The 54,203-nt window shown below is 72.1% G+C and carries 60 protein-coding genes and 1 tRNA gene (2 of these 61 cut by a window edge); 22 read left to right on the top strand and 39 right to left on the bottom strand.

The annotated features are described in order from the left end of the window. The 4 genes in view from DDP54_RS11195 to DDP54_RS11180 are tightly spaced (at most 54 nt apart) and all read right to left on the bottom strand, a layout consistent with a single transcriptional unit that may run on beyond the window. On the bottom strand, window positions 1-1,073 hold the 5' portion of the coding sequence (locus tag DDP54_RS11195) for an ABC transporter ATP-binding protein (RefSeq protein WP_109131802.1). 118 nt of this gene lie to the left of the window's left edge; the window shows 1,073 of its 1,191 coding nt (coding positions 1-1,073); it begins with the start codon at window positions 1,071-1,073; its stop codon lies off the left edge, out of view. Next, window positions 1,070-1,918: an ABC transporter permease gene (locus tag DDP54_RS11190; protein WP_242448353.1), complete on the bottom strand. Its 849-nt coding sequence runs from the start codon at window positions 1,916-1,918 to the stop codon at window positions 1,070-1,072. The genes DDP54_RS11195 and DDP54_RS11190 overlap by 4 nt, the downstream gene beginning before the upstream one ends. Before the next feature lie 14 nt (window positions 1,919-1,932). Further along, window positions 1,933-2,742, bottom strand: coding sequence for a molybdate ABC transporter substrate-binding protein (gene modA / locus DDP54_RS11185; RefSeq protein WP_109131801.1), 810 nt, complete (start codon window positions 2,740-2,742; stop codon window positions 1,933-1,935). Window positions 2,743-2,796: 54 nt separating this feature from the next. Beyond that, entirely contained in the window at window positions 2,797-3,201 is a 405-nt protein-coding gene (locus tag DDP54_RS11180; RefSeq protein ID WP_109131800.1) for a TOBE domain-containing protein, read from the bottom strand. A 194-nt stretch (window positions 3,202-3,395) separates the two neighbouring features. On the opposite strand from DDP54_RS11180, the gene DDP54_RS11175 reads away from it, so the two are divergent. Next, complete coding sequence (locus DDP54_RS11175) at window positions 3,396-5,957, top strand: sodium-translocating pyrophosphatase (RefSeq protein ID WP_242448352.1); 2,562 nt, start codon at window positions 3,396-3,398, stop codon at window positions 5,955-5,957. Continuing rightward, window positions 5,954-7,003 carry a hypothetical protein gene (locus DDP54_RS11170; protein WP_109131799.1) on the top strand — a complete coding sequence of 350 codons (1,050 nt, stop codon included), beginning with the start codon at window positions 5,954-5,956 and terminating at the stop codon, window positions 7,001-7,003. Before DDP54_RS11175 ends, DDP54_RS11170 begins: the two co-directional genes overlap by 4 nt. 12 nt (window positions 7,004-7,015) lie before the next feature. Here the strand turns inward: DDP54_RS11170 and DDP54_RS11165 are convergent, their stop codons facing one another. The 10 genes from DDP54_RS11165 to DDP54_RS11120 form a co-directional block, all read right to left on the bottom strand. Next, window positions 7,016-7,690, bottom strand: a complete 675-nt coding sequence (locus DDP54_RS11165; RefSeq protein ID WP_109131798.1) for a response regulator transcription factor — start codon at window positions 7,688-7,690, stop codon at window positions 7,016-7,018. Next, window positions 7,687-8,988, bottom strand: a complete 1,302-nt coding sequence (locus DDP54_RS18645) for a sensor histidine kinase (RefSeq protein ID WP_109131797.1) — start codon at window positions 8,986-8,988, stop codon at window positions 7,687-7,689. Before DDP54_RS18645 ends, DDP54_RS11165 begins: the two co-directional genes overlap by 4 nt. A 121-nt stretch (window positions 8,989-9,109) precedes the next feature. After that, window positions 9,110-9,907, bottom strand: a complete 798-nt coding sequence (locus DDP54_RS11155) for a GNAT family N-acetyltransferase (RefSeq protein WP_109131796.1) — start codon at window positions 9,905-9,907, stop codon at window positions 9,110-9,112. A gap of 81 nt (window positions 9,908-9,988) precedes the next feature. After that, window positions 9,989-10,771 (bottom strand): glucosamine-6-phosphate deaminase, encoded by a 783-nt coding sequence (nagB, locus tag DDP54_RS11150; RefSeq protein ID WP_109131795.1) that lies wholly within the window; start codon window positions 10,769-10,771, stop codon window positions 9,989-9,991. A gap of 67 nt (window positions 10,772-10,838) precedes the next feature. Continuing rightward, the gene (locus DDP54_RS11145; protein WP_109131794.1) at window positions 10,839-12,050 is read right to left on the bottom strand and encodes an amidohydrolase family protein; all 1,212 of its coding nucleotides are present in this window, start codon (window positions 12,048-12,050) and stop codon (window positions 10,839-10,841) included. Beyond that, window positions 12,047-12,772, bottom strand: coding sequence for an HAD-IA family hydrolase (locus DDP54_RS11140; RefSeq protein ID WP_158274510.1), 726 nt, complete (start codon window positions 12,770-12,772; stop codon window positions 12,047-12,049). The genes DDP54_RS11145 and DDP54_RS11140 overlap by 4 nt, the downstream gene beginning before the upstream one ends. Then, window positions 12,763-13,227 carry a PTS glucose transporter subunit IIA gene (locus tag DDP54_RS11135; RefSeq protein ID WP_109131792.1) on the bottom strand — a complete coding sequence of 155 codons (465 nt, stop codon included), beginning with the start codon at window positions 13,225-13,227 and terminating at the stop codon, window positions 12,763-12,765. The genes DDP54_RS11140 and DDP54_RS11135 overlap by 10 nt, the downstream gene beginning before the upstream one ends. Next, window positions 13,227-13,484 carry a PTS glucose/sucrose transporter subunit IIB gene (locus tag DDP54_RS11130; RefSeq protein WP_277949603.1) on the bottom strand — a complete coding sequence of 86 codons (258 nt, stop codon included), beginning with the start codon at window positions 13,482-13,484 and terminating at the stop codon, window positions 13,227-13,229. The genes DDP54_RS11135 and DDP54_RS11130 overlap by 1 nt, the downstream gene beginning before the upstream one ends. A 25-nt stretch (window positions 13,485-13,509) precedes the next feature. Further along, window positions 13,510-13,764 carry a PTS glucose/sucrose transporter subunit IIB gene (locus DDP54_RS11125; RefSeq protein ID WP_109131790.1) on the bottom strand — a complete coding sequence of 85 codons (255 nt, stop codon included), beginning with the start codon at window positions 13,762-13,764 and terminating at the stop codon, window positions 13,510-13,512. Further along, window positions 13,761-14,537, bottom strand: coding sequence for a GntR family transcriptional regulator (locus DDP54_RS11120; protein WP_242448351.1), 777 nt, complete (start codon window positions 14,535-14,537; stop codon window positions 13,761-13,763). The genes DDP54_RS11125 and DDP54_RS11120 overlap by 4 nt, the downstream gene beginning before the upstream one ends. Before the next feature lie 197 nt (window positions 14,538-14,734). Between DDP54_RS11120 and DDP54_RS11115 the strand changes: the two genes are divergently transcribed. Together DDP54_RS11115 and ptsP are read left to right on the top strand one after the other, a co-directional pair. Further along, window positions 14,735-16,072 (top strand): PTS transporter subunit EIIC, encoded by a 1,338-nt coding sequence (locus DDP54_RS11115; protein ID WP_109131789.1) that lies wholly within the window; start codon window positions 14,735-14,737, stop codon window positions 16,070-16,072. 101 nt (window positions 16,073-16,173) lie between these two features. Next, window positions 16,174-17,871, top strand: a complete 1,698-nt coding sequence (ptsP, locus tag DDP54_RS11110) for a phosphoenolpyruvate--protein phosphotransferase (RefSeq protein ID WP_109131788.1) — start codon at window positions 16,174-16,176, stop codon at window positions 17,869-17,871. 40 nt (window positions 17,872-17,911) lie between these two features. On the opposite strand, the gene DDP54_RS11105 is transcribed toward ptsP, so the two are convergent. Together DDP54_RS11105 and DDP54_RS11100 are read right to left on the bottom strand one after the other, a co-directional pair. Continuing rightward, window positions 17,912-18,172: an HPr family phosphocarrier protein gene (locus DDP54_RS11105; protein WP_109131787.1), complete on the bottom strand. Its 261-nt coding sequence runs from the start codon at window positions 18,170-18,172 to the stop codon at window positions 17,912-17,914. A 38-nt stretch (window positions 18,173-18,210) separates the two neighbouring features. Beyond that, a complete protein-coding gene (locus tag DDP54_RS11100) occupies window positions 18,211-19,107 on the bottom strand; it encodes a Gfo/Idh/MocA family oxidoreductase (RefSeq protein WP_109131786.1) in 897 nt (298 codons plus the stop codon). 90 nt (window positions 19,108-19,197) lie between these two features. Between DDP54_RS11100 and DDP54_RS11095 the strand changes: the two genes are divergently transcribed. The 3 genes from DDP54_RS11095 to DDP54_RS11085 all read left to right on the top strand — a co-directional run bounded on the left by DDP54_RS11095 (window position 19,198) and on the right by DDP54_RS11085 (window position 22,514). Further along, window positions 19,198-19,644, top strand: coding sequence for an AraC family transcriptional regulator (locus DDP54_RS11095; RefSeq protein WP_242448350.1), 447 nt, complete (start codon window positions 19,198-19,200; stop codon window positions 19,642-19,644). A gap of 4 nt (window positions 19,645-19,648) precedes the next feature. Beyond that, on the top strand, window positions 19,649-20,059 hold the full coding sequence (locus tag DDP54_RS11090; protein ID WP_109131784.1) for a VOC family protein: 411 nt from the start codon (window positions 19,649-19,651) through the stop codon (window positions 20,057-20,059). A gap of 73 nt (window positions 20,060-20,132) precedes the next feature. Further along, on the top strand, window positions 20,133-22,514 hold the full coding sequence (locus tag DDP54_RS11085; protein ID WP_109131783.1) for an excinuclease ABC subunit UvrA: 2,382 nt from the start codon (window positions 20,133-20,135) through the stop codon (window positions 22,512-22,514). Between the two features lie 50 nt (window positions 22,515-22,564). Here DDP54_RS11085 and DDP54_RS11080 read toward each other — a convergent pair whose 3' ends face one another. Then, entirely contained in the window at window positions 22,565-23,515 is a 951-nt protein-coding gene (locus DDP54_RS11080) for an aldo/keto reductase (RefSeq protein WP_197711376.1), read from the bottom strand. Window positions 23,516-23,656: 141 nt separating this feature from the next. Then, on the bottom strand, window positions 23,657-24,727 hold the full coding sequence (locus DDP54_RS11075; RefSeq protein WP_109131782.1) for an alkene reductase: 1,071 nt from the start codon (window positions 24,725-24,727) through the stop codon (window positions 23,657-23,659). Between the two features lie 208 nt (window positions 24,728-24,935). Here DDP54_RS11075 and DDP54_RS11070 point away from each other — a divergent pair, with 208 nt between their 5' ends. Next, window positions 24,936-25,457 (top strand): MarR family winged helix-turn-helix transcriptional regulator, encoded by a 522-nt coding sequence (locus DDP54_RS11070; protein WP_197711375.1) that lies wholly within the window; start codon window positions 24,936-24,938, stop codon window positions 25,455-25,457. 39 nt (window positions 25,458-25,496) lie between these two features. Here DDP54_RS11070 and DDP54_RS11065 read toward each other — a convergent pair whose 3' ends face one another. The 5 genes from DDP54_RS11065 to DDP54_RS11045 all read right to left on the bottom strand — a co-directional run bounded on the left by DDP54_RS11065 (window position 25,497) and on the right by DDP54_RS11045 (window position 29,454). Further along, window positions 25,497-26,321 (bottom strand): ABC transporter permease, encoded by an 825-nt coding sequence (locus DDP54_RS11065; protein WP_109131781.1) that lies wholly within the window; start codon window positions 26,319-26,321, stop codon window positions 25,497-25,499. Beyond that, a complete protein-coding gene (locus tag DDP54_RS11060) occupies window positions 26,318-27,094 on the bottom strand; it encodes an ATP-binding cassette domain-containing protein (RefSeq protein WP_109131780.1) in 777 nt (258 codons plus the stop codon). Before DDP54_RS11060 ends, DDP54_RS11065 begins: the two co-directional genes overlap by 4 nt. Window positions 27,095-27,112: 18 nt before the next feature. Next, window positions 27,113-27,955: a DUF4097 family beta strand repeat-containing protein gene (locus DDP54_RS11055; RefSeq protein WP_109131779.1), complete on the bottom strand. Its 843-nt coding sequence runs from the start codon at window positions 27,953-27,955 to the stop codon at window positions 27,113-27,115. Window positions 27,956-28,007: 52 nt separating this feature from the next. Then, a complete protein-coding gene (locus DDP54_RS11050) occupies window positions 28,008-28,544 on the bottom strand; it encodes a toxin-antitoxin system HicB family antitoxin (RefSeq protein WP_109131778.1) in 537 nt (178 codons plus the stop codon). Window positions 28,545-28,620: 76 nt separating this feature from the next. Continuing rightward, window positions 28,621-29,454, bottom strand: a complete 834-nt coding sequence (locus DDP54_RS11045) for an alpha/beta hydrolase (protein WP_109131777.1) — start codon at window positions 29,452-29,454, stop codon at window positions 28,621-28,623. Between the two features lie 45 nt (window positions 29,455-29,499). Here DDP54_RS11045 and DDP54_RS11040 point away from each other — a divergent pair, with 45 nt between their 5' ends. Next, complete coding sequence (locus tag DDP54_RS11040) at window positions 29,500-29,958, top strand: MarR family transcriptional regulator (RefSeq protein WP_109131776.1); 459 nt, start codon at window positions 29,500-29,502, stop codon at window positions 29,956-29,958. A 25-nt stretch (window positions 29,959-29,983) separates the two neighbouring features. Here the strand turns inward: DDP54_RS11040 and DDP54_RS11035 are convergent, their stop codons facing one another. Beyond that, a complete protein-coding gene (locus DDP54_RS11035; protein WP_109131775.1) occupies window positions 29,984-30,364 on the bottom strand; it encodes a DUF2200 domain-containing protein in 381 nt (126 codons plus the stop codon). A gap of 124 nt (window positions 30,365-30,488) precedes the next feature. On the opposite strand from DDP54_RS11035, the gene DDP54_RS11030 reads away from it, so the two are divergent. After that, window positions 30,489-30,878 carry a hypothetical protein gene (locus DDP54_RS11030; protein WP_109131774.1) on the top strand — a complete coding sequence of 130 codons (390 nt, stop codon included), beginning with the start codon at window positions 30,489-30,491 and terminating at the stop codon, window positions 30,876-30,878. Window positions 30,879-30,925: 47 nt separating this feature from the next. Here DDP54_RS11030 and DDP54_RS11025 read toward each other — a convergent pair whose 3' ends face one another. Together DDP54_RS11025 and DDP54_RS11020 are read right to left on the bottom strand one after the other, a co-directional pair. Then, window positions 30,926-32,140, bottom strand: coding sequence for a DUF6596 domain-containing protein (locus DDP54_RS11025; protein ID WP_109132533.1), 1,215 nt, complete (start codon window positions 32,138-32,140; stop codon window positions 30,926-30,928). After that, window positions 32,137-32,577, bottom strand: coding sequence for a YciI family protein (locus DDP54_RS11020; RefSeq protein ID WP_109131773.1), 441 nt, complete (start codon window positions 32,575-32,577; stop codon window positions 32,137-32,139). The genes DDP54_RS11025 and DDP54_RS11020 overlap by 4 nt, the downstream gene beginning before the upstream one ends. A 174-nt stretch (window positions 32,578-32,751) precedes the next feature. Here DDP54_RS11020 and DDP54_RS11015 point away from each other — a divergent pair, with 174 nt between their 5' ends. From DDP54_RS11015 to DDP54_RS11000, 4 genes are read left to right on the top strand one after another with little or no spacing between them, the layout of a single operon-like run. Continuing rightward, window positions 32,752-33,426, top strand: a complete 675-nt coding sequence (locus tag DDP54_RS11015) for a DUF2975 domain-containing protein (protein WP_158274509.1) — start codon at window positions 32,752-32,754, stop codon at window positions 33,424-33,426. A gap of 29 nt (window positions 33,427-33,455) precedes the next feature. Then, window positions 33,456-33,701: a helix-turn-helix transcriptional regulator gene (locus tag DDP54_RS11010; protein WP_109131771.1), complete on the top strand. Its 246-nt coding sequence runs from the start codon at window positions 33,456-33,458 to the stop codon at window positions 33,699-33,701. Between the two features lie 52 nt (window positions 33,702-33,753). Next, window positions 33,754-34,569: an isocitrate lyase/phosphoenolpyruvate mutase family protein gene (locus DDP54_RS11005; RefSeq protein ID WP_109131770.1), complete on the top strand. Its 816-nt coding sequence runs from the start codon at window positions 33,754-33,756 to the stop codon at window positions 34,567-34,569. A 57-nt stretch (window positions 34,570-34,626) separates the two neighbouring features. Beyond that, a complete protein-coding gene (locus tag DDP54_RS11000; protein WP_109131769.1) occupies window positions 34,627-35,238 on the top strand; it encodes a hypothetical protein in 612 nt (203 codons plus the stop codon). Between the two features lie 42 nt (window positions 35,239-35,280). On the opposite strand, the gene DDP54_RS10995 is transcribed toward DDP54_RS11000, so the two are convergent. The 3 genes from DDP54_RS10995 to DDP54_RS18420 form a co-directional block, all read right to left on the bottom strand. Further along, window positions 35,281-36,246 (bottom strand): SRPBCC family protein, encoded by a 966-nt coding sequence (locus tag DDP54_RS10995; protein WP_109131768.1) that lies wholly within the window; start codon window positions 36,244-36,246, stop codon window positions 35,281-35,283. A 244-nt stretch (window positions 36,247-36,490) separates the two neighbouring features. After that, window positions 36,491-36,886, bottom strand: coding sequence for a hypothetical protein (locus tag DDP54_RS10990; RefSeq protein ID WP_197711374.1), 396 nt, complete (start codon window positions 36,884-36,886; stop codon window positions 36,491-36,493). Beyond that, window positions 36,883-39,033, bottom strand: a complete 2,151-nt coding sequence (locus DDP54_RS18420) for a VOC family protein (protein WP_197711373.1) — start codon at window positions 39,031-39,033, stop codon at window positions 36,883-36,885. The genes DDP54_RS10990 and DDP54_RS18420 overlap by 4 nt, the downstream gene beginning before the upstream one ends. 90 nt (window positions 39,034-39,123) lie before the next feature. Here DDP54_RS18420 and DDP54_RS10975 point away from each other — a divergent pair, with 90 nt between their 5' ends. Then, entirely contained in the window at window positions 39,124-39,771 is a 648-nt protein-coding gene (locus DDP54_RS10975) for an FMN-binding negative transcriptional regulator (RefSeq protein WP_347338533.1), read from the top strand. A 121-nt stretch (window positions 39,772-39,892) separates the two neighbouring features. On the opposite strand, the gene DDP54_RS10970 is transcribed toward DDP54_RS10975, so the two are convergent. The 4 genes from DDP54_RS10970 to DDP54_RS10955 all read right to left on the bottom strand — a co-directional run bounded on the left by DDP54_RS10970 (window position 39,893) and on the right by DDP54_RS10955 (window position 41,574). Beyond that, on the bottom strand, window positions 39,893-40,381 hold the full coding sequence (locus DDP54_RS10970; RefSeq protein ID WP_109131766.1) for a hypothetical protein: 489 nt from the start codon (window positions 40,379-40,381) through the stop codon (window positions 39,893-39,895). Then, window positions 40,378-40,884: a hypothetical protein gene (locus DDP54_RS10965; RefSeq protein WP_242448348.1), complete on the bottom strand. Its 507-nt coding sequence runs from the start codon at window positions 40,882-40,884 to the stop codon at window positions 40,378-40,380. Before DDP54_RS10965 ends, DDP54_RS10970 begins: the two co-directional genes overlap by 4 nt. A gap of 287 nt (window positions 40,885-41,171) precedes the next feature. Then, on the bottom strand, window positions 41,172-41,351 hold the full coding sequence (locus DDP54_RS10960; RefSeq protein ID WP_109131764.1) for a hypothetical protein: 180 nt from the start codon (window positions 41,349-41,351) through the stop codon (window positions 41,172-41,174). Window positions 41,352-41,501: 150 nt separating this feature from the next. Next, window positions 41,502-41,574: transfer RNA gene (locus DDP54_RS10955), tRNA-Arg, on the bottom strand. A 212-nt stretch (window positions 41,575-41,786) separates the two neighbouring features. Between DDP54_RS10955 and DDP54_RS10950 the strand changes: the two genes are divergently transcribed. Then, entirely contained in the window at window positions 41,787-43,733 is a 1,947-nt protein-coding gene (locus DDP54_RS10950; protein WP_109131763.1) for a hypothetical protein, read from the top strand. On the opposite strand, the gene DDP54_RS10945 is transcribed toward DDP54_RS10950, so the two are convergent. Continuing rightward, complete coding sequence (locus tag DDP54_RS10945) at window positions 43,724-44,782, bottom strand: GGDEF domain-containing protein (RefSeq protein WP_158274507.1); 1,059 nt, start codon at window positions 44,780-44,782, stop codon at window positions 43,724-43,726. The two genes, DDP54_RS10950 and DDP54_RS10945, sit on opposite strands and share 10 nt — an antisense overlap. Window positions 44,783-44,919: 137 nt before the next feature. On the opposite strand from DDP54_RS10945, the gene DDP54_RS10940 reads away from it, so the two are divergent. Both DDP54_RS10940 and DDP54_RS10935 read left to right on the top strand, forming a co-directional pair. Further along, on the top strand, window positions 44,920-45,432 hold the full coding sequence (locus tag DDP54_RS10940; RefSeq protein WP_109131761.1) for an OsmC family protein: 513 nt from the start codon (window positions 44,920-44,922) through the stop codon (window positions 45,430-45,432). Then, window positions 45,432-46,202, top strand: a complete 771-nt coding sequence (locus DDP54_RS10935; RefSeq protein WP_242448347.1) for a hypothetical protein — start codon at window positions 45,432-45,434, stop codon at window positions 46,200-46,202. Before DDP54_RS10940 ends, DDP54_RS10935 begins: the two co-directional genes overlap by 1 nt. Window positions 46,203-46,232: 30 nt before the next feature. On the opposite strand, the gene DDP54_RS10930 is transcribed toward DDP54_RS10935, so the two are convergent. After that, window positions 46,233-47,219 carry an aldo/keto reductase gene (locus tag DDP54_RS10930; protein ID WP_109131760.1) on the bottom strand — a complete coding sequence of 329 codons (987 nt, stop codon included), beginning with the start codon at window positions 47,217-47,219 and terminating at the stop codon, window positions 46,233-46,235. A gap of 15 nt (window positions 47,220-47,234) precedes the next feature. On the opposite strand from DDP54_RS10930, the gene DDP54_RS10925 reads away from it, so the two are divergent. The 3 genes from DDP54_RS10925 (at window position 47,235) to rocD (ending at window position 49,962) form a co-directional block, all read left to right on the top strand. After that, window positions 47,235-47,771, top strand: coding sequence for an SRPBCC family protein (locus tag DDP54_RS10925; RefSeq protein ID WP_109131759.1), 537 nt, complete (start codon window positions 47,235-47,237; stop codon window positions 47,769-47,771). Window positions 47,772-47,901: 130 nt separating this feature from the next. Continuing rightward, the gene (ddaH, locus tag DDP54_RS10920; protein WP_242448346.1) at window positions 47,902-48,747 is read left to right on the top strand and encodes a dimethylargininase; all 846 of its coding nucleotides are present in this window, start codon (window positions 47,902-47,904) and stop codon (window positions 48,745-48,747) included. A 27-nt stretch (window positions 48,748-48,774) separates the two neighbouring features. Then, window positions 48,775-49,962 (top strand): ornithine--oxo-acid transaminase, encoded by a 1,188-nt coding sequence (gene rocD, locus DDP54_RS10915; protein WP_109131758.1) that lies wholly within the window; start codon window positions 48,775-48,777, stop codon window positions 49,960-49,962. A 45-nt stretch (window positions 49,963-50,007) separates the two neighbouring features. Here the strand turns inward: rocD and DDP54_RS10910 are convergent, their stop codons facing one another. Continuing rightward, complete coding sequence (locus tag DDP54_RS10910; RefSeq protein WP_109131757.1) at window positions 50,008-51,255, bottom strand: CAP domain-containing protein; 1,248 nt, start codon at window positions 51,253-51,255, stop codon at window positions 50,008-50,010. Between the two features lie 213 nt (window positions 51,256-51,468). On the opposite strand from DDP54_RS10910, the gene DDP54_RS10905 reads away from it, so the two are divergent. Continuing rightward, on the top strand, window positions 51,469-51,957 hold the full coding sequence (locus tag DDP54_RS10905) for an Lrp/AsnC family transcriptional regulator (RefSeq protein ID WP_242448345.1): 489 nt from the start codon (window positions 51,469-51,471) through the stop codon (window positions 51,955-51,957). Window positions 51,958-52,018: 61 nt separating this feature from the next. Here DDP54_RS10905 and DDP54_RS10900 read toward each other — a convergent pair whose 3' ends face one another. The 3 genes from DDP54_RS10900 to DDP54_RS10890 form a co-directional block, all read right to left on the bottom strand. Then, window positions 52,019-52,969: a universal stress protein gene (locus tag DDP54_RS10900; RefSeq protein ID WP_109131755.1), complete on the bottom strand. Its 951-nt coding sequence runs from the start codon at window positions 52,967-52,969 to the stop codon at window positions 52,019-52,021. A gap of 131 nt (window positions 52,970-53,100) precedes the next feature. Then, window positions 53,101-53,601, bottom strand: a complete 501-nt coding sequence (locus DDP54_RS10895; RefSeq protein ID WP_109132528.1) for an HNH endonuclease — start codon at window positions 53,599-53,601, stop codon at window positions 53,101-53,103. A gap of 152 nt (window positions 53,602-53,753) precedes the next feature. Then, on the bottom strand, window positions 53,754-54,203 hold the 3' portion of the coding sequence (locus DDP54_RS10890) for a C40 family peptidase (protein ID WP_109131754.1). Its footprint extends 315 nt past the window's final position; only the last 450 of its 765 coding nucleotides appear in the window; its start codon lies beyond the right edge, outside the window; it ends in the stop codon at window positions 53,754-53,756.

Here is a 54,203-nt window from a genome sequence, read left to right as displayed (position 1 = left end):
GGCGCGAGCCGGAGGTCGGCGACCGCAGCGGGCGTGATGTCGACGAGCGCCGACGGGGTGCCGTCCACCGCGACGCGCACCCGGTCGGTCAAGAGCTCGAGCCCTGCGACGACCCCCGTCCACGTGTTGCGCGCAGAGCCTGAGTCCGGTCGGCTGGTGTGGATGGAGATCGCGGTCGGCGCGAGCACGACGAGCATGCCCGTGCCTGCCGCAGCCGGCGTCGCCGCGTCCTCGTCGTCCGCGTCCTGGCCGTGCCCGGCGGCGAACAGGACCCCGCCGGTGTCGAGGTCGACACGTCGGGTACCGCGGTCGGTCATCGTGCCGGCATAGAGGTTGAGGCCGACGAGGCGCGCGACGTAGTCGGTCGCGGGTCGCCGGGCCACCTCGGCCGGCGTGCCCTCCTGGACGATGCGGCCCGACTCGAGGACAAGCAGTCGGTCGGCCAGGACCATGGCCTCGAGCGGGTCGTGGGTCACCAGGATGCTCGGACCGCCGAACGCCGCCAGGTGGCGACGCAGCTCGCCGCGCACCTCCAGCCGGGTCCGCGCGTCGAGGGCCGCGAGCGGCTCGTCGAGCAGCAGGAGCTGCGGGTCGCACGCGAGCGCGCGGGCCAGTGCGACGCGCTGCGCCTGCCCACCCGACAGCGCCCCCGGCCTGCTGCGGGCGAGGTCGGCGAGGTCCATGCGCGCGAGCCAGTCGGCGGCGTCCCGTCGTGCGTCCGTGCGCCGCGCGCCTCTGGCTCGCGCCGAGAACGCGACGTTGTCCAGCACGCTCAGGTGCGGGAAGAGCCGGTAGTCCTGGAACACGAGCCCGACGGCACGGTCGACCGCCGGCACGAAGACCCCGGCCCGGGCGTCGTCCCACGTGTCGGCGCCGACCACGAGGCGGCCGTCGGTCAGCGCACCGAGCCCCGCGAGGGAGCGCAGCAGGGTCGTCTTCCCGGCGCCGTTGGGCCCGAGGACGGCGAGGACCTCGCCGGGGGCGACCCGGAAGGCCGCCTCGAGCCGGAAGTCGCCGCGTCCGACGACCACGTCGGCGTGCAGTCCCCCGCGTGCGACGGCCGGCGCGGTCACAGGGTCGCGCCCGGGTGGAGCCAGCGCTCACGCAGCAGCCCGAGGACCGCGATCGAGACGACCACGAGCACGAGGCTCAGCGCGACGGCCGCGTCGGGGTCCCGTTCGAGCGCCTGGTAGACCGCGAGCGGCATGGTCTGCGTGACCCCCGGCAGGTTCCCGGCGAACGTGATGGTCGCGCCGAACTCCCCCAGTGCCCGCGCCCAGCAGAGCATGCTCCCGGCGATCAGGCTCGGCGCGATCAGCGGCAGCGTGACGCGGCAGAAGGTGGCGAACGGGCGCGAGCCGAGCGTGGCCGCGGCCTCCTCCAGGCCCAGGTCCGCCGAGCGGAAGGCACCCTCGACGGTGACGACCAGGAACGGCATGGCGACGAACGTCTCGGCGAGGACGACGCCCGCGCTGGTGAAGGGCAGGGTGATCCCGAACCACTGGTCCAGGTACTGACCGATGAACCCGCGTCGCCCGAGCGCGAACAGCAGAGCCACGCCGCCGACGACCGGGGGCAGCACCAGGGGCAGGGTGACCAGGGCGCGCAGCAGGCTGCGGCCCCGGAAGCGTGCGCGGGCCAGCACCCAGGCCAACGGCACCCCGAGGACCAGCGAGATCACCGTCGCGATCGTCGCCGTGACGAGCGAGAGCCGCAGGGCGCCCACGGCCTCCGACTCCAGGAGCAGCCGGGGCAGGTCGCGCCAGGAGGCCCGCAGCAGCAGACCCACCAGCGGGAGCAGGAGGAAGGCGACGGCCACGACGGCCGGGACGGCCAGCGGCCACGGCGCACGCGAGGTCACGTCGGCGACGGACCGGGTGCGGCGGTCGCCGTCGGGCCCCGAGGTTCGACGCGGCACTCGCACCAGCGTCGTCACGGCGTCTGGAAGCCCGCGGCAGCCAGCACGCGGGCGCCGTCGGCCGACAGGACGTAGTCGACGAACGCCTTCGCCAGCTCGGGACTCGTCGATGCGGCGAGGGTCGCGATCGGGTAGCTCGTGGCGGCGTTCACGTCAGCCGGGATCTCGATCCCCATGACCCTGTCGCCCGCAGCGAGCACGTCGGTGACGTAGACGAGGCCGGCGTCGACCTCGCCGAGCTCGATCTTGGTCAGCGTGGCCTTGACGTCGGCCTCGAGGGTGACCGGGGTGACGGTGAGGCCCGCAGCGGCGAGAACCTTGGCCGCGACGGTGCCGCACGGGACGTCCGGCTGGCAGAGCGCGACCTTGACGTCGGCCTGGGCGAGGTCGGCGAGAGTCGCGATCCTCGCGGGGTTGCCGGGCGCGACGGCGATCTCCATGACGTTCTCGGCGAACGTCGACGGAGCCTCGGCGGCCTGGGCGGCAACCACGGCGTCCATGTTCTTGGCCGACGCGGACGCGAAGACGTCGGCCGGCGCTCCCTCGGTGATCTGGGTGGCCAGCCCGGAGCTGGGCCCGAAGCTGAACGTGATCGTGGCGTCCGTGTGAGCCGCCTCGAACTGCTTGCCCAGCGTCGTGAACGACCCGGTCAGGGACGCCGCAGCGAACACGGTGATCTTGCCGGCGAACGTCGGGGGCGTGCCGGACGCCGACGCGCTGCCCGCCGGAGCCCCGGCGTCGCTGCCGGCGGAGGATCCGCAGCCGGCCAGCAGGGCGATCGCTGCGGCGACCGCGGTCAGCGTGGCGAGAAGGGGGCGACGCACGGGCGGGTCTCCTGGGAGGCGTGAGGCTTCGGGACGGGTGGGTCGGGCGGGGGCTCAGCTGTCAGGGATCTCCACGACCACGTTGGTGGACTTCACGCTGGCGACCGCGAGCACGCCGGGCTGGAGCCCGAGGTCGTCCGCGGCCTCGCGGCTCATGAGCGAGACGACGCGGAACGGTCCGGCCTGGAGCTCGACCTGCGCCATCACGGTGTCCCGCACGACGTTGGTCACGAGGCCCGTGAAGTGGTTGCGGGCCGACTGGCGGCTGATCTGGCCCGCCGTGACGGGGTTCTCGGCTGCGAGCTCCTGCGCGAACCGCGCGAGCACGGCTCCGTCGATCGCCTGGCGACCCGCGTCGTCGGATGTGGCCGACAGCCGCCCGGACTCCGTCCACCGGCGCACCGTGTCGTCGCTGACACCGAGCAGTGCTGCAGCTTCTCGCACACGGAACAGGGGCACGACGACACCCTAACCGCATCTGCGGCCGCAACGCTCGGGACCGTCCGCATCTGCGCGCTCGCGTCGGTCCGCGTCGACGCGCCGCTGCAGAGGAATATCTCGCGGGCGACGTGAGACGAAGGTCACACCCCGGGCCTATGTCCCAGGAATAGCGTGGCAGCGTCCGAGCATCGCCGCCCAGGTCAGAGGCCATCGTGAGCAAGGTTCAGCCGCAAGGTCGCATCGCCACCCGTGATGAGGCACGCATCTCCGACCAGGTCCGCAGTCGCCCGCACGTCCGTGCGGGCGTTCTTGCGACGGCCGCCGCGCTCGCGCTCTCCGGGTGCGCGTCGTCGGCGTCGACCGGCGGGACGAACGGCGGCGGAGAGGCCAGCCTGATCCTGCCGGACCTGAGCGCCGTGACCATCGTGGGCGGCGGCTCCGGCCGCACGCTGCTGCTGTTCGGCCTCCTCGTCTGCGTGCTCGGCATCGGCTTCGGGGCGCTCAGCTACGTCCAGCTGCGCCGCATGGCGGTGCACCCGTCGATGCGCGAGATCTCCGAGCTCATCTACTCGACCTGCAAGACGTACCTCGTGCAGCAGGGTCGGTTCCTGCTCATGCTCTGGGTGTTCATCGCGGCGGTCATCGTCGCCTACTACGGGCTGCTCGTCGGGTTCCCGTGGGGACGCGTCGCGATCGTCATCGCCTTCAGCCTCGTCGGGATGGGCGGCTCGTACTCGGTCGCCTGGTACGGCATCCGCGTCAACACGTTCGCCAACTCGCGGGTGGCGTTCGCGTCGTTGCGCGGACGGCCCCTGGCGATGCACCGCATCCCGATGAAGTCCGGCATGTCGATCGGCATGGTGCTCATCAGCATCGAGCTGATGATGATGCTGGTCATCCTGCTGTTCCTGCCCAGCGACCTCGCGGGCGCGTGCTTCATCGGCTTCGCGATCGGTGAGTCGCTCGGCGCGTCCGTGCTGCGCATCGCCGGTGGCATCTTCACCAAGATCGCCGACATCGGCGCCGACCTCATGAAGATCGCGTTCAAGATCAAGGAGGACGACGCGCGCAACCCCGGCGTGATCGCCGACTGCACCGGTGACAACGCCGGCGACTCCGTCGGCCCGAGCGCGGACGGCTTCGAGACCTACGGCGTGACCGGCGTCGCGCTCATCACGTTCGTCCTGCTGGCCGTCCACGACCCGGCGATCCAGGCCAGCCTGCTCGTGTGGATCTTCGTGGTCCGCGTCGCCATGGTCATCGCCTCCGCGGCGTCGTACCTCATCAACGACGCCATGGCCCGCGTCCGCTACGCCAAGGCCGAGCGCATGAACTTCGAGGATCCGCTCAGCTCGCTCGTGTGGATCACCTCGTCCGTCTGCATCGCGGCGACCTACGCCATGACCTACGTCGTGCTCGGTGACACGCTCACCAACGGCCTGTGGTGGAAGCTCTCGACGATCATCTCGTTCGGCACCCTCGCCGGTGCCCTGATCCCCGAGCTCGTCAAGGTGTTCACCTCCACGCACAGCAAGCACGTGCGTGAGGTCGTCAAGAGCTCGCGCCAGGGTGGCGCCTCCCTCAACATCCTGTCCGGCCTGGTCGCCGGCAACTTCTCCGGGTACTGGCTCGGCATGGCCATCGTCGGCCTCATGGCCGGCGCGTACCTCATGAGCGGGCTGGGCCTCGGGGCACTCATGGTCGCCCCCGGCGTGTTCGCCTTCGGGCTCGTCGCATTCGGGTTCCTCGGCATGGGGCCGGTGACGATCGCGGTCGACTCCTACGGCCCGGTCACGGACAACGCGCAGAGCGTCTACGAGCTGTCCCTCATCGAGGACGTCGACGGCATCGACGACGAGATCCGGCGCGACCACGGCTTCGAGGTCCAGTGGGACAAGGCGAAGCAGATGCTCGAGGAGAACGACGGCGCGGGGAACACCTTCAAGGCGACCGCAAAGCCCGTGCTCATCGGCACCGCGGTCGTCGGCGCCACGACGATGATCTTCTCGATCATCATGAGCCTGACCAACGGCCTGACGACCGGGATGGACAACCTCTCGCTGCTGCACGCTCCCCTGCTGCTCGGGCTGATCTCCGGTGGAGCGGTCATCTACTGGTTCACCGGCGCGTCGATCCAGGCGGTCACGACGGGCGCGTACCGGGCCGTGGAGTTCATCAAGAACACCATCAAGCTCGACGGCGCGACGAAGGCCAGCGAGGCCGACTCGCGCAAGGTCGTCGAGATCTGCACGCAGTACGCCCAGCAGGGCATGCTCAACATGTTCCTCGGCGTGTTCTTCGCAACCCTGGCGTTCGCGTTCGTGGAGCCGTACTTCTTCATCGGCTACCTGATCTCGATCGCCATCTTCGGGCTGTACCAGGCGATCTTCATGGCCAACGCGGGCGGGGCCTGGGACAACGCGAAGAAGATCGTCGAGGTCGACCTGCACGCCAAGGGAACGGCCCTGCACGACGCGACGATCGTGGGTGACACCGTCGGTGACCCGTACAAGGACACGTCGTCGGTCGCGCTCAACCCGGTGATCAAGTTCACGACGCTGTTCGGCCTGCTCGCGGTCGAGCTGGCGGTCAGCCTCAGCGACCAGGGCAACCACACCCTGGTCGTGATCCTCGCGGGCGTGTTCTTCCTCGTCTCGGCCTTCTTCGTGCACCGGTCGTTCTACGGCATGCGGATCCGCACGACCCTCGAGGACGACAGCTCGGAATCCGCCGAGCAGACGCTGGTGCAATCGGGAACGGGTGACGCACGATGAAGATCGCGATCCAGTACGGGGCTGCGCGCGTCGATGCCGACGGGCACGTCGGAGGTCACGACGCCGGTGCGACCCTGGTCCGCCGGCTGCTGAGGGTGTTCCCCGGCGCGCAGCTCATCGGCCCCGTCAAGCGGCAGTGCGAGGGCTTCGACGTGGTGCCGCTCGAGGCCGTCGACGGCGACTCCACAGTCGTCATCACCATGGATGTGATCGACTCCGTGAACATCTGGCGGAGCCTGAAGGCCCGGTGCGACGAGCCGAAGATCATGAACTTCGTGTGGTGGAACACCTCGCTGTACTCCAACCCCGTCGAGCATGCCGCCCTCGCGCTGTCCTGCGCGCTGTTCCCCACCTTCGCGAACTCCGAGCGCACCGCGAGCGAGGTCCGCGAGATCGTCAAGAGCTGGACCGTCCAGCCGCTCGCGGAGAAGGCCCGGGTCGCCTGGGTCAACCTCGGCATCCGGCTCGAGCACGTGCGCCCCCGCAACGAGCCGCCCGTGCCCGTCGTCCTGTACCCGGCCATCTACCTGACCGACCGCAAGCAGCCTCAGGTGTTCCTCGACGTGGTCGAACGCCTCGCCAAGCGCACGCCGATCAAGGTCGAGGCGCGCCTGCACGAGTCGTCCCTGATCTCCGAGAAGGCCATGCGGCTCTCCCGGCACCACTGGGCGTGGGTCGGCCCGCTGACCGCCAACCGGGACGACTACTGGCAGGCCCTCGCGCGCACGACGGCGTTCCTGGCCACGGCCACCGAGGAGTCCTACGGCCTGGAGTACATCGAGGCTCTCGTCGCCGGCGCGGTCGGCGTGTTCCCCGACCGCCCGTGGGTGCGGGCGATCCTGCCCGCGGCCTACCCGTTCATCTACCGGACGCCCGCCGAGGCCGAGGAGCTGCTGTACCGCGCGGTCACCGACACGGCCGCGTGCCGCCGCGAGCTCGACGTCGCCGCCGACGGCGACTTCGCCCAGTGGCTGCGCGCCCGGCACGACGACGACCGGTTCGAGAAGACGATCGCCGACCAGGTCGTGGAGTGGTTCGGCAGCTGAGCCGCGCTGGGGTCAGGTGGCGTGGCCGGGCGTGGTGAGACCCGTCTCGTAGGCGAAGACCACGAGCTGCGCCCGGTCCCGCGCGCCGACCTTCATCATGGCCCGGTTGACGTGCGTCTTCGCCGTCGTCCCGCTGATGAACAGCCGCTCGCCGATCTCGCCGTTCGACAGGCCGGCGCCGACGAGGGCCGTGACCTCGCGCTCACGTGGGGTCAGCTCGCTCAGGCCACCCGGCGCCGTCCGTGCCTGCAGCTGAGGCTGCGACAGGAACCGTGCGACGAGGGCCGTCGTGGCGGTCGGCGAGAGCAGCGACTCACCCGACGCGACGACCCGGATGGCATCGAGGAGCGCGCCCGGTTCGACCCCCTTGCCGAGGTAGCCGCTGGCCCCCGCGAGCAGCGCCTCGACGACGAGGTCGTCGGTCTCGAACGTCGTCAGGACGAGCACCTTGACCCCGGCCATGGCCTCGTCTGCAGTGATCCTGCGGGTCGCCTCGATGCCGTCCGTCCCGGGCATGCGGATGTCCATGAGCACCACGTCGGCACGGGCGCTGCGGGCGCGCGCGACGGCCTCCTCGCCGGTCGAGGCCTCGCCGACCACCTCGAGGTCGGGTGCCGACTCGAGCAGCAGGCGGAACGTCGCCCGCAGCAGCGCCTGGTCGTCGGCGAGCAGCACACGGATGGTCACGCTGGTTCTCCTTCTGCGAGCGTCACGTCGTCGCCGCCGTCGTCGACCTGGACCGGGATGGTCGCACGGACGACGAACCCGCCCGCGGGCGAGCGTTCGGTCGTGAGCGTCCCCCCGCAGGCGAGGGCACGCTCGCGCATGCCGATGAGCCCGTGGCCCGATCCCGCCGGTGGGCGGGTACGCGCCGCCGCGAGCCGTGTCGCAGGCCCGTTCGTCACGGACAACGCGAGCTCGTCGTCGGACCATCGCAGGTCGACGCGCGCCACCGCACCGGCTGCGTGCTTCGTGGCGTTCGTCAGGGCCTCCTGGACGATGCGGTAGGCAGCGAGGTCCGCATCGGGCCGGAGGGTCCTGGGCGATCCCGTCGCCTCGAGCTCCACTGTGCCTCCCACGGAGCGGAAGGACTCGATGAGCTCGTCGAGCCGCGCCAGCCCAGGGACGGGCTGGCGTGCGGCCCCGACGGCCGGGTCGGTGTCCTCGGCGGAGTCGTCGTCCTGGCGCAGCAGCCCCACGGTCGCGCGCAGCTCGTCGAGCGCCTGGCGGGTGTGCTGGCCGATGCCGCGCAGCGCGACCGACGCCGCGGAGGGGTCCGTCGCGAGCAGGTAGTCGGCCACCCCGGCCTGGGCGTTGACGAGCGTCAGGTGGTGCGCCAGCACGTCGTGCAGCTCACGGGCGATGCGCAGCCGCTCGGCCACGACCTGCTGCCGGGTCTCCTCGTCGCGGGCCAGAGCCTCGCGCACCACCCGCTCTCGGCGGCCCGAGACCACGGTGCCGACCGCCGTCGCGGCGATCACGAGGTTGAACATCACCATGTCGGTGGCGACGAGGGTGAGCGGCTTGGCGACGACACCCACCAGGAGCAGGACGGCGGCCGCGCCGCCGCCGAGCGCCCAGCCCACGGGCCGAGGGCGCCGGCTCGCGACCGCCCACGCCGCCACCATCGTGGCGAGCGGGACCGGCTGGAAGGCGCCCATCGCGACCGCCGCCGACGCCCCGGGGTTGGAGTACGGCACGACGACCAGGTGGATCGACTCGACGAGCAGCGCACCGACGAGCGCCGCCACGGGCCGGCGCGCGTACCAGAGCAGCGGCACCCACGCGGCGACTGTCAGGACGAGCAGGGTCGGACCGGGGAACTCCCCGCGCCCCTGCCGCACGACCGCGGTCGTGAGCATCGCGGCCAGGACGAAGCTCAGGAGCGCGGCCCGCGCCCAGACGACACGTGCGGGGCGACGGCCGGCCCGGTCGGGGGCCGGCGCAGGCGCGAGAGAAGTCGCGACCTGCGGGTCGGCGTGCATGCTCGCTCCTTGCTGGTCCGGCGGTCTGCCCCCTGAGACTAGGACCAGCAGCGGGGTGGTCCCGTGCGGTCCAGGTGCTCGAGGACCCGCCGGGTGTCGCGGCCGGTCCGAGCGGTGCCGCTCATCCCGGTGACCGTTCGAGCTGGAGCTGCGTCTCGGTGGTCTCGAAGCCGATCGACCGGTAGATGTCGATGGCGTGGTAGCCGGGGTCGGCAACCATGACCAGGGTGGCCGCACCGAGGTCCGTCAGGCCGTAGCGGCTGACGTGGTGGACGAGTGTTCCGGCCAGGCCCCGGCCGCGCGCATCGGGATGGGTGTCGACGCTCTGGAACCGGGCGACGCCAGAGCCGTCGGAGAACAGACCCATCCCGGAGAGCATCCGACCGTCGACGAACGCACCGAACCAGGAGCCGCAGCCCGCCTCCTGCAGCGGCCTCATCGCCTCCATCTTCCGGACGAGGAACTCCCGGTGGCTGGACGGCTCCCGGTGGGGGGCGTTGGCCAGCTGGAGCGCGATCGCTGCGTCCCGATCGCCACGATCGGTGAGGTCGAGGGCGCGGTAGGTGGCGTCGTGGTTGGGGTGCGGTGGCTCGTGGACGGACGAGGCGGTCATCACCGCGCTGCCGTCGACCGCGTACCCGGCAGCAGCGAACTCGCCGAAGTCAGCCACGTCACCCTGGGTGCCGTCGACGCCGAAGGTGCGATGGGCCGCCTCGGGGAGCTCCCGGGCAAACGTCTCCTCCCACCGCCGCACACCACCCCGACCGGGACGCTCCCGAAGGAGCACGAAGTTGCCCCACCAGAACGTGGGGTTGCCTGGGGTGCGGACGACCAGATGATCGCCGCGGTCCTCGACGTCGCTGCCCTGGAGGGTCAGCAGCATGATGTCTGTCCGAAACCCCAGCGAGGTGATGCGCACGGCGCCGACCCTACCGACGCCGGCCGTTCGGGACGGACCAGACGAACGTCAGCGCCCCCCGCGTCCGGGGCGCTGCCACCGTCAGAGCCCCTGCCAGGCCGGCTTCGCCGCGTAGGTGCTGCGGAAGTAGTCGGCGAGCTGCAGCCTGCTGGCCGCGGCGGGGTCGATGAGCACGCTGACGTGCGGGTGGTGCTGCAGGATCGTCCCCGGCCACATCGCGCTCACGGGGCCCTCGACGAGGTGGTGGATCGCCTCGGCCTTGGCGCGGCCGCTCGCGATCAGCACGATGTGCCGCGCACTCATGATGGTGGCGAGACCCTGCGTCAGGCAGTGGCGCGGCACCGCCTCGACGTCGCCGTCGAAGAACCGCGCGTTGTCCGCGCGCGTCTGGTCGGTCAGGGTCTTGATCCGCGTGCGCGAGGCGAGCGACGAACCGGGCTCGTTGAACCCGACGTGGCCGTCCGTGCCGATCCCGAGGATCTGCAGGTCCACCCCGCCGGCCTCAGCGATCGCCGCCTCGTACCGCACGCACGCCGCGGCGATGTCCTCGGCCAGACCGTCCGGACCCTGGACCGCGTCGGGCACGAAGTCGACCCGCGAGGCGATCTCCTGCTCGATCACGTTCCGGTACCGCTCCGGGTGGTCGGCCGGCAGCCCGACGTACTCGTCGAGCAGGAACCCCCGCGCATGCGCGAACGACACGCGACCGTCCTCGTACCGCCGGACGAGCTCGTCGTAGATGCCGAGCGGGCTCGACCCGGTCGCGAGACCGAGCACGGCCGCGGGCTTGGCGGCGAGCAGCGACTCGATCGCCCCCGCCGCGAGCGCGACCAGCTCCTCGGGTGCTGCGATCACAACCTCCATGTCACTGCCCTCTCTGTTCGGACTGCTGCTCGTCGTTCGTGCCGGCCGTGAGTCTCGACCGTGCCGCTCATGGAGCCACGACCGTGCCCGCGCGCCGGACGCTCAGCACCCGCAGGTCGTCGTCGGTCAGCACGATGTCCGCGCGCCGGCCGGCTTCGAGAGCCCCGATCGTGGCGTCGCCGAGCACCGCAGCCGGCGTGGTCGCGGCGGCCCGCACGACGTCGACGAGCGGGACCCCGCCGGCGACGGTGGTCCGCACGATGTCGAGCAGGTGCGCGGTGCCGCCCGCGATCGCCCCGCCGTGCGTCAGCCGGGCCACTCCGTCGGCGACCGTGACGTCCTGCGAGCCGAGCCGGTACGCGCCGTCGGGCATGCCGGCAGCGGCCATCGCGTCGGTCACCAGCGCGATGTTGTCGGCGCCGACGAGGCTGAAGATGCTCTGGACCAGCTCCGGGTCGACGTGCGTGCCGTCACCGATCAGCTCCACGACGGCCTCGCCCCGGGCGGCAGCCGCGAGGAAGACCGGGATCGGGCCGGGGTCCCGGTGCGTCAGCGGACGCATGCCGTTGAAGAGGTGGGTCACGGTCGCCCGGCCCGAGCGACGACCGGGCGTGGCCGCCAGTCGCGTGCGCGCGTCGGCGAGGGCGTCGGACGTCTGGCGCCAGCTCGCGTCGGTGTGCCCGAAGCTGGGCAGCGCTCCCGCGCCGATCAGCGCGTCGACGACGCCGGCGACGCCGCCCAGCTCGGGGGCGATCGTCATGGTCACCAGGTGCCCGCGCGCGAGGGCGGCGAGCTCACGAGTGAGGTCCGCGTCGGGAGCCTGGATCAGCGCCGGGTCCTGCGCGCCGCAGCGCACCGTCGACACGAACGGGCCCTCGAGGTGGATGCCGGCGATCTCCCCCACGTCCGCGAGCGCGGCGAGCACCGCGACCCGCTGACGCAACGTGTCGGGCGCCGCGGTGACCAACGAGGCGACCAACGTCGTGGTCCCGTGGGCCCGGTGCTCGAGCACCGCGACGAGCGCCTCCTGCGGAGTGGTCGCATCCGGGTAGCTCGCGCCGCCGCCTCCGTGCGTGTGGAGGTCGACGAGACCGGGGAGCACCGTGACGGGGTGCCGGGCCGGGTCCGGGAGGCCCGACCAGCCCGCTGCTGCGGCGTTCGCGGCCTCACCGACCCACGCGATCGTCCCGTCGCGGACGACGACGACGCCGTCGGCGATCACCTCGGTCGGCGTGACGACCCGGCCGCGAAGGAGCTCGGGTGCGGTGCGCTCGGTCATGTGTGGTCGGGGGCCTTTCCGTGAGAGGGAGTGGGGCGGCGGCCCTCGACCACGTCGGCGAGCACCGTCAGGTCCACCGCTGTGCCGTGGGCGCCCGCGGTGACCAGGACGTGAGCGGGGTTGCTGGTGGTCACGCCGACGACGAGACCGACGCCCGCAGCCCGTGCCGACGCGATGCCCGCGGGTGCGTCCTCGAGCGCCACGAGCCCGCCCGGAGGCAGGCCGAGCAGCTCGGCACCGCGCCGGAACGGCTCCGGGTCGGGCTTGCCGTGCTCGCAGTCCTCGGCGGTGACCATGCCGATCATGCCGTCGTCGACGTCGAACGACCGGAGCGCCGCCCTGGTCCACGTGCGGCCCGCCGAGGTCACGACGGCGACGGGGAGCCCGGACGTCACGCAGGCGGTGAGCAGGCGCGCGGCTCCCTCGACCGGGGTCAGCCGGACGTCCATCCCCCGCAGCATGTCGATGACGCTCCGGGTGAGGGCGTGCGGGTCCTCGTCACCCCAGGGCCCGGCAACGCTCGCGAACACCTCGTGCGCGCGGCGCCCGGAGAACAGTCGGACGACGTCGTCCTCGACCACCCACCCGCGCGACGCGAAGTACTCCCGGAACGCGCCCTGGTGCGCCTCCTCGCTGCGCACGAGGGTGCCGTCGAGGTCGACGAGCAGACCGGCGCCCGGGCGATCGAGCCGCGCGCCGACCTCGTCGGCGATCAGCTCCACTCGAACAACGGTTCCCCCGCGCGGACCGCCACACCGACGTCGACGAGCGGCGTGAGGCAGCCGGGCTTGCCCTCCAGAGCGACGACCGGGCAGATGGGCGACCGTCCGCCGGCCTCGACCGCGGCCGGGTCCCAGCTCACGACGACGTCGCCCGCGACGACCACGTCGCCCTCCTTGACGTGCAGCGTGAAGCCCACGCCGCCGAGCTGGACGGTGTCGAGCCCGAGATGCACGAGGGCGGAGTGCTCGGCGTCCGCGGTGACGACGAACGCGTGCGGGTGCAGCTTGACGATCGTGCCGTCGATCGGGGCGATCGCCTCGACGACGCCGTCGCGGGTTGGGTCGATCGCCATGCCGGGGCCGACGAGCTCCGCGCCGAAGACCGGGTCGGGCACGTCGGCCATGGCACGCACGACACCACCGATCGGTGCGAGCACGGTGAGGGGTGCGGTCATCAGCGCAGGTCCTCGATGTCCGAGGCGAGCGTGTCGGCCTCGGGACCGACGACCACCTGCACGGCGGTGCCGGACCGCATGACGCCGAACGCCCCGGTCGCCTTGAGCGCGGCCTCGTCGACCAGCGACGGGTCGACGACCTCGACCCGCAGCCGCGTGATGCACGGCTCGAGGTCGACGATGTTCGCGTCTCCGCCGAGAGCCGCGAGAATCTGCTCCGCCTTGCTCATGCGCTTCTCCTTGCTGACCGACGGCAGCCCGGTTGCCGCGCGTCCCGATTGTTCACAACAGCTCCTCGAGGTCCGTCGCGATGGTGTCGACGTTCGGCCCCATGACGACCTGGACCACGTGACCCGAGATCATGACGCCGTGGGCGCCGGCCGCTCGCAGGGCCTTCACGTCCACGACGGCAGTGTCGTGGACCTCGGACCGGAGCCGTGTGGTGCACGGCTCGATCTCGATGATGTTCGCCACGCCACCCAGTGCCGCCAGGATGTCCGCTGCCTGCTCGCTCACACCGTTCCGCCCCTCGCTCATCCCACGAACTCCGTCGTCGCGGGCTCTGCCGTCAGGTCGCTCGAGGTCCGCCGGGGTGTCAACGCGCGCTTGGGCGCGCGCAGCGGGACCCAGAGCACGTAGCGGTCGGCCCGGTAGGTCGACCGTGAGTACACGCAGGCCGTCTCGCCGGCGAAGGTCCGTCGCGCGAGTCGCAGGACGGCCCGGCCCGGCGCGACGCCCAGCAGCTCGGCGTCCTGTGCGTCGACCTCGGTCGCGGAGACGGTGTCCTCACCCCAGTCGGGCTCGAGGCCGCGCCGCCGCAGCTCGCCGTAGATGGAGTCGGGCACGGCGCCGTCGAAGAATCCAGGCACCAGCTCGCACGAGAGCCACGACTGCTCGATCGCCATGGGCACGCCGTCGGCGAACCGCACCCGGTGCAGGGAGTAGACCCGCTCCCCGGGGAGGATGTCGAGCGCGTCCGCGATGTCGGGGGTCGCGGCGACGACCTCGGCCGCCAAGACCTTCGACGACGGCTCCATGCCGCGTCGGGCCATCTCCTCGCCGAACGACGCGAGGCGCACCTCGAGGTCGACCTTGGTGGGTGCGACGAACGTGCCGCGGCCCTGCTCCCGGTCCAGGAGCCCCTCGACGACGAGGGCGTCGACCGCCTGGCGCACCGTCATCCGCGAGACGCCGAACTGCTCGCAGAGCAGCCGTTCCGAGGGGATGGTGTCTCCCGCCGAGAGCTCGTGCGTGACGAGCGAGCGAAGGTAGTCCCGGACGCGCACGTACTTCAGAACCGAGCGACCCACCGTGGTCCCTTCGCTGCGCGACTCGTGCTGACGGCCGAAGCATGCCGCCCTTGACACCGGATGCACCATTCCATCATGGTTGCGACAACTGGTCCAGACATCTAGCGCACTTGATCGACACCTGATCCCCGGTCTGGACGAGGGAGCGCCGGTGCCCACCGGCTCACGGCCCGCACACAACGAGGAGTGCACCTGTCATGACCGCCATCACCGCCCCCGCGTCACGCGAGAAGCGCGGCATACCCGGGCTCGCCCAGCTCCAGCGCATCGGCCGCTCGCTCATGCTGCCGATCGCCTCGTTGCCCGCCGCGGCCCTGCTGCTGCGGCTCGGGCAGCCCGACATGCTCGGCAAGGACGGGCTCGCCGGGGCGTGGGGCGACTGGCTCCTGCCGGTGGCCGACGCGCTCGGCGCTGCCGGCAACGCGCTGTTCGCCAACCTCCCCCTGCTGTTCGCCCTCGGCGTGGCGGTCGGGTACGCCCGCAAGTCCGACGGCTCGACCGGTCTTGCGGCCGTCATCGGGTACCTGGTGTTCAAGGGCGTCTCCGACGCCCTTTCGCCGTACATCCTGGGCAAGCCGGTCGGCGACGCCAAGCAGGAGCTGATCAACTACGGGGTCCTGGGCGGCATCGTGATGGGCCTGGTCGCGGCCCTCCTCTATCAGAAGTACTCGCGGATCAAGCTCCCGGCGTACCTCGCGTTCTTCGGCGGTCGGCGGTTCGTGCCGATCGTCACCGCGGGCATGGCGATCGTCGTCGCGGTGATCGGCGCGCTCATCTACCCGTGGTTCGACTCCGGCCTGACCTCGGTGGGCAGCTGGGTCACCGGCTCGACGATCATCGGAGCGTTCGTCTACGGCACCGCGAACCGGCTGCTCGTCCCGATCGGCCTGCACCACCTGCTGAACTCGCTGCCGTGGTTCCAGTTCGGCGCCTTCACGGACGCGAACGGCAAGGTGTGGAACGGCGACATCGCCCGGTTCCTGCACGGCGACCCGACCGCCGGAACCTTCATGACCGGCTTCTTCCCGATCATGATGTTCGCGCTGCCCGCCGCCGCCCTCGCGTTCGTGCACACCGCGAAGCCGGCCAAGCGCAAGGTCATCGCGGGCATCATGGGCTCGGCCGCACTGGTCTCGTTCGTCACCGGGGTCACCGAGCCGCTCGAGTTCTCGTTCCTGTTCCTCGCCTACCCGCTGTACGTGATCCACGCGGTGCTGACCGGGACAAGCCTCGCGCTCGTCAACTGGCTCGGGATCCACGACGGGTTCGGGTTCTCGGCCGGCGTGATCGACTACCTGCTCAACTTCCGGATCGCCACGCACCCGCTGTGGATCCTGCCGATCGGCCTGGCCTACGGAGCGATCTACTACTTCCTGTTCAGGTTCGTCATCACCCGGTGGAACCTGCGGACCCCGGGACGCGAGGAGGACGACGCGACCGTCGACCCGAACAACGTCCTGGTCGACCAGCCGGACGACGAGCCCGTCAAGGCGGTGCGCACCGTCACCCCGGCAGCAGGCAGCACGTCCGCCTGAGGTCCGAGGCCCGGCCGGAGCGCGAGCACCGGCCGGGCCTCGGCACGTCACCTGATCTGAACCGCTCGAACCGATCGAACCGATCGAACCGCGAGGATGCGATGCCGACCGACGACGAAACCCAGCAGCGCCGGCTCACCGGCATCGGCGTCAGCCCCGGCCGTGCCTCCGGGCCCGTGGTCGCGATGCCGGATCCCGTCGCGGAGCCGCTCGCCGGCGCGACCCTCGCCCCCGAGGCCGACCTCGACCAGGCGGCCGAGCGCATCGCCACCGCCGCACTCAGCGCGCAGACCGATCTCGAGCAGGCCGCCGCCCGTGCGAGCGGCGCAGCGCGGGAGGTGCTCGAGACCACCGCGATGATGGCCGCCGACCCGACGCTCGTCGCTGCGGCCCAGCAGCTCGTGCGCGAGACCCGGCTCGTACCCGCCCGCGCGGTCTGGCAGGCGGCCGCCGGGGTGATCGCTCAGCTCGCCGCGCTCGGCGGGTACATGGCCGAGCGCACGCGTGACGTCGCCGACGTGCGCGACCGCGTCGTCGCCGCCCTCACAGGCCAGGCGCCCCCCGGCGTCCCGCACTCGGACCACCCGTTCGTCCTCGTGGCCGCGGACCTGTCCCCCGCCGACACCGCGACGCTCGACCCGGACCGCGTCGTCGCGCTCGTGACCCGTGACGGCGGAACGACGTCGCACACCGCGATCCTCGCGCGCGCCCTCGGCATCCCCGCGGTCGTCGGCGTCGCCGGTGCCACGACTGTTCCGCCCGGCACCCTCGTGCTCGTGGACGGGGCCGCCGGGACGGTGACCCTGGACCCCACCGCGGAGCAGGTCGCCCAGGCGGCTGCCCTCGCGGCGCGGGTGCGGACGTTCGACGGCGCCGGTCGCACGAGCGACGGGCACCGCGTCCCGCTGCTCGCCAACGTCGGCCGACCCGACGGCGCGCAGGCCGCCGCCGACGCTGGGGCCGAGGGTGTCGGTCTGTTCCGCACCGAGTTCTGCTTCCTCGACCGCACCGACGCGCCGACGATCCCCGAGCAGGTCGCGCAGTACCGGCAGGTTCTCGCGGCGTTCAGCGGCACGAAGGTCGTCGTGCGCACCCTCGACGCCGGCGCGGACAAGCCCCTGCCCTTCCTCATGACGGCGGCCGAGCCCAACCCGGCCCTCGGCGTCCGCGGCTACCGCACGTCCTGGCGCAACCCCGAGGTCCTCGAGGACCAGCTGACCGCGATCGCGCAGGCGGCGCAGGCGGAGACCGCCGACGTCTGGGTGATGGCCCCCATGATCGCCACGGTCCCCGAGACGACCGCGTTCGTCGAGCGCTGCCACGCGCACGGCCTCGCGACCGCCGGGGTGATGGTCGAGGTCCCGAGCGCGGCGCTGAGCGCCGGCCAGATCCTGCGGCACGCGGCGTTCGCGAGCATCGGCACCAACGACCTCACCCAGTACGCGATGGCGGCGGACCGCATGCTCGGTGAGCTCGCCCCGCTCTCGACCGCCTGGCAGCCCGCCGTGCTGCAGCTCGTGGCGGCGACGTGCCAGGGCGGGGTGCAGAACGACCGACCGGTCGGGGTGTGCGGAGAGGCCGCGGCCGACCCGGCGCTCGCCGTCGTGCTCGTCGGGCTCGGCGTCGCGACCCTCTCGATGACGGCCCGTGCCCTGCCCGACGTCGCGGCCGTGCTCGGCTCGGTCACTCTCGCGACGTGCCGGGAGCTGGCGGCGCTCGCGACGGGCGCCGACTCGGCCGAGGCGGCACGTGAGGCCGTCCGGTCGCGACTGCCGGTCCTCGACGAGCTCGGGCTCTGAGGGTCCCGGGCGCGCGGGGCCTGACCGACCCCGCGGGGGCTCAGCCGGCGTTCTCGAGGTACGCCACGAGGGCGTCGAGCGACGGGCCCGCGGCGTCGTCGTCGCTCGCGAGGACGACCTCGTCGCCGTGCCGCGCGCCGAGCGTCATGATCGACAGGATGCTCGACGTGGGCACCGGGGAGCCGTCTGCCGTCCGGATCGTGACCGCACCGGGCAGCCCCGCGGCCAGCTTGACGAACAGCGCGGCCGGGCGGGCGTGCAGGCCCTCAGCGATCGCGACGATGACACGGCGTTCGAGCACGAGGACCCCCTGGGTGTGGCGACGACTGGTCTAGACCACTATAGCGGGCGCTCGGCGTCCGCGACCACCCGCTCGCACACCTCGTGCGTCACGAGCGCGTCCGACGCGTCGAGCACCCTGCCGGCACGCACCGCCCCGAGGAACTCCTCGCACATCGCGACGAACCCCCGGTGCACCGTCGGCGACAGCCACGGGTCGCGTCGGGTCAGTCGCTCGCCGTCGCGGATGTCGACGACGTCCGCGAGGTCGATCACCTGGCGGCGCCGGCCGTCGCCGATGACGTCGAGCACCTCGTGGGCGTCTCCCGCCGTCCAGCTCATGACCCCGGTCGCGAGGCGGCCCTCCCCCGTGAACTGCACCGAGAGCCGCCGGCAGCGGCCGCGGTCGTCGACGTGGGCGGTCGTCACGAGGTCGTCGAGCGGGGACGGGACCAGGAACCGCAGGGTGTCGATGACGTGGATGAAGTCGTCGAGCACCATCTGCCGGACGGGTCCAAGGGCGTGCGACCGGTGCTTCTGGAGCGTCACGACGTCACGGTCTGCCCAGTCGGCGAAGGCGCGGTACGCCGGCGCGTACCGGCGGTTGAACCCGACCATGAGCGACACGCCGCTCGCGAGCGCGACGAGCCCCCGTGCGCTCGCGAGGTCGAGGGCGAGCGGCTTGTCGACGAGCACCGGCACCCCCGCACGCAGGAGCGTCGCGACGACCTCCGGGTGCGACTCGGACGTCGTGTGCACCAGCGCCGCGTCGAGGCCCGCCTCGATGGCGTCGGCCAGCGAGCCGAACCGGTCCGGGAGGCGATACGCGTCCCCGACCGAGGCGAGGCTCGACGCCGTGCGCGAGACCAGGACCGGCGTGATGCCCGGCAACGACGTCACGACGGGCAGGTACGCCTTGCGTGCGATCGCACCGAGCCCGACGACGGCCACCCGCATGATCCCGACCCGCTCTCGCCCGTTGTCGACATGACCCGAGCCAGGCTATGCCCGGTGACCTCGTCGGTGTCGCGTGGCACGATCAGTCAGGTGACCAGCAGCGCCACCCCGGCGGAGCACCTGCGCGACCTCGCGCGGCTGCGACGCGTCCGCGACCGGATCGACCGCGAGTACGCGCAGCCGCTCGACGTCGAGGCGCTCGCCCGCGGCGTGCACATGTCGGCCGGTCACCTCAGCCGCGAGTTCCGGATCGCGTACGGCGAGGCGCCGTACACGTACCTCATGACGCGGCGCATCGAGCGCGCGATGGCGCTGCTGCGTCGAGGCGACCTCAGCGTCACCGAGGTCTGCTTCGAGGTCGGTTGCTCGTCGCTCGGAACCTTCAGCACGCGCTTCACCGAGCTTGTCGGCATGCCACCCAGCATCTACCGGCGCCGGGCCGCAGGAGGCGCGGAGATGCCGTCCTGCGTCGCGAAGCAGGTGACCCGACCGATCAGGAATCGAGAAGCGCGGGTCGCGGAGCCCCGCCTAGCCTGAACAGATGGACATCACCATTCACTACGCCTTCCTGCCGCACGACGACCCGGACGCCTCGCTGGCGTTCTACCGCGACACCCTCGGCTTCGAGGTCCGCAACGACGTGGGGTTCGGCGGGATGCGCTGGATCACCGTCGGCCCCACCAGCCAGCCCGGCACCTCCATCGTCCTGGAGCCGCCCACCGCCGACCCCGGCATCACCGAGGACGAGCGCCGCACCATCGCCGAGATGATGGCCAAGGGCACCTTCGGCCGCGTCACCCTGGCCACGACCGACCTCGACGGCACCTTCGCGAAGCTCGAGGCCAGCGGCGCCGAGGTCGTCCAGGAACCGACCGACCAGCCGTACGGGGTGCGCGACTGCGCCGTCCGCGACCCCGCCGGCAACCTGCTCCGCATCAACCAGACGACCTGAGCCGTCGGGCGGTCACAGCAGGCGACAGGGGCTATCGTCGGCGGCCTGCCGCACGGATGGAGACACCACGAGCATGGCCACGACGAACGGGACGCAGCCGGCGCTGCAGGTTGCCGACAGCCACGACCTGATCCGCGTGGTCGGCGCGCGGGAGAACAACCTCAAAGACGTCAGCATCGAGATCCCGAAGCGCCGGCTGACCGTGTTCACGGGTGTCTCCGGCTCGGGCAAGAGCTCCCTGGTGTTCGACACGATCGCCGCCGAGTCGCAGCGGATGATCAACGAGACCTACAGCGCGTTCGTCCAGGGGTTCATGCCGACGCTCGCGCGGCCCGACGTCGACGTCCTCGACGGGCTGACCACCGCGATCATCGTCGACCAGGAGCGGATGGGCGCCAACGTCCGCTCGACGGTCGGCACCGCGACCGACGCCAACGCGATGCTGCGCATCCTGTTCAGCCGCCTGGGCCAGCCGCACATCGGCTCCCCGCAGGCGTTCTCGTTCAACGTCGCGTCCGCCACCGGCGGGGGCGCGATCTCCTTCCAGCGCGGCGGCCAGACCGTCAAGGAGCGCCGGACCTTCAGCATCACCGGCGGGATGTGCCCGCGCTGCGAGGGCCGGGGCTCCGTCACCGACATCGATCTGACCGCGTTGTACGACGACAGCACGTCCCTCAACGGCGGCGCCCTCACCATCCCCGGCTACAGCATGGACGGCTGGTACGGACGCATCTTCAGCGGTTGCGGGTTCTTCGACCCGGACAAGCCGATCCGGGACTTCACGAAGCGGGAGCTCCACGACCTGCTCCACAAGGAGCCGACCAAGATCAAGGTCGAGGGCATCAACCTCACCTACGAGGGGCTGATCCCGAAGCTCCAGAAGTCGATGCTGTCGAAGGACGTCGACGCGTTGCAGCCGCACATCCGCGCGTTCGTCGAGCGCGCGGTGACGTTCACGACGTGCCCCGAGTGCGACGGGACCCGACTGTCGGCGGCAGCTAGGTCCTCGAAGATCGGCGGCCTCAGCATCGCCGACGCGTGCGCGATGCAGATCAGCGACCTCGCGGCGTGGGTCGCCGGGCTGTCGGACTCGTCGGTGGCGCCGCTGATCGAGGCGCTGCGGGACACCCTCGACTCGTTCGTCGAGATCGGGCTGGGCTACCTGTCGCTCGACCGGCCGGCCGGCACGCTGTCCGGCGGCGAGTCCCAACGCACCAAGATGATCCGGCACCTCGGCTCGTCGCTCACCGACATCACCTACGTCTTCGACGAGCCGACGATCGGGCTGCACCCCCACGACATCCAGCGGATGAACACCCTGCTGCTGCAGCTGCGCGACAAGGGCAACACGGTGCTCGTCGTCGAGCACAAGCCCGAGACGATCGTCATCGCCGACCACGTCGTCGACCTCGGACCCGGTGCCGGCACCGCGGGTGGCGAGGTGGTCTTCGAGGGGACCGTCGACGGGCTGCGGGCCAGCGGCACCTTGACCGGACGGCACCTGGACGACCGTGCGTCCGTGAAGCCGTCCGTGCGGACGCCGTCGGGCAGGCTCGAGGTGCGCGGCGCGCGGACCCACAACCTCAAGGACGTCGACGTCGACATCCCGCTCGGCGTGCTGGTCGTGCTGACCGGCGTGGCCGGGTCGGGGAAGAGCTCGCTGATCCAGGGCTCGGTGGCCGGCCGCGACGGCGTGGTGTCGGTCGACCAGAGCGCGATCAAGGGCTCGCGCCGCAGCAACCCGGCGACGTACACCGGGCTCCTCGAGCCGATCCGCAAGGCGTTCGCGAAGGTCAACGGCGTCAAGCCGGCGTTGTTCAGCGCCAACTCCGAGGGCGCCTGCCCGAACTGCAACGGCGCGGGCGTCACCTTCACCGACCTGGGGATGATGGCGACCGTCGCGACCGTGTGCGAGGTGTGCGACGGCAAGCGGTTCGAGGCCTCGGTGCTCGAGTACCACCTCGGCGGGCGCGACATCAGCGAGGTGCTCGCGATGTCGGTGACCGAGGCCGAGCAGTTCTTCGGTACCGGCGAGGCCCGCACACCGGCCGCGCACGCCATCCTCGACCGGCTCACCGACGTCGGGCTCGGCTACCTCAGCCTCGGCCAGCCGCTCACCACGCTGTCGGGCGGCGAGCGGCAGCGGCTCAAGCTCGCGACCCGCATGGCCGAGAAGGGCGACGTCTACGTCCTCGACGAGCCGACCACCGGGCTGCACCTCGCCGACGTCGAGCAGCTCATCGGCATGCTCGACCGGCTCGTCGACTCCGGCCGGTCGGTCATCGTGATCGCCCACCACCAGGCCGTCATGGCGCACGCCGACTGGATCATCGACCTCGGCCCCGGCGCCGGCCACGACGGCGGGCGCATCGTCTTCGAGGGCACCCCGGCCGACCTCGTCGCCGGACGGTCCACCCTCACCGGCGAGCACCTCGCGGCGTACGTCGGCGCCTGACTGCCCGTCAGCCGCGTGTCAGTCGCGGGTGGGTGACGACCCGAGCACGGTCAGGTCAGCCAGTGCTCGGCGGGCGGGGTGAGGTCCGCCAGCTCGTCCCACAGCTCGACCGGGAGGGAGAGCCGGGCGAGTGCGACCGTCTCGGCGATGCGCTCGGGGCTCGACACACCGACGACCGTCGAGGTCACGCGTGGCTCCCGCAGGGAGAGCTGGAGGGCCGCCGCAGCGAGCGGCACGCCATGCCTCTCGCACGCCGCCTGCATCAGCCGGACGCGCTCGAGCACCACGCCGTCGGCGTCCCGGTAGCCGTAGGTCGACCGCGCGCCGGGGCCCTTGGAGAGGATGCCACCGCCGTAGGGCGCCGCGTTGACGAACGCGACACCGCGTCGGACCGCGTCGTCGATGAGCGGCTCGGCGCTCCTGTCCACGAGGGTGAAGCGGTTGTGGTTGAGCACGACGTCGAACTCGTCGGTCGCGACGAGCTGCCGCATCAGCGGGACGTCGCCGGCCGCCAGGCCGATGTGCTCGACGACCCCGGCGTCCCGCAGGTCCCGCAGCGCCGCGACCGGGCCGCCGGGAGCCATCGCCTCGTCGAACGTCAGGTAGAACTCCGGGTCGTGGAGGTACATCAGCTGGATCCGGTCGAGCCCGAGGCGGGACAGGCTCTCCTCGGCGGACCGCTTGACCCGGTCCCCGGAGAAGTCCCGGGTCTCCCGGTCCGCGTCGACCTTGGTGGCCAGGACGACGCCGTCCGGGAGCCCGCCGTGGCGCCGCAGCACGTGACCGATGCGGGTCTCGGCGCTGCCTCCGCCGTAGTTGTTCGACGTGTCGATGAAGTTGACCGGGCTCGCGAGTGCGGCCTCGATCGTCGCTTCGGCGCGGGCGTCGTCGACGGCGTACCCGTACAGCTCGGGCATGCTCGCGAGCGGGCTCGTGCCGAGACAGATCTCGCTGACCAGCAGACCGGTGCGGCCGAGCGGCCGTCGGGCGATCTCGTCCATCGGGTGCTTCTCCTTCGCTGCAGCCGTCCCGTCGGGTGGATCGACGTTACTCGACACGGCGGCAGCGCTGCGGAGCGCTCCCGCGGCTCGACCAGCGGAGCCGCGGGAGCGCGCCGTCGACGGGCTACACGTCCTCGGGGGTCAGTTGAGCGTCGGGTAGTCGGTGTAGCCCTGGTGGTCGCCGCCGAAGAAGCCGGTGGTCTCGGGCGCGTTGAACGGTCCGCCGGCCGCGAGTCGTGCGGGCAGGTCGGGGTTGGCGAGGAACAGCGCGCCGAAGGCGATCAGGTCGGCGCTGCCGTCGTCGAGCAGGCCCAGTTCCTCAGGTCCGGTGGGTCGACCCTCGGTGGCCGGGTTGAGGATGAAGGTGGCGGGCCAGTCGGCGCGCATCCGGAGCACGAGGTCGCGCTGGCCTGGCACCTCGAGCACGTGGATGTAGGCAAGACCCAGGTCCGCCAGCCGGGCGACGAGCGCGGCGTACTGCGCGTCCAGGTCGTCCTCGGCGATGTCGTGCAGCGGCGTCCCTGGCGAGAGCCGGATGCCGACCTTGTCCGCCCCGACGGCGTCGGCCACGGCCGCGGCCACCTCGACCGCGAACCGGATGCGGCCCTCGACCGAACCGCCCCAGGCGTCGGTGCGGCGGTTCGCGCTCGTCGCGAGGAACTGCTGGACGAGGTAGCCGTTGGCGCCGTGGATCTCGACGCCGTCGAACCCGGCGGCCACGGCGTTGCGCGCGGCGTCGGCGAAGTCCTGGACGGTCGCGAGGATCTCCGGCTCCGTCAGCTCGTGCGGGACGGTGAACGGCTTGGGTCCCTGGTGGGTGTAGATCTGCCCGTCGGCGGCGACGGCCGACGGCCCGACCGGGAGCAACCCGTCCGGAAGCAGCGCCGGGTCGCCGACCCGCCCCGCGTGCATGAGCTGCGCGACGATCCGGCCGCCGCGCTCGTGCACGGCATCGGTCACGGCCCGCCACGCCTCGACCTGCTCCGGCGAGTGCAGCCCCGGGGTGTCCGGGTAGCCCTGGCCGACGACCGACGGGTGGATCCCCTCGGTGACGATCAGGCCGGCGGTCGCCCGCTGGGCGTAGTACTCGGCCATCAGCGGGGTCGGCGTCGCGCCGGGGCCGTACGCGCGGCTGCGCGTCATCGGCGCCATCACGATCCGGTTGCTCAGTCGCTGTCCGGCCAAGTCATAGCTGCTCAGTGCGGTGCTCATGTGTCCCTCTTCCTCGTCCCGGCGCGCACCCGGCGTTCGCCCGGCTCTCGCCCGTCCCGGAACGGCCCGGCGAGGCCGGTCGTGGCGGATTGCTTGTCTGGACAGTAACTCACTACTTGTCCGAACAGCAATATCCCTTCCCTCGCTTCCGCCGAGCGGGATACCCTTGTTCCTGGCCGAGCAGTGACCGGCGACTCGGAGGGTGGAGATGAGCGTCACAGCCGACGATGCGCGGGCGATGCCTGCCGAGCTCGAGGGCCCCTGCCTGCCGCCGTCGGCCCAGGCGGGTGTGCTGACCGCGGCGATCTTCCGCGTCGCACGGCTGCACCGGACCCTGGCCGGACAGCTGCTCCGCCAGGTCGGCCTGCACCCCGGCCAAGAGCTCGTGATGATGCAGCTCTGGGACCACGGCCCGCAGCGCCAGACGGACCTCGTCCGCCACCTCGGCTCGGACGCGGCGACCATGACCCGCACGGTCCAGCGCCTCGAGCACGCCGGGTTCGTGCGGCGGCGCCCGAGCGCGACCGACCGCCGGGCCACGATCGTCGAGGCCACGCCGGCGAGCCTCGCGGTCCGCGACCACGTCACCCGGCTCTGGGCAGAGCTCGAGGCGACCGCGACGGGTGACCTCGGCGACGACCTCCGTGACGAGGCGCTCACCTGCCTGGCCCGGATCGAGCACAACCTGGCCGGCGCGACCGACGACTCGGCCGACCCGCTCGTCTGCTGAGGCCCGCGAGGGCCGCCGAGGCCCTCGCGGGGTCAGCCGTCAGCCCCGCTCGCGGCGGTACAGCGAGCGGGACCACGCGTAGCCGAGCCCCGCGATCAGCAGGCACCAGACGACGGCCTGGAGCGTCGTCGAGCCGTTCACCGACGTGCCCGTGAGCAGGGCCCGCGTCGTCTCGATGATCGGGGTGAACGGCTGGTACTCCGCGAACCAGCGCACGCCCGTCGGCATCGTCTCGACCGGCACGAACCCGCTGCCGAGGAAGGGCAGCGCCGTGAGGATCATCGGGGTGTTCGACGCGGTCTCCACGGACTTGGCGGCGAGCCCCATCGCGACGCACAGCCAGCTCGTCGCGAAGCTGACCAGCGCGATCAGCCCGACCAGCGCCAACCCGCCCAGCGCACCGGCGTGCGGCCGGTAGCCGAGCACCGCCGCCAGCCCGAGCACCACGGCGACGGCGACGAGCGCCTGGACCACGGTGCCGAGCACCGGCCCACCGAGCACCGAGCCCGGGGAGATGGCCATCGTCTTGAAGCGCGGCATGATCCCGCTGGTGGCGTCCATCGCGGCGGTGATCGCCACGCTCTGCGCCGCGCCGACGACCGCGAACAGCAGGATGGCCGGGGTGATGTAGTCGAGGTACGCCGACCGGCCGGCCGAGCCGGTGGCGACGCCAGGCGCGACCCCGGCGCCGAACGCCCCGCCGAACACGTAGACGAACAGCAGCAGAAGCGCGATGGGGATGCCGATGGTGAAGCTGGTCAGCCCTGGGTAGCGCACGGCGCGCAGCAGGTTGCGGCGCAGCATGGTCAGGGTGTCCGCCAGCGGGCGGGCGCCGGCGGTGGGGGCGATCGTGAGGGTCGTCATCGGGCCACCTTCTTCGTGGTCGGGTCGGACGCGAGCTCCGAGCTGGGCTCGGTGAGGCGCAGGAACACGTCGTCGAGCGAGCCGGCGTCGTGCGTGGACTTCAGCTCCGCGGGGGTGCCCTCGGCGACGATGCGGCCGCGGTCCAGCACAGCGACGCGGTCGGCGAGCTGGTCGGCCTCCTCGAGGTACTGCGTGGTCAGGAGGATCGTGGTGCCGCCCGCCACGAGGGCACGCACCTCGTCCCACAGCGTGCGGCGGCTGCGCGGGTCGAGGCCCGCGGTGGGCTCGTCGAGGAACACCACGGCGGGGGCGCCGACGAGCGTCATCGCCAGGTCGAGCTTGCGGCGCATGCCGCCCGACCAGGTGGACACCGGCTTGCGGGCGGCGTCGGTCAGGCCGAACCGCGTCAGCAGCGCGTCGACGCGCTCGCGTCCCTCGTGGCGGCCCAGGTGGTGCAGGGAGGCCATGAGGCGCAGGTTCTCGACGCCCGTGAGCAGGTCGTCGACGGCCGACATCTGGCCGGTGACGCCGATCGCGGCGCGCACCGACTCGGGCTGTGCGACGACGTCGTGCCCGGCGACGCGGGCGCTCCCGCCGTCGAGCTTGAGCAGCGTCGACAGGATGCCCACGGTGGTGGTCTTGCCGGCGCCGTTGGGGCCGAGCAGCGCAGTGACGGTGCCGGCCCGGACGGCGAGGTCGACGCCGTCGAGCACGGTCTGGTCCCCGTAGGACTTGCGCAGGCCGCGCACGTCGACGGCGAGGTCGCTGGTCATGGTGGTTCTCCTCACTCCTCAGGGACGGCGGACGATGATGTCGCCGTAGCCGGTGCTGGCGTGGATCTCGGCGGTGGCCTCGTCGTCGACGGGGCCCGTGGTGGGCGTCAGCTGGTTGCGCACCGTGCCGTGCTCCGAGGCGACGTCGAGCCAGGCGGCGGTGCCGGCGGGCACGCCGACCTCGATCGAGCCGTACGACGTGGCGAGCGTGACGCTGCCGGACTCGAGGTTGGCGACGCTGATGCCGGCGTGGGCGGCCTTGGCGGAGAACGTGCCGCGCACGCGACCGACCACGATCTCGGCGTTCGCCCCCATGACCTCCAGCGACCCCGTGAGCGACCCGATGTTCGTGGTCCCGTTGCTCGCACGGATCGTGCCGCCGCCCCCGACCTCGGCGACGCGCACGGAGCCGGCGTTCGCCTTGACGTTCAGGTGCCCGGTCACACGGCCGAGGACGACCGACCCGGCCGAGACCTTGAGGTCGACGCGATCGGCCTCCTCGACCCGCGCGTCGCCGCCGTTGAGGGCGAGGTCGATCGTGCCGAGCCTGCCCTCCGCGTGCAACGACCCGGCCTTGCCGCTGAGGTCCGAGCCGGCGGGCAGCTCCACCGTGACGATCGCACCGCCGGCGGCGAACGGGCGGACGTACTGCTTCCAGGCAGCCGGGTACGTGATGGCGACGCCGTCGCCCGCGCGTTCGACGCGCGTCTCCTCGGCGGCGCGCACGGAGCCCGCCTTGGCCGGGTCGGCGGGCAGGACGGTGACGACGACGTCGTCACGCTCGCTGGCGATGACACGCAGGTCGCCGAAGGGCACGTCGATGGTGACCGGAACCGGTGTGGGGGCGGGGAAGGTGGGCATCAGGTTCTCCTCGGGGTTCGACGTGGAGCGGGTGTCGTGCCGGCGGGTGCGTTCACCGCACCCAGCCGGTCTGACGGTGGGTGCCGCGCTGCTCGGGTCGGGTCGGCGCGGCGGGCCTGCCGGTGGTCTGCTCGAGAGCCGCGGCGACCGCACGCACGAGCCACGTGTTGACCGAGACGCCCTCGCGGGCGGCAGCGACCTCGACCTGCGTCTTGAGGTGGTCCGGCAGGCGCAGGGTGGTGCGGGTCGTGGTGCCGGCCTCGGCGTCGGCGTCCGGCGCGGTCGGCAGCCCCTCGGGAGACAGCGGGCGCGCGGGGGTCGAGGTCGGCTCGGCCGCGGCGACGGGTGCGGGCACGGCAACGACGAACTCGGGGGAACCGCCGCGCAGGCGCACGTCCACCCAGCCGGGTGCGAGCTCGGCGGAGATCTCGCCCGCCGCGGCGGAGAGCGCGTCGAGAAGGATGAGCCGCACGGCCGCGTCGAGCGGCGCGGTCAGGCGCTCGGCGAGCTGCCGGGCGTCGTCGCCCGCGGCGTCGGCCGTGATGGCGAGGCGGCGCTGGAGGTCGTCGACGTAACGCGTGAGGTCCATGACGTCATGGTGACACCACTAGTGACGTCATGGCAACACCGTTCGTGGTGTCATCTCGTTGTGGCCGGTCAGGACCTCACACCGCGAAGAACTCGCGCAGCGCGGGAGCGACGAGCTCGGGGCGACCCCGCTCCGCACGATCCTGGGTCGCGGAGTGGGTCAGGCCGGCCAGCTCGACGTGCCGCGCGCCGGGGACGACCCTGGCCAGGCCGACGACGGCGGCACGCAGGTACGGGCGGGTCGCGGAGCCGTCGAGCAGGAGGGTCGGCACGTCGATCGCCGCGAGCTCCTCGAGGCGGTCGGCGTTCTCGCGGACGACCGCGAAGTCGGCGCGCAGGGCGTACGCCAGCTCGCGCACGTGCGCACGCCCCTCGGCCATCGTGGCCCGGTCGTCGGCCGCGAGCATGCGCCGCGACGCTGCGGCCAGGAGCGCGGTCGGCAGACGGAACATCCACGGCGGCCCCATCTCGGCGAGCCGCATCGCGACGGCCAGAGCACGCGGCACGTCCCCGGCGTCGAGGGCGGCATCGAACCGCGGCAGGAGGTCGAGCCGCACCGAGCCGCCGATCGCGAGCGGCGGCTCGAACAGGGCGAGACGCCGGATCTCGCCGCCCGCGAGCGCCGCCCGTGCCGCGATGATCGCGCCCGAGCTGATGCCGAGCACGTCGTGCGCGCCCGTCGCGACCAGGACGGCGCGCAGGTCCTCGACCTCGATGGCCGTGCCGGTGGCCGGTGCCGATCCGCCCCGGCCGCGGCGGTCGAGCAGGTGCACGGTGCGGGTGTCGGCGAGCAGGCGGGCGAGCTCGAGCTGGCTCGTCCCGCTCTGCATCGCGCCGTGCACGACGACGAGCCCGGGCCCGGCGCCGATCGAGTGCACGCGCAGGGCGGTCCCGTCCGTCGAGGTGATCATCGCATTATCTTAGCGACTAAGAGACTTACCTGCCAAGATACCTGCATGGACCGTGCCGACCGCCTCCAACGCCTCCAGCTGCTCTCGGAGACCGATGCCACCCAGACGGCCCTCTTCCAGCAGGCAGCCGCGGCAACCTACGGACTGGGCCTCACCGAGATGCGGGCCCTGAGCATCCTGCTGCGGGAGGGTCCGCAGACCGCGGGTGCGCTTGTGCGCGCGCTCGATGTCACCTCAGGCGCGGTCACCGGGGTCGTCGACCGCCTCGTCCGTCGCGGCCTGGCGCGCAGGGGAGCGGACCCCACCGACCGCCGCAAGGTCGTCGTCAGCGTCGACCTCGAGGCCCTCGCCGCCGACGAGAACGTCTACGCCGGTATCGGTGAGGCCTTCCAGGAGCTGTACGCGACCTACACCGACGCCGAGCTGGAGTTCCTCGAGCGCCACCTCACGGCATCGATCGACATCACCGCACGCGAGACCGCCCGGCTGCACGAGCGGGACTGACCCCAGCGGAGGCGGCGAGCGTCGATCACGTCGCCGGCCGGACGTCGGCCTTGCCCCCTCCCCGCAGGATCGCCGTCATCTTCCGGCCCTTGGCCAGCTCGTCGACCAGCTTGTCCAGGTAGCGGATCTGCTGCATCAGGGGGTCCTCGATCTCCTCGACCCGGTACCCGCAGATCAGGCCGGTGATGAGGGACGCGTGCGGGTTGAGGGCGGGAGCCTGCGCGAAGAACGTCTCCAGGTCGACCTCGGTAGCGATGACCCGCTCCAGGCCGGCCGCGTCGTATCCCGTCAACCACGAGATGACCTCGTCCACCTCCGCCTGGGTGCGACCCTTCCGCTGCACCTTGGCGATGTACAACGCGTAGATTCTGGCGAAGCTGAAGGCGAAGATCCGATGTCTCGGCATGGTCTGACCCCCAGAACAGGTACGGCTGCGGATACGGCACCCCTAGGGCGACCCTAGCTCCGGGATCGGCCGGGATCGATGACGACGCCGACCGAGAAGCGCCGCCCGTCGCTACGATCGGCCGATGCCGCACGAGGACTGGATCGAGCACCGCCGAGCGGGCGACCGTGAGCGGCTCGGGTGGATCCGGCCGGACGGCGACCACTTCGTCGCCCTCGACGCGCTCGGACGCGAGGTGACCGGCGCAGTCGACTGGCTGGACGCCGAGGAGTCGCTCGATGCGCGCGGCCTGCACTGGCTCGCCGACCTCTGGCAGCTCGACCTGGGAGACGGCACTCGCGCGCGGGTGCGCATCGTGGAGGTGACACCTGAGCGGGTCGTCGTGAAGGTCGACGACTTCGGCACCGTTGACGCGGTGACCCGGAGCTACGTCCTCCCGTTCCCGGCACCGGACGTCCTGCGACCGTTCGAGGGCGACACGTCGACTCTCGACCACGGGCTCCGGGACGGCTGAGGGGCGGACGACGATCGCCCGTACGGGTCTTCGGCCACGTCGGGACGTCAGCCGCCACCCGTGAGGCGGGCGATCTGCGCGTCGAGGTAGCGTCCCTCCGCCAGGTTCGTCGCGCGGCCCGCCGCCCGACGGTAGTGCGCGAGGGCGAGGTCGCGGTCGCCCGCGAGCTCGTGCAGGTGCGCCCGCAGCTGGTCGAGCCGGGGCAGGGAGTCGTCGAGACGGGCCAGGATGTCGAGGCCCGCGGCCGGTCCGTCCACCATCGCCGCGGCGACCGCTCGGTTGAGCGTGACCACCGGGCTGCCCGTCAGCCGCTCGAGCAGCCCGTAGAGCGCAAGGATCTGGGGCCAGTCCGTCGCGTCCGCGCTGGTCGCACGGTCGTGCACCGCTGCGATCGCGGCCTGGAGCTGGTACTCGCCGACGGCGCCGCTCCCGATCGCGTCGTCGAGGAGCGTGAGGCCCTCCGCGATCCTGGTGTGGTCCCACAGCGCCCTGTTCTGATCCGCGAGAGTCACGGGGACGCCGGCCGCGTCGGTGCGCGCCGGTCGTCGCGCATCCGTGAGCAGCATCAGTGCGAGCAGTCCGGCGACCTCGGCATCGTCGCGACCCCCGTGGCCGGCCGCGTGCACCAGACGCGTCAGTCGGATCGCCTCGTCGGACAGGTCGACACGGGTGAGATCCGAGCCCGCGCTGCCCGCGTAGCCCTCGTTGAACATGAGGTACAGCACCTGAAGGACGCTGCGGAGCCGGGCCGGGTGCTCCTCAGGCGCGGGCATCGCGAAGGGCTCGCCCGACGCCACGATGCGCTGCTTCGCCCGGCTGATCCGCTGCGCCATCGTCGCCTCCGGCACCAGGAACGCCCGCGCGATCTCCGCCGTGGTGAGCCCGCCGACGGCACGCAGCGTCAGCGCCACGGCCGAGGTCGGGGTCAGCGCGGGGTGGCAGCAGAGGAACAGCACGGTCAGCGTGTCGTCCTCCTGAGCAACCCCCGCTGCGTGCGGCTCGGTGGCCACGCGGGCCTCACGATCGCGGCGGGCCACGTCGCTGCGCCACTGGTCGACCATCCGGCGGGACGCCGTCTGCAGGAGCCAGCCGCTCGGCCGCTCGGGGATGCCGTCCGCCGGCCAGTGCGTCGCGGCCGCGATCAGCGCCTCCTGGACGGCGTCCTCCGCGGCGTCGAAGTCGCCCCACCGGCGCGCGAGCGTGCCGAGCACCTGCGGCGCGAGCTCGCGCAGGAGGTCCTCGACCTCGCCCGGGACGTTCAGCGCGGGTCGCTCGCCGTGTGCAGGAACGCGTCCATCTCCTCGACGTTCGACGGTCCGGCCTCCATCAGCCGGCGCACCTGGATCGGCTGCTGCGTCGGCACGCCTCCGCGCCCCGGCACCGCCGACACGAGGCCCGCGATCTCGAGCGCCCGATCCTCGGACTCCACGTCGACGATCTGGTAGCCCGCCACCCACTCCTTGAACTCCTGGAACGGGCCGTCGGTGACGACCGGCACCGTGCCGTCCGACCGCACGATCTTGGCCAGGTCCGGACCCGTCAGGATGACCGTGTCGACGAGCTCACCGCTCGCGACGAGCTCGGCGTTCAACCGCTCGTAGTAGCTCAGGTGGTCGGCGACCTCCTGGTCGGACCACGCCGACATCGGCGCGTCGTCCGGACCGCTCTGGAAGTCCACGATCAGCAGGTACGTGGCCATGTTGCTCCTCCTTCGTCGTGCCCAGATTGGCACCATCACTCGGAGAACGGAGCCGACCGGCGGTTCTCTACGTGCCTGCGCCTGGAGCCGTCGCCGGCGTTGACATGTCGATGATCGATATGTACGGTGTTGAACGTATCGATCCTCGATATGCACGCCCAGCCAGGGGGAGCCATGAAGTCGAAGCTGTCGGTGACGCTGCGCAACACGGAGTACGTCGGACCGCGGACCAGCCGGGCCATCGCACGCCTGCTGCTGCTCGCCGGAATCGTGGCCGCCGTCGGCGGGGTCGGGTACGCGGTCAACGGCGCCACCCAAGCGCCGGCCACCGTGACCGTTCCCATCAGTATCGAGGTGCCGAACGGCAGCCCGCAGAGCCCGACCACGGTGAGCGTCGACGACGTCGTCCTGCCCGACGGTGCCCGGCTCCAGGCCGCCGAGCACGGACTGCAGCTCGTGACCGAGGCCGGCTACGCCAGCCGTTGGACGGGCTTCCTCGCACGTGGCGACGCCGCCCTCCTCGGGCTGGGCTTCGGGGCATGCGCATTGCTGCTCGCCCCCGTCGTGAACGCGGTCGCGGCGGGCGACCCGTTCCGGCGGAGCAATGCTGCCCGGATCGGGTGGACCGGGGCGATCGTGGGAGTCGTCGGGATGCTCGCGCCGGTCCTGCCGAATCTTGCCGCGCTCGCGGTGATGACGTCGTTCGACGCTGCCAGCAGCGCCAACCCCTTCGCGGTGGTCTTCGGCGTCGAGGTCGCGCCACTCGGCATCGCGGCACTGATCTTCGTGGTGGCGGAGGCGTTCCGGCGTGGGACACAGATCAGCGCCGACACCGCGGGTCTCGTGTGAGCCGGCCGACCCCGTCGGACCCGGGTCCAGTGCCGAACGACGGCGTCGCCGGTGCCGGGGAGCACCGGGTCGCCTGCCATCTCGACACCCTGCTCGCGTCGCGCGGGCTCACGCTCACCGAGCTCGCGCAGCGCGCCGGGGTCACGGTCGTGAACCTGTCGGTCCTGAAGAACGACCGGGCCCGGGCGATCCGGTTCTCGACCCTGACCGCGATCTGCGATGCGCTCGACTGCCAGCCCGGCGACCTGCTCAGCGTCACCCGATCTGCTCCCTGACACCCTCGACGCGACGACCGCCGAGACAGCACGACGTCGATATGGTCGGATCATGACCACCGCAGCTTCGGCCCAGAAGGCGGCAGCGCTGCTTGCCCTGCACGCAGGTCCCGGGTTCGTGCTCCCCAACGCCTGGGACGCCGGCTCCGCCCGGATCCTCGAGCAGGTCGGCTTCCCGGCCATCGCCACGACCAGCGCGGGCATCGCGTGGTCCTGCGGGGTGCCCGACGGTGAGGCCCTGGACCGCGACACGATGCTCGAGCACCTCGGTCGCATCGTGGCCGCGGTCGGCGTGCCCGTGACCGCCGACCTCGAAGCCGGGTACGGCGACACCGCGGACGAGGTCGGCCGCACCGTCGCCCTGGCCGTCGAGCTCGGGGCGGTGGGCGGCAACCTGGAGGACGCGGCGGAGGGCAGGCTGTTCGGCATCGACGAGGCCGTCCACCGGGTCGCTGCCGCCCGAGCCGCGGCGCCACGCGGCACCTTCGTACTGAACGCACGTACGGACACCTACTTCGTCCCCGCGACCGGCGACGCGTTCGACGAGACGGTCGAGCGGGCAGTCCGCTACATCGACGCGGGGGCCGACTGCATCTTCGTGCCCGGCATCGTCGAGGCGGACACGATCCGGCGGCTCGCCGCGGCCATCCCGGCCCCACTCAACGTGGTGGCCGGTCTGGCGAACCGCATCGACGCACCCACCCTGTTCTCGCTCGGCGTCAAGCGGGTCAGCGTCGGCGGAAGCTTGGCCCGAGCCGCGCTCAGCCTGGTGGAGCGCGCCGGCAGGGAGCTGCTCGACTCCGGGACACTCGGGTTCCTCGACGGTGCGATCTCGTACGGCGACCTGCAACGACGCTTCGGCCCGTGACCGCTGGTTCCACCGGCCGTTCCGACGTTCGCGAAGCGCAACAAGTCAGGGGCTCGAATGAGTGCGACTGAGGTCACGCAGCTGCTGGAGGAGTGGGAGTCGCGGCTGCGTGATCTCGGCGCACCGTGCATCGAGCGGCTGCGTCCGGGATTGACCCGCGCGCAGGTCGACGCGCTCACGCTCGAGCACGACCTGCATGTGTCGGACGAGGTGGCCGCGATCTGGATGTGGCACGACGGCGATACCGGGCCCGACAACGGTCTGCGCGGGCTGACCCCCATGGGGCGGTTCTTCGACCTGCGCGGGTCGCTGGACAACTCACGGTCGTTGCAGCGGATCACGTTCGACGGGGACGACGACGGGGACTACTCCGATGAGGACCCCGGCGACGAGCTGTACTTCCGCCGCCACTACCTGATGATCATCGTCGACGAGGACCGGCTGTACGTGGACTGCACCCCCGGCACCTCGGGCACCTCGGGCACCTCGACAGGGCTGTACCTCTCCCACGACCTTTCGCGCGCGACCCGCGTGGACCTGCTGGACCGGCTGCGCCTGTGGCTCGACGCTCTGAACCGTGGCCTGTGGCGCATCGACACGAACGGCAGCTGGGTGGTCGACGCCTCTCAAGCTCCCGTCGATCGCTTCTGGCCGTGGTTGTACACCTAGCGCAGTGCGTCTGGCTGCCTGCCTCGCCCCAGCACAGTGACGTCATGCCTCGGGCGACGGCGGCTCTTGATCGACGCTCGCCCGTCGAACCAGCTCGTCGCTCAGGCGCGCGAGGTGAGCACGGAACGCCGCGCGGGTCGCGTCGGCCATCTGAGCCTGCTCCCCATGGACGACCATCTCGCAGACGACCCGCACCAGGGCGCCATCCGGGTGCGGTTCGACCGTCGTGACGGACTCCGCCGGGTGACTCGACGACTGGTTCCGCAAGACGAGGCGACGTCCCGGACCAACACCGACGACCTCATGGAACCGCACGAACCGCTGGCCCCCCACCGAGGTGATCACGTAGCGCAGCTCCCCGAGCTGGCCGACCGGTGTTCCGGGGACCACGCCAGGGTGCTCCCCGGGGGACGCGTCGACCGTGAAGGTGCTGGCATCGAGCGCGCCGCGCCACACGTCGTCCACGGGCAACGGGATGACGACCTGCACGTCGACCTCGCCCCGGGTGGGCGGCCCCATCGACCTGTGCTTGTGTGCCCGCTCCGCGGCTCGGGTGTCAGCCCCCTTGAGCGGCGCCGGCGGCGGGGCGCCGCTGAGCTGATGATTCATCTCGGCCAACGCTCGCTGAGCGGCCGTCTGAAGCCCGCGCCCGGCCGCCTCGGCGACGTGGGCACGCATGGCTGCTGAGATCGTCAGGCGGACCAGCGACGTCGGAGCGCCCAGCGTGATGCCGGCATCGAACACGCTCCAGCTCCAGACCCAGGTGGTCTCGGAGCTGACGAAGCGCAGCACGATGCGGCGGCCGTCCTCGCGCTCCACGACATCGGCGATGACGCCGATCATGCTTCCCGCCGCCTCCGTCAGGAGGCACCATCGCTCCGGTCCCGGGCCGGGGAACACGAACCCGTCCCGCGCGCCGAAGTGGTTCGCGGGGGTGGTGAGCCACCCCCACACGTCAGCGGGCGACCTCGGGATCTCAGCGATGTACTCGCCACTGACGTCAACCACGGCCTGGAATCCGGGCCCCTCAGCCGATGAGCCGGGAAACAGCGCGCGGCGGCCCCACCTGCCACTCAGCACGCCCATCCACCGCGAGATCGTCGTCACAGCCATTGCCTCGGCGGGTTCGGAGGTGCGCATGAGCGCCCGACGCGAGCAACTGCGCATCCGACCGGGGTACGCAGCCAGAGCGGCGGTCGGACCGGGTCGCATCTCGGCTGCGCCTTCCGGACAACCTGACCTGCACGAAGGCCTAGCGAGCCGCGCGGGCGGCCTCCAGAAGTGCTGCCATCGCTCGCCCAGCACGGCGAGCCCGGTCGGCACTGACCGGCGAATGGCTGTACCCGGCCAGGGTCCTCATGGTCAGCAGCGCACGCAGGTGTCCTGCCAGGTTCTTGTCGACCGCCGAGAGCAGCGCGACCGCCTCGTCGTGGTTCTCGCCACGGGAGTACTCACCCAGGCGGGCGGCGCAGACCACATCAGCGGCAGCGATGCCCGCGTGAACACACAGCGTGACGTAGGCGTCGGCGACGTCCGAGGCCTCGTCGGCGAGCATGTCGACGGCAACCGCCGCGTCGGCGAACTGCTCAGCCTTGACCAGCCGTCCTCGGCGCATCGCCTCGTCGGCCTTGACGGTGCGCGGGGTCATCGCCGTGCACCTGCGACCACGCGGCGCAGCCAGACCGGGTCCCCGCTGATCGTCAGCGCGTCCTCGAGCAACGACTGCAGGATCGGGTCTCGCGTGACCGCACTCGCCCGCACCTCGGCCTCGGTCATGGACAACACTCTCGCGTCGTTCCCGGTCCACCTGGACACGTCCCGCGACAGCTGGTCAACCAGGGCTTCCCACTGATCAGCGTCGACGGCCGGGTCCACCAGGAACAGGTCGATGTCGGAGTCAGGAAGCATCTGACCTCGCGCGGCTGAGCCGAAAAGGGCCGCCCACACCGGCGGCGTCGGCCATGCCTGAACCTGAGACCGAACCCGGTCCATCAGCGCCCCGCGCAGGTCGGCGAGCGCGATGATGTGCTCGGCCGCGAGGTGCTCCCGGTTGAGCCGGTAGCTCACCACGGTGCTGACCTGCTGAGAGGTGACAGTGCCCTGCGCGGTCAAGCGCGTCAGCACCTTGCGGATCCCCTCGTAAGACCGGCCGCCGAGGAGCTTCTGGATTCCCCCGACAGTGTGCGGGGCATCGGCGGTCGCGAGGACGGCGAGGACGTCCCCGTCGAGGGTTGGCGTGATCACTGCAAGCGGATGCTGGGTCTGCATGGCACCTCCCCGGCCTCCACCATAGTGGGCGCACGCCAACAATAGTAGAGAAATCGCAAGTTGCCGTTGTCGACGAGCGAGCGGCGATCGGCCCGGCGTCGCGATGACGGCGCCGGGTGGATACCGGTCATGCCAAGTCGAACGCGAGCTCATCCCCCACTGACGATCACCAGTTCGTTGCCTTCGGGTCGGCGAACCGCCAGCGATCCCCGACTCGGCAAGGAGCCGGCCACCGGCTGCGAAGGTCGTGGCGAGGCGCGTCTGCGCGAGGTCCGACGGCACAGCGAGCTCGACGTGGATGCGGTTGCGCTGCCGACGCCGCTCCGTCTCCGAGTCGTCAATCTCTTGGAACAGCAGCACCGGGTTCAGCCGCCGAGGATCGTCGATGTCGCTGACCCCCGCTCGCCGGTCGTGGGCGTATCCGAGTGCGGCGACCCGGAACGCGCGGACCACGGCGACGTCGGTGGCGTCGAGGACGAGTTGAGCGAAGCGCGGCAGCCCCGGATCCGCAGTGGCCCCGAGCCCGCGGGCAGCGGTCTGGAGGTTCCCGGCGAGGTCGGTGAAGTCGAGCTCGAGGCCGTGGGCGTCGTCCTCCCACTGGTCCTTGCCGCTGTCGATGATCACAAGCCCGGGGCGCAGGTCGACCAGCAGCGGGAAGCCGGTGTCGTCGGCCAGCGCCGCTGCTGCTGCGGCAAGATCACGCTGCTGCGTCGGCGAGGTGATGCGGTAGCACGCCATGGCGCTGAACACCGCCTGCCAGTCGGCCGTCCCGATCCTCTCGCCGAGCGCCGCGCCCGGCACGAGGTCGACCTCGTTGCCGTCGGGGTCGGAGTGACAGACCCCGAACGGTCCCGATGCCTCACCGAGGCCCGCCTGCTCGACCGCCGCGGCCGGCCGCACCAAGTCGAGGTGGATGCGGTTGCGCGACGGCCGTGGCTCGGTCGACTGCCGGATCCGTATCGCGGGGTCGCGCCGCAACGGATCCGCCAAACCGCCGTCCTCCCCAGGCGCGTAGTCGAGCGCGCGCTGCCAGAACCGCCTCACCGCAGACGGGTTCGCGGAGTCGAACACGACGCTCAGGTGCTGCAGCACGGCAGGGTTGGCGGCAAGCCCGAGATCCCGCGCGGCCGCCGACACCGCCTCGGCGTGCTCGTCCGAGTCGAGGCGCACCCGGATGCCTGTCGCGCGCAGGTCGACGATGATCTCGGCCGACAGCTCGACGATGCGCCCGGCCAGCGAAGCCGCCGCGATCAGCGAAGGCGCGTCAAACCACGCCGTCGCAGCGCCATCGACCACGCGCCAATCCGTGCCGATCTCTGTCATGCCCGGCACTGTCGAGTCCATTTCGGACGATCTCCTTCCGGATAGTGATCTTGTCCCGGCCGGGGCATTGACGGACGCCGTTGGCAGTGCCCCGCGTGGAGCGGTGGGGTTTGAGGGTTGATCTTCGATGTCTACGCGCCGCTGTCGATCGCGGCGGCGGGGAGCCTGACCCGGCCTCCCGGACAGTTCCGATGTGGTGATCATGCCGCGGTGACCGCGGCGGTGTGAAGGTCCTCGAACTCCGTGGGGGCGTCACTGCCGGGTCTGTGGTGGGCCTGACAGGTTCACTTCGTGATGTCCGACGAGCCGATACTGGCGTTCATGTACACGCCTGCGCACTTCGCCCCCGACAGCGACGCCTCGGCCCGCTTCCTGGCCGACGTGGTGGCCGGCGACCTCGTGATCTCGACGGACAGCGGCCTTGTCGCGACGTTCTTGCCCGTGCTGCTCGATGCGGGTACCAGTTCGCGCGGCTCGTTGGTGGGGCATCTCGCCCGCAACAACGACCAGTGGCAGCAGGCTGTGCGCGGGGAGGCGCTGTTCATCGCGCACGGGCCGGACGCGTACATCTCACCGTCCTGGTATGCGAGCAAGGCCGAGCACGGGCGCGTCGTACCGACCTGGAACTACGCGACGGCGCATGTCTACGGGGAGCTCGTCGTCCATGACGACACGGCGTGGGTCGGCGCGCTGGTGCGCAGACTCACCGACCGGCACGAGGCGCGCCGTGAGCACCCGTGGAGCGTGGACGACGCACCGGCGAGATTCACGGCTGGTCAACTTAGGGCCATCGTCGGCGTCGAGCTGGTGATCTCCCGGGTCGAGGTGAAGGTCAAGATGAGCCAGAATCGCCCCGACCGGGACATCGATGGGGTCGTGACCGGTCTGGGGCAAGATGGCCGACCCGACGCCGCGGCGATGGTCGATCGCTCACGGTCCTGACCTGGGACGACCGTTCGGTCCGCCCCCGATCGCGACGATCTCGGCGGCCGACGTCGAGCGAGTGCAGACGGCGATGACGAGCCGCGGTCTCGCGACCGCCATCCAGCTGACGCCAACGCGATCAGCGATCGGCCCGGAGCAGACTGGGCCGACGCGCGAAGCCGCTGCGCCCGTCGAGAACGACCTCGACGGTCTGCGTCCGGTCCAGTGCCTGCTGGGCGCCTGGCGTCTCGATCGTCGTCCCTTCGGACGCGCCCCGTCGCCCAGCGGCCCGCTCCCCCAGATGCCTCGGGATGAGCACGTCGATCTGCGCCTCGCCGCGCTGCCAGCGGTGCTGGTGGCCTTCCCAGGACTCACCGGTCGAGGCGAATCCCAGCTCGACGAGCGCGGTCGTGAACGAGTGCAGCGCGCCCGGCTCAGCTCGCACGTCGAGGACGGCGTCGACGTCGTCAGTCGGGCGCGTCGGCGCGACGCCGCGCTCGATGCAGTGCAGGTGCACCATCTGGCCGCCGACGAGTGTCCACCCGGTTGGGTGGCGTTCGGACAGGTCGAGGAGCCCGCTCCACGCCTCCCGCTGCCCACGGGTCATCGGCGGCATCACGACGCTCATGCGACCGCACCCGATCGGGACGCTGCCCAGTCAGCGATGAGCTCTCGGGCGCGAGCGAGCTCACGCGGCCCGTCGTGCTCGGCGAGGTCGGCGGCCAGCAGCAGGACAGGTACGGGTCGGTCGGGAAGCAGCGGTGAGACGTGCAGGACGACGTTGGCGTTCGACCCGGCGTCGACCAGAAGGTGATCGCGGCGCACGGCGACCGCGTCCTCAGCCCGGACGTAGGCCTCCACGTTGGCGGCTGCCGACAGGCCGGAACGTTCGTCGGACAGGCCCGAGAGGACCAGACGCGGGTCGGCGCGGAGCGCGGCGATCTCCGATGCCGACAGGAGCTCCCGCTCGGCGCGCGACGCCAGCCAGGACCGAAGGAGCATCTCGGGCTCGCCGTCGGCGACCAGTCGGTCGAGCGCCTGACGCAACCGGTACGACTCCCTCGGCTCGATCCAGTCCGCCGAGCCGCCACGGCTGATCTCCACCAGAGCCCAGGCAATTCGAGGGCTCATGGGCCGGCCCCTCCGGGGCGCGCTCGGCACCGAGGCCGCATCCACCAGCCACCGACCGCCGACCCGACGGGCGCGAAGCCGGCCTTCCCGCGCCAGCTGCCGGGCGCGGACGGCTGAGACGCCCATCATCCGGGCGGCCTCCGCAAGCTCGACATCCATGGACACAACCATACCGTCTACGGAAGAGGAGTGTCCATCGACAGTTGTCCGGTCAGCGGCCCGGCGCCCCAGCCGTCGCGCGCGACGGGTGCCGGACGGCGAAGTCGTCATTGCTCGACGTCATCCCGTCATCGCTTGACATGGCCGTCATCGGCGTCGCCAACACGGCCCAGTCGATAGCCGGCCTCTTCGACAAGGTCGCGGCCGACGTCAGCGGCCGCCCGTCCCCGCCGGGCGCTGGTGGAGTGCTGCGGCAACGTCATGTCGCGCTCCGCCCAGTCCGCGGCGGCGCTGTAGTCCTCGCTCATGGTCGATCCTCCCGCGTGGCGCTCAGCCGACGCCGCACCCGCGTGCGGGGCGCAGCCCACTGACCATTCACTGACCACGCCACCCTTGGAACGGTCGCGCCGACGGCGTCGATCGCAGTCGTCATCGCGCTGACCTGCACCAACACTCTGTGCGCCTGGGCAGATTCGAACTGCCGACACCCGCTTTAGGAGAGCGGTGCTCTATCCCCTGAGCTACAGGCGCGAGCATCCGGATGCCGCCGCGGCTCCGGAAGGGACCCGTCAAGGCTAGCGGACACGTACCGCCTGACGGGCACGTGGGCGTTGGCGCGAGCGCTGCTCAGCCGGAGGCGGCGCAGCGGCGCAATCTCCCGCGACGGACCTGGCCGACCGCTACCGTGTGGCCACTGACTCGCGACCTGCTCGGGTCCGTGTCTCGAAGGGCGGCAGTCGACAGTGGCGACACCTGCGGCCGGGCGTTCCGGCGACGGCCACGCGTCGGGACGGCCGACCCGCGTGCCCGCGCTCCTCGCCCACCGCTCCGCGGACTGGTCGCAACGCCTCCCGTCAGGCTCCCTCAAGCTCGCGGTGGTGGTCGCCCTGCTGGTTGCGATCATGGTGGCAGCGGGTGGCGAGAGTGGTCACGCGACCGCCGCCATGGTCGAGGGACCCCGGTACGTAGGGACGAGCGCACTGCAGTCGGCGATCATCGCGTGCTTCGCCCTCGTCTTCGTCAACCCGAGCATCGGTGCCGCGGTGGCGGCCGTCTCGTGCCTGGGTGTCGCCGCCGTGCCTGCGGCCAACACGGGCGCGCCAGGCATCTGGGCTGCTGCAGGCGGAGCGCTCCTGGTGCTGGCGGTCGCCGACGGCGTCACGCGGGCCCGCCAGCGAGCGGTGGGCCGCGTCTGGCGGCTGTCGTCGGAGGCCGTCGTTCTGGTCCCGGAGGTTCCCGAGCCGCTTCGGGCGCACCTCGTGCGCCCGCGCGTGACGCGGCTCGCCGGCGCAACAGCATGCCTCGCGGTCGGTGTGGCTGGGCTCGCGGTCTTTGCGCACGACGCGCGTGCGGCCGAGGACTTCCGCAGCGACTCGCTCGTGACGACGACGACCGTCGATGCTGTCACCGCGGGCGCTTCGGGCGTGCACGTGACCATCGACGACACGAGCTACCTGGTCCCGTTGCCGTCCTCCGACGCCGAGGTGGGCCAGCACATGGAGGTCCGCTACCAGCCGCGGACGCACCGGGCCGAGGCCACCATGGACGTCTTCGACCCCACGTACGCGCTCATCCCCGGCGTCGGCGGCCTGCTCGTCGGCACTGTCTGGTTCGCCGCGGTGCGACGGCGTCGTCGCGAGATGGTCGCGCTCCTGATTGACGGCGGTCCCGCGTTCCAGGTGCGAGCCACCTGGTCCCCCCGGTCGAACGGCGCACTGCTCACGCCGTTCGACGACGTCACCCGCACGTTCGCGACGGCGCCGCGTCTCGCCTCGTGGTGGGGTGCCGAGACCGATGAGCAGTGGCCGGACGACGTCAACGAGACCGACGACCGGGACTCGTTCGACGAGATCCCGGCGGTTCGAGTCGCGTCCCTGAGCGATGCCGAGCTGCTCGAGATGGCACGCTCGCTCGCGGACTCCGATGCCGACGACGGTCCGAGCTCGGCCTCGGTTCCGACGATGATGACGTGGGATCACGCACCCGTGGTCGTCGTCGGCCTCGACCACGACACCGCACCGGCCGCGCTGCTCGACGCCGACGGGCGCTGGTACGTCACCGAGACCGCTCTGACGCCGCCGCGCTGGCGGCGGCCGCGGCGCGCCGCGGCACCTGTCGATCCGCACGCGAACGACCGTTCCGCGTGGCGCATCTTCTCGGACCATCGGCAGTCGGTGCTCCTCCGCTTCGCGCGGCGCACCGGCCGATGGCTGCCGTGGGTGGCCCTGCCGGTCGAGGGCTGGGTGCTCGCCTGGCTGTTCGACGACGCCCCCGCGATCCGCGTGGTCTCGACGATCATCGCGATGCCCGTCGCCGGGTGGACGTGGTCCGTGCTCGGACAGGTGCGCCTGGATGTGGGCTCACGCTGGCTGCGTCTGCGAGGCAGGCTCGTCGACGAGCTCGTGGCGTGGCCGCGCGTGACGTCGGTCGTCAGCGACGACACGTCCCTCGTGATCCGTCTCGACACCGACAACGACTCGGACGGCGACGCGATCCTCCTGCCCGTCGCGGCCGACTCCCTACCCCTGACGCGTGGCAGCGGCGATCCTCGGGACGTCGCTGCGCGGGTGGAGAAGGCCCGTGTCGCAGGTTCCTCGGCAGTCCCGCCGCGCGTGCAGCGGTTGCCGTCGGTCCCCCTGCTCGCCGGGCTGTGCTGGCTGGTCGTGGCCCTGGTGGCCACTCAGCTCTGAGGGCCCGCGTCGTCCATCGGCCAGCGCCCCGGGACGTCCGCACCGATCAATCGCGCGACCCGGGGTTCAGGGACCTCCCGACCGGCCACGAGCGCCTTGCGAGCCCGCATGCTCGCGAACGCCTCCCGCAGCAGGGCGTCCGGGTCGGCGAACCCCGGCTCGGACAGGCTCATGACCGTGCTGACCGTTCGCCAGCCGCCGTCGGGCATGCCGGGCTCGGGCTCGGAGAGGCATGCGCGCAGGCGGGCACCGAGGTCGGCCCGGGCCCGACGCGCGTCGTCAGGACCCGGGGCCGCCGGGAGCCGGACGACGAGCACGAACTCGTCCCCCGAGATGCGTCCCAGGTCGGCCAGCGGTGGAGCCGCGCGGGTCAGCCGCGTGGCGATCGCGGCCAGCAGCAGGTCTCCGGTCTCGACCCCGTGACGGTCGTTGACCGACGCGAGGTCGTCGACGTCCATCAGGACGAGAGCGACGCGCTCGGGGGTGTCCGTGACCGCGGCGCAGTGCTGGCGCAGGCGCCGCAGCACGAGGTCGCGGTTGGCGAGACCCGTGAGTGCGTCGTGCAGGGACCGGACGGCGAGCACGGTCGACAGGGACCGGACGAGGTCCGACGTCGGCACGACCGCCCAGATGTGGGCGCGCACGAGCACGTCGTCATACCGGCGCTCGGTGGCCCGCGACATCGCGACGATCGCCGCCTCGGACACGAGCGCGTCAGGTTCCACGACGAGCGGCTGCCAGTCGGTGATCTCGGCGACCGTCTTGCGCGAGAGCATGGCCCGCCCGTAGCCGAGCCGGCCGGACATCACGGCCATGAACCGGTCGCGCGTGATGAGGCCGACGGCACCGGGATCGTCGTGGTCGAGGACGACGACGCTCGCGACGTCCGCCGGGCGGAACAGCTGCTCGAGGCGCGCGACGGTCATCGTGACGTCGACGGCCTCGACGGGGTGCGCGAGGGTCCGCACCGTCGGGCTGGCAACCGCAGGGAAGCCGCGGAGCGCACCACGCGTCCCTGCGCTGTACAAGGCGATCTGGCTGGAGTCCACGTCGGCACTATCCCGGCCGATCTGCCCGCTGACCAGGCATTCCATCCGAGGTTCGGCCAGAGTTCATCTCCGCGTCGACCACGGATGGCTGCTGGCCATCGCGAGCCGTTCCGCAGGTCCCATGGCAGGATCGCGCCATGAGCACAGAGGAGGCCTCGCCCGAGGCCAAGACCCCCGAGGCCGAGACTCCCGCGGCCGCGCTGCACGCCGTCGCCTCACCGAACTTCGACGACGACGTCCCCGCGGAGCTGTGGGTTGAACGGACCGGCAGGCGCACGTACACCGGGCGCAGCTCGCGCGGCGCCGAGGTCCTGATCGGGCCGGTCGGGGCGGGTGCGGTGTTCACGCCCGGTGAGCTGCTCAAGATCGCCCTGGCCGGATGCGTCGGGATGAGTGCGGACACGGCTCTCGCGCACCGCCTCGGCGACGACGTGCCGGTGACCGTGCGCGTGTCGGGGCCGAGCGACCCGGAGCAGGACCTCTACCCGGAGCTGCGCGAGGAACTCGTCGTCGACCTGTCGAGCCTCGACGCCGCCCAGCGCGAACGGCTCGTCGCGATCGTGCACCGCGCCGTCGACCTGCACTGCACGGTCGGGCGGACGCTCCAGCACGGAGCGAGCACGCACCTGACGATCGCTGGGGAGGACTGATGGCCCGCAGGCTGCGTCGGACCGCGGACGCGGAGGTCGTGCGCCGACAGACCCTCGACCCGACCGGCCCCCGCGCCGGCATGCTCGAGTCCGCGCTGGACAAGTCCGTGACGATCCCTGGCGCGCGGATCCACGAGCACGTCGACCAGCTGCGGCGACGCAACCCCTACGCGACCCCCGACCAGCTCGTGGCCCTCCTCGAGAAGGAGTACCTGCGCGTCATCCAGGGTGCAGGCGCTGCGGTCGGGGCGGCCGCTGCGGCACCGGCCGTCGGGACCGGGGTCGCCATGGCCCTGACCGTGAGCGACGTCGCGACGTTCTTCGGGGCGTCGGCGGCGTTCTCCCTCGCGGTCGCGAGCGTCCACGGGATCGACGTGCAGGACGTGCCCCGGCGCCGCGCGCTCGTGCTGGCCACGATCCTCGGCGAGGCGGGGGCCAAGGCCGTCGGCGACGCGGCCGAGATCAGCTCGTTGCACTTCGCCCGGACCCTGCTCACGCACATGCCGACGACGACGATCGCCAAGGTCAACACCACCCTGACGAAGCGGCTCATCCGACGCCAGGCTCTTCGGCAGAGCGCGCTGGGGTTCGGGCGGCTCGCACCGTTCGGCATCGGCGCGGTCATCGGTGTCGCGGGGGCGCGTGCGCTCGGCAAGACCGTCATCGAGGGCGCTCGGCTCGCGTTCGGTCCGGCACCCGTGCGGTTCCCCGAGGTCATCGAGGTCGTCGCGCCGGGCGGCCTGCCGCGCATCGTCGAGGGTCGCCCCTAGCCGAGAGCTCCCCGGCGGGGAGACCGCCCGTCACCAGCGGGAGTGCACGTGCTCCCGGATCGTCTCGTCGTACACGGCTTCGAGGCCGGCCAGGGTCGCCGCGTCGAGCGGTGCGAGGTCGGCCGCCCCCGCGTTGCCCCGGGCCTGCTCGGGCCGGCTGGCGCCCGGGATGACCGTGGACCCGCCGGGCTGGTCGATGATCCAGCGCAGCGCGAGCTGGGCCGTCGTCGCACCTGCGGGCGTGAAAGTCGCGACCTCGCGCGCCGCCCGGACTCCGACCTCGTACGGGACGCCCGCGAACGTCTCGCCGACGTCGAACGCCTCGCCGTGCCGGTTGTAGGTGCGGTGGTCGTCCGCGGCGAAGGTCGTGGCCTCGTCGTACCGGCCGGTGAGCAGGCCGCTCGCGAGCGGGACGCGCGCGATGATCCCGACCCCGGCTGCCAGGGCGGCGGGCAGGACGCGCTCGAGGGGCTTGCGGCGGAACACGTTGAGGATGATCTGGACGCTCGCCACGCGGGGGCGCGCGATGGCGGCGAGCGCCTCGTCGACCGTCTCGACCGAGACGCCGTACGCGGCGATGCGGCCCTCGTCGACGAGGGTGTCGAGCGCGTCGTAGGTCGCGTCGCGGCCGTACACCTCGGTGGGCGGGCAGTGCAGCTGGACGAGGTCGAGGGTGTCGACGCCGAGGTTCGCGCGCGAGCGGTCCGTCCAGGCACGGAAGTTGTCGAGCGTGTACGCGCCGGCCACGTGCGGGTCGGCGCGGCGGCCCATCTTCGTCGCGACGGTGATCGCGTGCCCAGGGCGCGAGGCGAGGAAGCGCCCGACGAACTTCTCGCTGCGGCCGTCGCCGTACACGTCGGCGGTGTCGAGGAATGTCACGCCGGCGTCGACCGCGGCAGCGAGGATCGCGAGTGCGGCGTCGTCGTCGACCGTTCCCCAGTCCGCGCCGAGCTGCCAGCAACCTTGCCCGATGACGGACACCGAGCGGCCCGTCCTGCCCAGAAGTCGTGTCTCCATGACCCTCACGTTAGCGTGACGAGCCTGCACGTCCCGATCCCGCAGGGGGTACTCATGGCCGGTCGACCGGCGACCCACGAGGTCAGCGTCGAGCGCGTGCTGCCGCTCGATGCGGGCGACGCGTGGGACCTCCTCGTCGACGCCCGTCATCACGCGCGGTGGATCCCGCTGACGCGCGTCGATGCACCGCCTCCTGCGCTCGGCGTGCAGGTCGTGGCCGTCTCCGGTCCGTTCGCGCGGCGCGGGGCGCCCGGTCTGGCGGATCGCATGCGCATCGACCGCTTCGAGCCTCCGGCGGGCGACGCGCCGGGCGTGGCGGTGTTCACCAAGCAAGGGCCGCTGCTGCTCGGCGAGGCGCGGATCGAGATCGCGGGTGCCGGACCGGGCCGTGCCCGGGTCACCTGGAGCGAGCGCGTGCACCTCGCCGGACCGCTCCCGGCCGCCGTGACGGGTCGGCTCATGGCCCCCGTGCTGCGCGGGATGCTGCGGTTCGCACTCGCTCGAGCGGTCCTCGAGGTGGCCGGCGCAACGAATCGTCGTCGTCGGGCCTGATCGCGCAACGAATCGCGCCCCCCGGCACGACGCAGCGAGTCCATGCTTCGCGCCGCGGCCTCGTACTCTCGAGGGGAGATCCGTCCTGCAGCCGACGACCCCGCCGCTGCCACCCTCCCCCAGGAGCCCCATGCCCATCCGCAGCATGCCCACCGCCCCGGGCGCCACGCCCCGCCGCTACCTGATGTGCGAGCCGGTGCACTACACGGTGTCGTACGAGATCAACCCGTGGATGGACTCGACGCGCTCGACGGACACGGACCTCGCCGTCCGGCAGTGGCGCACGCTGCGCGACGTCTACCTGGATCTCGGCCACACGGTCGAGACCATCGAGCCGCTCGTCGGCTACCCCGACATGGTCTACGCCGCGAACGGCGCCCTCATCGTGGACGGCATCGTCTACTCGGCCAAGTTCCGCCACACCGAGCGTGCCGCCGAGGGTCCCGCCTACCAGAAGTGGTTCGCGGACCGCGGGTACGTGACGCACACGGCCGCGGAGGTCAACGAGGGCGAGGGCGACATCCTCGTCGTCGGCGACGTCATCCTCGCGGGGACCGGGTTCCGCACGGACCGCGCCGCGCACGCCGAGATGCAGGACCTGTTCGGCCGCGCCGTCATCTCCCTCGAGCTCGTCGACCCGCACTACTACCACCTGGACACCGCGCTCGCGGTGCTCTCGAGCGACCCCGCGTCGCCGCAGATCGCCTACTACCCCCCGGCGTTCTCCCGCAGCTCGCAGTCGGTGCTCGCCCGCATGTTCCCCGACGCCGTCATCGCAACCGACCGGGATGCGGCCGCCCTGGGCCTCAACGCGGTGAGCGACGGGCTCAACGTCGTCGTCGCCCCCGGCGCCGTCGACCTCGCCCCCGCGATCCGCGAGCGCGGCTACACCCCGATCCCCGTCGACACGAGCGAGCTGCTCAAGGGCGGCGGCGGCGCGAAGTGCTGCACCCTCGAGATCCGTCCCGCACCGTGATGACGGCCCGAGCCTGAGGACCTGGACATGACCGGATCGCTCGCCCCCAACTACGCTCCGCTGCCCGTCACGATCGTGTGGGGCGAGGGCGCCTGGGTGCGGGACGCGGACGGCGTCGCGTACCTCGACATGCTCGCGGGGTACTCGGCGCTCAACTTCGGTCACCGCCACCCGGTCCTCGTGGCCGCGGCGCACGCGCAGCTCGACCGGCTCACGCTCACGTCACGCGCGTTCAGCCACGACCTGCTCGAGCCGTTCGCCGACGCGCTCGCCGCGCTGGCGGCACCGGCCGTCGTCGGGCCCCCGATGGTCCTGCCCATGAACACCGGGGCCGAGGCCGTCGAGACGGCCGTCAAGGCCGCGCGCAAGTGGGGCTACGAGGTGCGGGGCGTCGCACCCGAGCGGGCGACGATCGTCGTCGCCGCGGGCAACTTCCACGGGCGCACGACGACGATCGTGTCGTTCTCGACCGACGACGACGCCCGACGCGGGTTCGGCCCGTACACGCCGGGGTTCCGGATCGTGCCGTTCGGGGACGCCGACGCGGTGCGAGCAGCGATCGACGAGACCACCGTTGCAGTGCTGCTCGAGCCGATCCAGGGCGAGCAGGGCGTCGTCATGCCGCCCGACGACTACTGGCCGGCCGTCCGCGCGGCCTGCGACGACGCGCGCGTCCTCCTCATCGCCGACGAGGTCCAGTCCGGCCTCGGGCGCACGGGGACGACGTTCGCGTGCGAGCTGTGGGGCGTCCGCCCCGACCTCATGGTGCTCGGCAAGGCGCTCGGCGGCGGGATCCTGCCCGTGTCCGCCGTCGTCGGGCGCGCGGACGTGCTCGGCGTGCTCACCCCCGGCACGCACGGCTCGACGTTCGGCGGCAACCCGCTCGCGTGCGCGGTCGGGCTCGCAGTGGTCGAGCTGCTGGCGACCGGCGAGCACCAGGCCCGGGCCCGTGAGCTCGGCGCCCACCTGCACACGCGGCTGCGCACGCTCACCGAGGCCGGGCTCATCGCCCGCTCACGCGGCGTCGGCCTGTGGGCGGGCATCGACGTGGACCCCGAGCGGATGACCGGACGCGAGCTCTGCGAACGGCTGCTCAAGCAGGGCGTCCTGGCCAAGGACACGCACGGGTCGACGATCCGGCTCGCGCCGCCGCTCGTCATGGAACGTGCGGACCTCGACCTCGCGCTCGACCGGCTGGCCGTCGCGCTGGTCTGAGCGGCGCTCGCCTGAGTTGGCGCTCGCCTGAATGGTCGGCGCGGATCAGCCGAACTGGATCGACGTGTACAGCCAGCCGTCATAGGTGACGGCGCCGACATACGCGGTCGAATAGCTGCCGAGCATGATCGCATTGTGCCCGGGCGAGTTCGCGTAGGCGTTGATCATTGCCGAGGCACTCGCGGGGCTCACGCGACCGACGATCTCGGCCATGCTGCGGACCGTGCTGTGCCAGATGCTGTTCGACGCGGCCATCTGCCGCGCGTGCTCGACGCGCGCCGCTGACGACACGATCGAGAGGGCACCGAGACCCTGCGAGGCGCGGTAGGCGTTGAGCTCGGCGCCGATGGTGCCGGCGCTGAACACGTCGCCGACGCCCGACGCGGCGGGCGCTGCGGCTGGGGCGGCCGCGGTCGGGGCCGACCTGACGGTCTTGGCGGCTGCGGGCTTGGCGGTCTTCTTCGCGGCCAGTGCAGCAGCCTGCTCGGCGGCTGCCTGCTGCGCGGCCTGCGCTGCGGCCTGCTCGGCGGCGATGCGGGCGTCCTCGGCCACCTGCCAGGCCGTCTGCGCGTCGACCGCTGCCTGCTGGGTCGCCGGGACGGCCGCAGCTGCCGCGTGCAGCGTCGCCAGGCTCGTCCCGCTGCCTGTCGTGGCCATGGCGGCGCTGAGGGCGTCCATGGCCGCCTGGAGGGCGCCCCGCGAGGCGTCACCCGCGTTGGGCGTCGCCGCGAGCGTCGCCTGGGCCGCTGCGACGGCGGCGCCGGCTGTCGCGACCTGCGCCGCGCGCTGGTTCGCCACGGCCGCCTGCGCGACCGCGCGGTCCGCCGAGCGGACGAGGGACTGGTCGTCGGTGCGCGCGGCGACCTCGAGAGCGACCCGGGCGTTGACCCGCACCAGCTCGGCGGCGCGGGCCGAGCTCTGGACGGACGAGATGACGCCAGCGACGACGAGGGCCACGACGAGGAACGCCGACGTGACGACGAGGGTGAGCCGCGTGCTGCGGCGCGTCGACGAGGTCTGAGGCGGCGCCTCGACGCTGGGCCGCGCGACCTCGGGAGCGAGGCTCTCGACAGACGGCGCGGCCGACTGGGTCGGGAGGACGGGAGGTGCGAGCACCGGGGCGGTCGCGGACTCGAGGGCGCCGGCAGCGCGGGCGCGGGCCAGCGCACCGCGGCGCGCGACCGCAGCGTCTGCTGCCGTGCTCGCTGGGGTCGCCTCGCGCAGGTCCTTGCGGCCCGGGACTCGCTGGGCCGGGACCGCGTCGACGCGCTCGTCGTTTCTTACCGTCGCCATGAATGATTTCCTTTCAACGCCATGGCGACGATCCCGGAGAAAATCGGCATCTGCAAGGGACCGGAGGTGGGATTGTCCGATTTGTGGTCGCATGCCTGATAATCAGCGCGGCAATGGCGGCGTGTCGGGAATACCGGCGATTCCGTATTCATGCCGACACCACAGGGCAAATCGCCCATGCCGCCGCGGGTGCGCGTGCGCCATCATGGGGGCGTGCCGCCAGCGACCCTCCCCCACCCGGATCCGCTCGATCCCCTCGACACGGCGATCCTTCGGGAGCTCGCCGTCGACGCGCGGGCGAGCTACGCGGACGTGGGTGCTGCGGTCTCGCTCTCGGCGCCGGCGGTGAAGCGTCGCGTCGACCGGCTCCGCGCGCGCGGCGTCATCCGCGGCTTCACGGTGCGGCTCGACCCGGCCGCGCTCGGCTGGGAGACCGAGGCGTTCGTCGAGCTGTACTGCCACGGCTCCACGAGCCCGTCGACCATGCGCGCGGCCGTCGAGACGTACCCGGAGGTCGTGGCGGCCAGCACCGTGACGGGTGACGTCGACCTCGTGCTGCAGGTCCGCGCCCGGGACATGCGTCACCTGGAGCGAGTCGTCGAGCGTCTTGCCGCCGAGCCGTTCGTCGCGCGGACGCGCTCGACCGTCGTCCTGTCCGCGCTGCTGCGACGCCCCGACGTCCCGGCGGCACCGGCGGACTGAGTCGCCCGGCTACCGGTCTCTGGGCTCGCTCGCGGGCTCCAGGGCAATGCCCCGGCGCAGGTCAGCTGGTCGGCGCAGCCTCGTCGCGCGGCTTGCAGCGGTTGGTCACGACCATGACGGGGCACGACGCGTGGTGCAGGACGGCCTGGCTCGTCGAGCCCAGCAGCAGCCCGGCGAATCCCCCGCGGCCGCGCGACCCGACGATGATGAGGTCCGTCGCGGTGGAGAACTCGGTGAGCAGCTCGGCGCCCGAGCCGTCGAGCACGTGCCGGCGCACCGAGAACCCGGGGTGGTCCACGAGGGCTCGGTCGATCACGACGTTGAGGCCCTCGGTGACGTCCTTGAGCACCTGCTCGCGGTCGATCGCCGCCGGCAACCAGCTCAGCATCCCGGCGCCCTGACCGAGGGGCACCCCGGTGACGGCGATGAGCTCGGCGTCCCAGGCCTTGGCCTCGATGATCGCGGCCCGCAGGGCGATCTCGGCCTGCGGTGAGCCGTCGACGCCGACGACGATGCGGTGGACCGGCGAGATCGGGGGAAGCGAGTCCTCCGCCATGTCAGGCGCCGGCCGCGGCGCTCCCCGCAGCGGCACGACGACCGTCGGGCAGTAGGCGTGCGCCGGCAGGGCCGACGAGACGGTCCCGAGCACCCGGTCCGCGAAGCCTCCGCGACCGCGGGTCCCTACAACGGCGACCGCGACCTCGTGCGACAGCTCGACGAGCACGCCCGTCGCATCGCCGGTGGCGACGGTCGCGGTGACCTCGACCCCGGAGGACGCGATCCGCTGGGTCGCCTCCTCGAGGACGGCTTTCGCACCGGCCTGGATCGCGGTGTCGTCGAGGGCCGCGTAGCCGCCGTCAAGCGACGCCGCGGTGAACGAGGGCAAGGAGTAGGAGCAGACGATCCGCAGCGACCGGTGGTGCACCTTCGCGGCAGCCGCTGCCCAGTCGAGCGCGTGGAGGCTCGCGATGGAGCCGTCCACCCCGACCAGCACCACGTTGTCGTTCCTCATCGGTGGAACCTCCCCGCAGTCCTCATCGCCTGTGCGCTCACACTATGCCATCGGCGCATCGTGGCACGTCATAGACCCGGTCAGGCCTTGACGCGCGCTTGGCGCAATTCCCCCGTTGCGCAACGAGCTCGTCACGCGACGAGGTAGGGCGACCAGGTCGGCTCGTCCACGCTTGCCCCGCGCACGAGCGCAGCGGCACCGCGAGGGGCCCGCGGCGCGAACCCCAGCTCCCACCCGATCTCCTGGAGCAGCCGGTCCGCCTTGCGGTGGTTGCACCGCGCGCACGCGGCCACGACGTTGGCCCACTCGTGGCGGCCACCGCGCGACCGCGGGTGGACGTGGTCCACCGTGTCCGCCGCGCCGCCGCAGTACGCGCAGCGGTGGTTGTCCCGCTGGAGCACCGTCCGGCGCGTCGGCGGCACGACCCGTCGCATCGGCACGTGCACGTACCGCGTCAGGCACAGGACCAGAGGGAGCGGGACGGCCGCGCGTTCCGAGTGCAGCATCCGACCGTCCATCTCCAGGATGGTGGCCTTCCCTGTCATCACGAGGGTGACGGCCCGGTGCACGCTCACGATGCACAGCGGCTCGAGGCTCGCGTTGAGCAGCAACGTCCGGCGCGGCACTGGCATCAGCACGGCGAACTCCTTGACCCGGTCGGAGGACCCGGCTGGCTGTCCGGGTCCGCAGGGGGAGGTGCAGGCGCGACCAGAGTACGCGGTGAGGACAAGGAAAAGGCCCCGGAGGTGCTGTGCGCACCGCCGAGGCCCTTCACCTGATGAGGTCAGCCGATCCGGATGAACACCGGGGCGCTCTGCCAGATGGACCGGAACTGGACCGTCTTGCCGGGACGCGGCGAGTCGATCTGGTCGTTGCCGCCCGCGTAGATCGAGATGTGGCCGGGGCTCCAGATCAGGTCGCCCGGCTGCGCGTCGGCCCGCGAGATGACCGTGCCGGCCGCCTTGATGCCCGACGACGTGCGCGGCAGCGAGACGCCCAGCTGCGCGTACACGTAGGAGACGAACCCGGAGCAGTCGAACCCGGCCGGCGTCGTGCCGCCCGAGAGGTACGGGGTACCGACGTAGCGGGCTGCGATCTCGAGGACCGCGTTGCCCGACACCGACTGCGGGACCGGGTTGTTGGCGACCGCGACGCGGGGAGCGGCGGCGCGGGCGGCGGACCGCGCGGCCGTGGCTGCAGCGGCGCGCGTGACCACGGGAGCCGGGGCGACGGC

The organism is Cellulomonas sp. WB94, assembly GCF_003115775.1.
Taxonomy (GTDB): domain Bacteria; phylum Actinomycetota; class Actinomycetes; order Actinomycetales; family Cellulomonadaceae; genus Cellulomonas_A.
The sequence above is the reverse complement of the archived record's forward strand: the minus strand, read 5'-3'. Positions and strand labels throughout refer to the sequence as shown.

What these genes read in the sequence shown, in the direction of transcription:
- DDP54_RS10970 (WP_109131766.1), bottom strand. Translation starts at nt 40,381, where the DNA reads ATGAGCGTCGTGATGCCGCCGATGACCCGTGGGCAGCGGGAGGCGTGG.
- DDP54_RS11020 (WP_109131773.1), bottom strand. Translation starts at nt 32,577, where the DNA reads ATGGCCACGTACCTGCTGATCGTGGACTTCCAGAGCGGTCCGGACGAC.
- DDP54_RS10990 (WP_197711374.1), bottom strand. Translation starts at nt 36,886, where the DNA reads ATGACCCCGCGCACCGTCAAGGCCGACGAGGCGATGCGCCGAGGACGG.
- DDP54_RS11050 (WP_109131778.1), bottom strand. Translation starts at nt 28,544, where the DNA reads ATGGACCTCACGCGTTACGTCGACGACCTCCAGCGCCGCCTCGCCATC.
- DDP54_RS11065 (WP_109131781.1), bottom strand. Translation starts at nt 26,321, where the DNA reads ATGACGACCCTCACGATCGCCCCCACCGCCGGCGCCCGCCCGCTGGCG.
- DDP54_RS10930 (WP_109131760.1), bottom strand. Translation starts at nt 47,219, where the DNA reads ATGGAGACACGACTTCTGGGCAGGACGGGCCGCTCGGTGTCCGTCATC.
- ptsP (WP_109131788.1), top strand. Translation starts at nt 16,174, where the DNA reads ATGCCGACCGACGACGAAACCCAGCAGCGCCGGCTCACCGGCATCGGC.
- DDP54_RS11115 (WP_109131789.1), top strand. Translation starts at nt 14,735, where the DNA reads ATGACCGCCATCACCGCCCCCGCGTCACGCGAGAAGCGCGGCATACCC.
- DDP54_RS11085 (WP_109131783.1), top strand. Translation starts at nt 20,133, where the DNA reads ATGGCCACGACGAACGGGACGCAGCCGGCGCTGCAGGTTGCCGACAGC.
- nagB (WP_109131795.1), bottom strand. Translation starts at nt 10,771, where the DNA reads ATGGAGGTTGTGATCGCAGCACCCGAGGAGCTGGTCGCGCTCGCGGCG.
- ddaH (WP_242448346.1), top strand. Translation starts at nt 47,902, where the DNA reads ATGCCCATCCGCAGCATGCCCACCGCCCCGGGCGCCACGCCCCGCCGC.
- DDP54_RS11090 (WP_109131784.1), top strand. Translation starts at nt 19,649, where the DNA reads ATGGACATCACCATTCACTACGCCTTCCTGCCGCACGACGACCCGGAC.
- DDP54_RS11125 (WP_109131790.1), bottom strand. Translation starts at nt 13,764, where the DNA reads ATGAGCGAGGGGCGGAACGGTGTGAGCGAGCAGGCAGCGGACATCCTG.
- DDP54_RS11145 (WP_109131794.1), bottom strand. Translation starts at nt 12,050, where the DNA reads ATGACCGAGCGCACCGCACCCGAGCTCCTTCGCGGCCGGGTCGTCACG.
- DDP54_RS10975 (WP_347338533.1), top strand. Translation starts at nt 39,124, where the DNA reads ATGTCCGACGAGCCGATACTGGCGTTCATGTACACGCCTGCGCACTTC.
- DDP54_RS11015 (WP_158274509.1), top strand. Translation starts at nt 32,752, where the DNA reads ATGAAGTCGAAGCTGTCGGTGACGCTGCGCAACACGGAGTACGTCGGA.
- DDP54_RS10935 (WP_242448347.1), top strand. Translation starts at nt 45,432, where the DNA reads ATGGCCCGCAGGCTGCGTCGGACCGCGGACGCGGAGGTCGTGCGCCGA.
- DDP54_RS11030 (WP_109131774.1), top strand. Translation starts at nt 30,489, where the DNA reads ATGCCGCACGAGGACTGGATCGAGCACCGCCGAGCGGGCGACCGTGAG.
- DDP54_RS10900 (WP_109131755.1), bottom strand. Translation starts at nt 52,969, where the DNA reads ATGAGGAACGACAACGTGGTGCTGGTCGGGGTGGACGGCTCCATCGCG.
- DDP54_RS10895 (WP_109132528.1), bottom strand. Translation starts at nt 53,601, where the DNA reads ATGCCAGTGCCGCGCCGGACGTTGCTGCTCAACGCGAGCCTCGAGCCG.
- DDP54_RS10965 (WP_242448348.1), bottom strand. Translation starts at nt 40,884, where the DNA reads ATGAGCCCTCGAATTGCCTGGGCTCTGGTGGAGATCAGCCGTGGCGGC.
- rocD (WP_109131758.1), top strand. Translation starts at nt 48,775, where the DNA reads ATGACCGGATCGCTCGCCCCCAACTACGCTCCGCTGCCCGTCACGATC.
- DDP54_RS10910 (WP_109131757.1), bottom strand. Translation starts at nt 51,255, where the DNA reads ATGGCGACGGTAAGAAACGACGAGCGCGTCGACGCGGTCCCGGCCCAG.
- DDP54_RS11005 (WP_109131770.1), top strand. Translation starts at nt 33,754, where the DNA reads ATGACCACCGCAGCTTCGGCCCAGAAGGCGGCAGCGCTGCTTGCCCTG.
- DDP54_RS11100 (WP_109131786.1), bottom strand. Translation starts at nt 19,107, where the DNA reads ATGCGGGTGGCCGTCGTCGGGCTCGGTGCGATCGCACGCAAGGCGTAC.
- DDP54_RS11080 (WP_197711376.1), bottom strand. Translation starts at nt 23,515, where the DNA reads ATGGACGAGATCGCCCGACGGCCGCTCGGCCGCACCGGTCTGCTGGTC.
- DDP54_RS11055 (WP_109131779.1), bottom strand. Translation starts at nt 27,955, where the DNA reads ATGCCCACCTTCCCCGCCCCCACACCGGTTCCGGTCACCATCGACGTG.
- DDP54_RS11000 (WP_109131769.1), top strand. Translation starts at nt 34,627, where the DNA reads ATGAGTGCGACTGAGGTCACGCAGCTGCTGGAGGAGTGGGAGTCGCGG.
- DDP54_RS11045 (WP_109131777.1), bottom strand. Translation starts at nt 29,454, where the DNA reads ATGATCACCTCGACGGACGGGACCGCCCTGCGCGTGCACTCGATCGGC.
- DDP54_RS10940 (WP_109131761.1), top strand. Translation starts at nt 44,920, where the DNA reads ATGAGCACAGAGGAGGCCTCGCCCGAGGCCAAGACCCCCGAGGCCGAG.
- DDP54_RS11070 (WP_197711375.1), top strand. Translation starts at nt 24,936, where the DNA reads ATGAGCGTCACAGCCGACGATGCGCGGGCGATGCCTGCCGAGCTCGAG.
- DDP54_RS18645 (WP_109131797.1), bottom strand. Translation starts at nt 8,988, where the DNA reads ATGCACGCCGACCCGCAGGTCGCGACTTCTCTCGCGCCTGCGCCGGCC.
- DDP54_RS11135 (WP_109131792.1), bottom strand. Translation starts at nt 13,227, where the DNA reads ATGACCGCACCCCTCACCGTGCTCGCACCGATCGGTGGTGTCGTGCGT.
- DDP54_RS11060 (WP_109131780.1), bottom strand. Translation starts at nt 27,094, where the DNA reads ATGACCAGCGACCTCGCCGTCGACGTGCGCGGCCTGCGCAAGTCCTAC.
- DDP54_RS11075 (WP_109131782.1), bottom strand. Translation starts at nt 24,727, where the DNA reads ATGAGCACCGCACTGAGCAGCTATGACTTGGCCGGACAGCGACTGAGC.
- DDP54_RS11040 (WP_109131776.1), top strand. Translation starts at nt 29,500, where the DNA reads ATGGACCGTGCCGACCGCCTCCAACGCCTCCAGCTGCTCTCGGAGACC.
- DDP54_RS11170 (WP_109131799.1), top strand. Translation starts at nt 5,954, where the DNA reads ATGAAGATCGCGATCCAGTACGGGGCTGCGCGCGTCGATGCCGACGGG.
- DDP54_RS18420 (WP_197711373.1), bottom strand. Translation starts at nt 39,033, where the DNA reads ATGATCACCACATCGGAACTGTCCGGGAGGCCGGGTCAGGCTCCCCGC.
- DDP54_RS11035 (WP_109131775.1), bottom strand. Translation starts at nt 30,364, where the DNA reads ATGCCGAGACATCGGATCTTCGCCTTCAGCTTCGCCAGAATCTACGCG.
- DDP54_RS10960 (WP_109131764.1), bottom strand. Translation starts at nt 41,351, where the DNA reads ATGAGCGAGGACTACAGCGCCGCCGCGGACTGGGCGGAGCGCGACATG.